The organism is Burkholderia sp. BCC1998 (genome assembly GCF_905339875.1).
Lineage (GTDB): Bacteria > Pseudomonadota > Gammaproteobacteria > Burkholderiales > Burkholderiaceae > Burkholderia.
Genome location: NZ_CAJPHE010000032.1, coordinates 1 through 57671 on the forward strand (window position 1 = coordinate 1; position 57671 = coordinate 57671).

Here is a 57671-nt window from a genome sequence, read left to right on the forward strand (position 1 = left end):
ATTCAGGTTGCTCATTTCGAATTCCCGTGGTGAAAGGATTGACAGGGAGAAAGGACTGCGGACGTGTTACTGAGCCAGGTAATCGTAGACGACTTCGCCGAGGCCGAGTGTCAAATCCGCGACGAGGTGGCGCGCTTCGACGATCTCGAGCACCGGCAGGTCGGCCACCGGCGCGAGCGCGTGCGGTGCCAGTTCGAGCGACGCGGGGCCCGTCCACGCGCCCTTCATCCTGATGTCCTGCATGTAGTAGCGCACCAGTTCGCACACGCGTGCGGTGCCGTCGACGTGCGGAATGATCTTCAGCAGGAAGTTCGGGCCCGCGAGGCGCTTCGTCTGCTCGTCGATGTCGAGCTCCTTGTGCTTGTAGCCCATCGTGCCGGTCGCGACGCGCACCTTGCCGTAGTCGAGCGTGCCCAGGAGGTGGTCGGTGTTCACGTGCAGCGTGGGCGACGCGAGTTTTTTCGGGAAACCCCAAAGCTCGCGGCCGCCGGCGATCGGCGGGTGATCGTCGAGATACATCGCGAGCGTGTAGCCGCCGGCCTGGCCGTTGTACTCGACGGGGATCACCTGGCCGCTTTCCGTGTAGTCGCCGAAGCCCGTCGAATCGGCCATGCGAATGAATTCGTAATGGACGAGCGGCTCTTTGACCTGCAACGGCTCGGGCACGATTTCACGCAGACGGTCCGGATCGGTGCGGTACGTGATGATCAGAAACTCACGATCGACGAAACGGTACGGGCCCATCGGAAAGGCCGGGCTGGTCAACGGCATCGCAAACGCTTTCGATCTGACATCGCTGGGTTTCATGCGGACTCCTTGTTGTTGATCGCTTCGTGGATGAGTGCTCGTAAGCTCGTAATCCTATGCCTGTGCGTTGCCGTTGTGCGATGCCGCATATGGAATTAATTGTTGCTGATTTCGAATGATTTGCGAGGCAAATATTGAGACGAACGGTGCAAACGGCATGGCCCGCGTGAGCGGTCCGATACTCGCACGGGTCGATGACGCCACGATGTGAAAAAGGTGAGCTTTTACGGGATGGTCGGTGAGCTTTTACGGGAGACAGTCGCGCGTGAATGTGACAATTGTGTGAACTTGTGTTGCAGTGCAGGCTCTAAGTGCGTTCGCGCGCGGGCGTCGGTCCTGGTCACCGGTCGCCCGGCGCATTAAGCACTGCTTAAGCGAGTGAGCACTAGCATCGTTCGCATCCGACCGGCACCACCGGTCCCGTCACGACATCCCACGCAACCGGATTCATGCAGAACCTCAATCTCACCCTGTTTTCCGCCCTCAATGCCGGCGCCGCGCCGCACCCCGGCGTTGCCCACCTCGCGATCTTCGCCGCCGACTGGCTCGTCTATGCGCTGCCCGCGATGCTGCTGCTGACCTGGATCTTCGGCGAACGCCCGACGCGCCGCCAGGCGATCGAGGCCGGCGTCGGCACGTGTGTGGCGCTGGCGCTCGCGCAGGTGATCGGGCATTTCTGGTTTTCGCCGCGGCCGTTCATGGCCGGAATCGGCACGCAACTGATTCCGCATGCGCCGGACAGCTCGTTTCCAAGCGATCACATGACGTTTGCCTGGAGTCTCGCGGTCGGCATGATGCTCGCCGGTACCACGCGGCTGACCGGCGTCGTGATGGCCGCGATGGCCGTCGCGATTGCATGGGGGCGTGTGTATGCGGGCGTGCACTGGCCGTTCGACATGGCCGGCGGCGTGCTGGTCGGCACGGCCGGCGCGCTGGCCGCGCACCTGTACGGACAACGCGTGGTCGAGCTGCTCGAACGGATCGGCGACGTCGTGCACGCGGTGCTGATGGGGCGCGAGCGCACGCCCTGAGCGGCAGGACTACGCGGGAGAAGTGCGGGCCGGACGCCGTCAACCGGGCGTCTTGGCTGCTTCCGCCGAAGCGGACGGGCCGCCGCCCGCTTCATGCAGTTCGGGCGTCTCGCCCGGATGCTGCGCGGCGTCACGTTCGAGCGCGCTTTCCTTCAGGATCGCGCACATCGCGACGAACAGCGCGAGCACGACGACCGCCAGGCCGCAATAACCGGCGATCTTCAGATTGCGAAGGAAAGGCGAAGCGTGGCGTTCTCTTGTCATGACCGGGCGCTCCTGGGCGGGTGCGGCGGCTGTCGCCCGACAGCGGCGTCGCAGACATAGATATATACCAGCCGCCCCGCCGATGCCAAGCCCGCCCGTGCGCGGGCACCCGTTCGCGTCAGTCTTCCAGCGTTTCGTGCACGGCTGTCGCGCCGCGCTTCCAGTAGGCCGCCGCGCGGATGCGCGACTTGTCGACGCTGCGCTCGCCGGTCAGGTGCTGACGCACCGCGCGCATCGATTGCGCTTCGCCTGCCGCCCACACGTAACCGTCGCCGGAGGACGGCAGCGGCAGCTCGCGCACCGCGTTCAGTAGCAGGTCGCCGTCCGCGGCGTCGGCTTCGGCGCGAAAGCGCCAGATTTCATGCACGTCGGCACGCGTATCGAACGCGATCTGCGCGGTGCGATCCGCGACTTCCAGCACGACCGCCGTGCGTGCGCCGGCCGGCAATTGCTCGAGACGCCGCGCGATCGCCGGCAGCGCCGTATCGTCGCCGATCAGCAGATGCCAGTCGAAATCGATCGGGACCACGAACGATCCGCGCGGGCCGCCGATGCCGAGCCATTGGCCGATGCGTGCCTGTGCCGCCCACTGCGATGCGGGGCCCGGATGATTCAGCACGAATTCCAGATCGAGTTCGCAGGCGGCGCGGTCGAAACGGCGCGGCGTGAAATCGCGCGCGACCGGCTTCGGTTCGCCTTCGGGAAACTCGGGGCCGTTCGCGCCGAGCGTCGGCATCGCGGGCCGTTCGGCGCCGGGCGGCGGGAAGAACACCTTCACGTGATCGTCGAACGACGACGATTCGAAATCCGCGAGGTCGGGGCCGCCGAGGGTGACGCGCAGCAGGTGCGGCGTCACGGCGTGCACGCGCACGACCTGCAGCAGGCGGAACTTGAGGGTATGGCGCACGCGGGTGACGGCGCGTTCGGAGGGGTTCTGCATCAATCCGTACTCCTTGGGTTTTGACGGGACGGCGCGGGTTACGCGCCGGTGCCACCTTCGATTTCGGCCGTCGCGCGGCGCATGATTGCCGCGATGCGCCGCTGTTCGTCGGCATCGGCCGCGCTCTTGTGGAGCAGCGCCCGCTTCAGTGCAAGGCGGGCCTCGACGAACTCCGGCAGCCAGCCGGGCTGCGTGTCGTCCTGCGCCTCGCTGCCCGCCGCTTCGCCGGCGAACGCGCGACGCATGAACTCCATCTTGCGTGCGAGGTGCGTGAGGCGCGCGAACAAGGTGTCGACGCGTTCGCGCTGTGCATCGAGATGCGCGCGGCCGGCGTCGGTCAGCGCATAGCGCTTGCGGTTGCCTTCCGCCTGCGACGCGACGAAGCCGACTTCGTCGAGATACGTGAGCGCCGGATACACCATGCCGGGGCTCGGGCTGTAGAAGCCGTTCGAGCGCGTATCGAGCGCCTTGATCAGTTCGTAACCGTGGCTCGGTTGCTCGGCGACCAGCGCGAGCAGCAGCAGCTGGAGATCGTCGGAGCTGAACTGGCGGCCGCGCGGCATGCCGTCGTCGCCGAAATCGCCAAAGCCGCCGCGTCCGCCACGGCCACCGAACGGGCCGCCGCCGAACGGATCGTGGCCGCGCCGATGGCGGCCGATCAGTTGCCAGACACTGGTGTACCAGTCAGGGCCCGCATGCGCACCATGACCGTCGCATCGGGCATGGCCGCGGGAGGAGTTGTGTCGCATGATCGCGTCCTATATGTCGTAAAACATATCTAAAGATATATATCGAAAGATAGGGTGTCAAGGAGGATTATTGGGGGGCGGATGTTGATGGGAGGGGATTGTAGGTTTGCAGAAAAGGTGGCCTTTTTTGCAGCATTTGAACAAGACTATTTAATTGTTCTAATTGATAGCAATGAGGCTGCAACGCGAGCTGGACTGCCGCGGATATTCAGACGCGAGTCACCGGCATCGCGGCGGCCGTGCACGTTGAGATCGAGGAACGCAAGGTCGAACTGTCGACCGTCGCGCACCGGCTGTTCGTGCGCGACCTGTCACTGGGCTGGCACGATACGCCGCTCGTCAGCGACGCCGTGCAGGAGGTAAAAGCGGAAATCCTGAGTTTGTTCGACGCGCTCGGGCGGCGGCCGGAATGGGCGGACACAACGGGGCAAGGGGACTGCGCGATAAACGGTTACCGGTGGTATGCGTGAGCGACGCGTTCGCACACGTGAGCGCCGCAGGCCGCGCCGATCGAGCTGCGCAAGGTTCGCGACGGGGAGGAACGGCTGTCGCACGTGAAAGCTTCATGCTACTGGCCGTGTCCTCGCGAATGCCACGCAAGCTTCCCTCCCCGCTATCGTTCTGCCTCGCGCGATCCCCGCATCGACGCCGGATAGAACGGAGCAAAACATTGTCTGCGGTTATTGGTTGTGGTTGGGCGAGTGTGTCATCGCAAGAAGCTCGTCGATGAATTCAGTGCGTTGTTTTGGATCCAGCGGTTTCAACCCGCACACCTCGTCAAACCACAGGCCTTCTACGGCAAAGCGAATGATCCGGGCGGTCCGTTCCGGCAGTTGGTCCCGATTCAGCAATTCCGCCCAGCGAGCCGCATGGCTGGCATAGACGGGCAGCAGGCTCGGTTCCAGAAGCAGGCTCCCGATCACGGCAGACAGACTTTTTCCCTGGAGTGCCTGTTCAGAGCTCGCGATGATGTACGCGCGCGTCCACGCACCTGGCTGTCCGTCCGCCTCCGCGGCAGCGGTGACCGCCTGCTCGAAAGTTGTCGCTTCGAAGTGCAGCAGTCCGGCCAGGAGTTCGGACTTGTTCGAGAAGTGATAAAGCAGCCCCCCCTTGCTGATGCCGGCAACCGACGCAGCCTCGGCTAGGGTTAGTCCCAAGATGCCTTTTTCCTGCAGGATTTGTTGCGAGGCTTGGAATATTTTTCTCTTTGTATTGCCTGTATCGCTATCAATAGTCTCTTTCATCACGATTTGGTGGGATCAAGTATCGAAGTGGGCCATACCGGCTGGACGGTGCATTATACAAATTTCCCTTGGAATTTTTTTTGGCTTTGCTACTGTACCGTCTGGACGGTTTAGTTTGATCAAGACAACCCAAGCATCCCTCTGCTCTCTGGTATTGATAGAAGATGAACGAGTACACGAGCTTTCTTGCGATCGATAATTGTCCCGAACGTAGCGATGAGGTGTTGGCGCTCCCCCAGGGAAAGATCAGAGGCAGCCGCACGCGCGGCTGCGTCCAGTTTCTTGGCATTCCTTATGGAAAACCGACGGGCGGTGACTTGCGATTCAGGCCGCCCGTGCCCTCGCCTGCATGGGATGGCGTTCTCGATTGCCGTGCCTATGGCGATGCGTGTCCTCAAGCCAATGACGACTTGCCGGCCTGGCAGTTCGATGGAGGCCATTCGACAGACTGCCTCAATCTCAATGTTTGGGCGCCCGCGTCGGCGGCGCCTGGCGATTGTCTGCCGGTGATGGTGTGGCTGCATGGCGGCGCCTATCTGTCCGGCTCCGCAAATTTGCCGCTGTACGACGGACGGACACTCGCCGAAGAGCAGCAGGTGATGGTCGTGTCGATCAACCATCGTCTCAACGCTTTCGGGTACCTATACTTGTGCGATCAGGACGCGAGTTATTCGAATGCCGCGAACGTGGGGCAGCAGGATATCGTGCTGGCCCTCGAATGGGTCGCAGCGAACATCGGCGCGTTCGGCGGCGACGCAGCCAACGTCACGCTTTTCGGCGAATCGGGCGGCGGCGGGAAGATCTGCGCGCTCACGATGATGCCGTCGGCCGACGGGCTGTTCCATAAGTCGATCATCCAGAGCGGCGCTTTTCTCACGACGCTGTCGCGGGAGCAGGCGAACGCCAGGGCCGACGCGTTCCTGTCGATGCTCGGCGCTGACATCCGATCGCTCGACGAGATCGAGGACGACCGGTTCCTCGCGGCTACGCGTCGACTGGTCGAGCGATACGGATATACCGCGTTTTGGCCGGTCGATGACGGCGTCGTCATCGATGCATCGAGAATTCGCGACGTATCGCTGCCGATGATGATCGGAACGACGCGGCACGAGGCGGCGTACTTTCTGGAACCGCGGTTACTCACGCACGGCCCGCTGGAGTTGGCCGACTACCGGCATGCGCTGGAGAACGGGCTCAGGCCGTTCAGCCTCGGTCCGGATGATGCGAGGACAGCGGCGGCGGTTGCATCGCGGACCCATTCGATCCAGCCGAGCACAGTCGGCCGGGACCTGACCGACGTGATGTTCTGGATGCCCGCGGTGGCGCTTGCGGAACGCAATAGCCGGCATGCGAATACGTTCATGTATCGGTTCGACTGGGAATTCCGGTGTTGTGGTGGCAGTTACTCAATCCACGGCGCTGAAATCCCTTTCGTATTCGGCACGCTCGATTACCCGCTACCCGCCTGGGATCGCGTCGACCTCCCGAGCGAGCGGTATTCGGACGACGCGACCGACAGCCGGTTCGGACTGGCCCTGCGCGTGCAGCGCGCATGGGCAGATTTTGCGCGATACGGCGATCCGTCCGTGCGTGGCGGCTCGGTATGGCCGCGCTACACGCCGGAGGAGCGTTCGACACGGATATTCAACGAAACATGCCGCATCGAAAAAGATCCGGATTCCGAGCGCCGGCGCGCGCTGTTCACCGGGCACTCGGGCTCGTGACGCATTTCATACCTCATCGACAAGGAATAGACATGGAGACGTCAGCGGCAGCACCTGCAGCCTCACCCTCGCGTCCTTTAAACTGGATCGCGATCGTGTTTTTCGTTCTCGCGACAAACGGACCGCTCACCAGTCTCATCGGATGTGTTCCGTATGGCGTCGCGTACGGTAACGGAATCGGTATCTCCGGTTCTTACTTGTGCGTCGGATTGATCTACCTGTTCTTCGCCGTCGGGTTCACGGCGATGAGCCGCCATGTGCGCAATGCGGGCGCACTGTACGCATACGTCGGGCAAGGCCTCGGCCGGCCGGCGGGCGTCGGCGCAGCGTTCATGGCGGTGGCGTCATATTTTGTGATCACGCTCGCATGCTACGCGCTGCTCGGGTTCTATATCAGCTATTTCATCAACACGCTCACCGGTTTGGCCGTGCCATGGTGGCTCAGTACGCTCGCCGCGGCAGCCGTCGTGCACGTGTTCGCGATCAACAATGTCCAGTTCAACGGCGCTGTGCTGTTCCTGTTGATGATCATCGAGATCGGGCTGATTGTCGTATTCAACGTCAAGGTCGCGGCGACTGGCGGTGGGATCGAGCATTTCAGTCTCGCACCGCTGCATCCCGAGAGCGTCTTCACCGGGAAATTCGGCACGTCGCTCGTCTTCGTCATCGTCGCATACATGGGATTCGAAACGACGGTGATCTACGCGAACGACGTCCGGAATCCGGGCCGGTCGATTCCGATCGCCACGTATGTCAGCGTCGCGGTGATCATGACGATCTACGTGGTGTCGACGGTGCAGATGTCCAATGCGTTCGGTTATGCCGAAGTCGTCGCCCTTGCGGTGAAGTCCCCCGCGGATCTGTGGTTCGCCGTGACAGAGCGGGTGCTCGGCAAGCAGATGGTGGCGGTCACCAACGCACTGCTGATCACCAGCATGCTCGCCGCGATCATCAGCTTTAACAACGCGACCGTACGTTACTGGTATTCGCTCGGCCGAGATGGCATCGCGTTCAAATGGCTTGGTCAGTTGAGCCAGAAAAAAGGATTGCCTATTCGAGCGGCGAATATGCAATCTGTAATCGTGATCGCATTGGTCGTTCTGTTTGCCGTCTATCGCGTCGACCCGGTCATGGTGATCGCGCCGTATCTCAGCATTCCGTCCGCAATCGGCATCGTATGCGTGCAGGCATTGACAGCGCTCGCGGTGATCCGCTTCTTCGGCGCTCGCCGTGAGCGCGAAACACGGTTCGTCCGGTGGGCCGTTTTCCCGGCCATCAGCTTTGCCGGGTTTGGCTACTTCCTGTACGCGATGATCAGCAATGTATCGCTGATGGCCGGTACGTCCTCGACCGTCGTGTCGATTCTTCCGTGGACGACACCGGCGATCGCTGTCGCGGGTGTGATCTTCGCAGCATGGCTGAGGCACGCGCGACCGGCGGTTTATACCCAGTTGGGGCGATTCCTCAGCGACAGTTGATCAGACGAAATTATCCAGCAAGCAGGACGATGCTGGGTGGCCGATTCCCTATGACGAAAGCGCAAGAGCACTTTTTCCTCCATCGGGCGCCTTGCCGTTTGCAGGATCCTTGTTCACGCATCTGCCTGCTTCCCTAATGGCAGATATCAAAACGAAGTGCACCGTCCAGGCGGTCGTGTTGGTGCAAGAACCAAGTTGCAATTTCTTTCGTCGCGTGTACTGTACCGGCTGGACGGTATATATCGATGTGGGAGGTGTTGGACCCGAGTGACCGTTGCGCAGCGATCGTCGGTCTGGCTCAGAGACGGGATCGTGCAGTCGTCACCAATTGAAGATTCAGCTGGTCATTTCAATCACATGATGAGGAAACCTAAATAAATATGACGGAAGTGTTCAACGCGATGCGCATCGGTAACCGGATTCGGACAATGCGCCCGCCAACTTTCTTCCGCTAGTGGTTTCCTCTTCCTGAAGGAGTATTCAAATGAAAATTTGTCGAGCAGTTGTCACCCTTGCTGCATTGGGGCTGATGTCGAATGCAGCGTGGTCGGCATCGTCGCAGGATGCCGGCAGGTTAGGGCAGGACCTGACGCCCGTGGGTGCCGAAAAGTCCGGAAACAAAGACGGGACCATCCCGGCCTTTGGAGGTGAATCGAAACCGAAGGCCGGATGGACATACGGCAAGGTGCGAAACGATTACTGGAAGTATCGAGACGAGAAGCCGCTATTTGTCATCGACGCGTCGAATGTCGACAAGTACGCGGACAAGCTCACCCCCGGTCAGATTCAGATGCTCAAGCAGGTGAAGGGTTACACGATGCCGGTGTACCCGACCCATCGCGAATGCAGTCTGCCGTCGTTCGTTGAGGAAAATACCAAGCAAGGCGCGCTGAAATCGTCGATCGCCAAGGATGGCTGGTCTCTCGAGAATGCAACGCTGCCGGGCGTGCCATTCCCGATCCCTCAAAGCGGAATCGAGGTGATGTGGAACTGGCTTACCCACTACCAGGGCGTGGCTGCCGAATGGCCGGACGCGTACACAGTCGTATCGCCTCGGCCCGGTGCGAGCCAATCCATCGTCACGCGTTGGAGTCAGCTCGTCTACAACCCCTGGGCCGGGAAGGGGCAACACTCGCCCAAGGACGACGACGGGCTGCAGATCGGTGTCTACTATCTCTACAGCGAGCCAGCCGCGCTTGCGGGACAAGGCACGATGCAACGGTATTACTTCGGCAAGGATACCGACACTTACTATTACTTCACGGGCCAGCGCCGCGTGCGCCGTCTGCCGGCCTACTCGTACGACGCTCCGCTGATCGGCTTCGAAAACCAGTATCCGGCGGATATCTCCTTCGTCTTCTATGGCAACCCGGACCGTTTCAACTGGAAGCTCGTCGGCAAGAAGGAGGTCTACGTTCCATACAATGGTTTCGCGATCCAACGCCCCGATGCGAAACTCGAAGCGGCGATGGGTCCGTCCTTCGTCAACCCGAATATGCGCCGGTACGAATTGCATCGCGTGTGGGAAATCGAGGGAACGGTCAAGTCCGGGATGCGTCATTCGACGCCGAAGAAGATGCTCTACGTCGACGAAGACAGCTGGAATGTCGCCGTGGGCGATGACTATGACGCACAAGGCAAGATCTGGAAGGCGAAAGAGAACTACATCACGCCGGAATGGGAAATCGGCGCATGTGCGCCGGCCGCATCCGTCTATAACGACCTCATCAGCGGCCGCTACGTATTCGACGAGACTGTTGTCGGATCGGGCAAGGATATCAAGTTCTATCCGCCGGGAGCGATCGATCCGCGCTTGACGGACCGGTACTTCACGGGCGAAAACCTGGGCGCCATCAGCAGCCGCTGACCGCGCGAGACAAACGCCGGGCGTCGCGCAAGATCGGATGCGCGACGCCTGTCGAAAACAGACTATTCGATATATTGCGGAATCCTGATTTTATGCGGCGGGGTTAAAAATGAAATGCAAGGTGAGTGGAAAATTGTTGCCTGCAATGTGCGGCGTGCTGATTTCCGCACCAGTCTCGGCGTACACGTTCGATACGGGCATTGGCGATATGCAGGCTTCCTGGGTGTCTAACATCACCGGCGGCATTGCGATACGAACGAAAAATCCCAGTTGCTCGCTGACCGGCGATCCGACGATGTACGGGTGCACGGGAGCGAACGTCGCTCAATGGTCGAACGGGGACAACGGCGATCTCAATTACCACAAGGGCCAGCCTTACAGCGGGTATCTCAGCGCGACGAGCGAGTTGATGCTCACGATGCCGTCCGAGGGCTACAAATTTCTGATCCGCGGGACGGCCATGTACGATTTCGCGGCTTCCAGCACGGCTCGCACCGAATTGTCGCCCGGCGCCTACGATCAGGTGGTCAAGAATGCACAGCTGCTCGACCTCTGGGGGGAGAAGGACTTCAACGTCGCCGGACAGGCAGCACATGTGAGAGTCGGCAACCAGGTAATCAACTGGGGTGAAAGCTATTTCGCGTCGGGCGGTATCAACGCAACGAACTCGCTCGACATCCAGAAGCTTCTCATTCCCGGCACGCAGTTGAAGCAGGCATTGCTTCCGGCGCCGATGATCAGTTTTGCCAGTAGCCTGCCGTGGGGATTCTCCACGGAAGCCTATTGGCAGGTGCAATGGAACGGCAACCGCTACCCGCCCGTTGGCTCGTACTGGTCCACCTCGAACGTATTCGGCCGCGGTGCGCTGCCCGGCTCGCTCAACTCGAACAACTTCAACGTCGGCGGAATCGATGCCGGCACCATTGCCCAGATAACCGGGCCAACTAGCAGCAGCAACAACAATGGCCAGATCAACACGATCAGCCAGAATCTCCTGAACGGCGCATATACCGGCCTGCCGACGAATCCGATCGGCTTGCCTTACGACACCGTGCTGCCGGGCAATCACCGGCAATACGGCGTCAAGCTCGGTTACAAGCCGCCGGGCGCCGATATCAGCTTCGGGTTCTACTATCTGAACTACACCGACAAGTCGCCGGTGCTGTCCTATCTGGCGAACGGCGCGGCGCGTTGGTCGTATCTGCAGAATCGGCAATTGTTCGGTGCAAGCACGAACTTTCCGCTCGGCGATTGGGCGATCGGCGCGGAGCTCTCATACAGGCCTCATGACGCCGTCGCGATGTCGTTCTGCTATTTGCCCGGCGGCCCCACGGACGCGCAAACGAATGGAGCCGCAGGCGTCGATTGTCCCGGGTACAGGGACATGAAAAAATTTCAGCTCGACGTCAACGCGCAGCTGAACTTGACGAAGACGACATACCCGATTCTGAAGTACCTCGGCGCGGACATGGCTGTGTTTACCGCGGAAGTGACGGCGATTGATTACCCGGGCCTGAATCCGAATACGAATTACTTCAGAACCGCCAACGGACAAAGCGTCTATCAGGTTGCCGATGCGGGTTACGGCACCTGGCTTCAGAACGGTCAAAACGGCTATCCGATCGCTGCGGGGCAAGGGACGGCCCGTTCGGTCGGCCTGACGCTCGATTTCAACTGGACCTATGACGGCACGTTGATTCCGGGCTGGCAAGTGACGCCGGGCGTGACTTTTTCCGACGCCATTTCGGGTTACACCCCGACGTTTTCCGCCAACTACGAGCAGGGCGCGAAGTCGGTCAATCTCTATTTGCTCTTCAATCAGAACCCGCAGGTCTGGCAGGCTGGCATCAATTACACGATGTATTTCGGTGGTAATGCACTGTCGCAACCGTATGGCGATCGCAACTTCGTCGGCCTGTTCGTAACGCGCAATTTCTAACCATGGACGAGACAGGAGTGAGGACGTGATAGTCAACAGCATCCGATATCTCGAGGAGAGGCTCTTCTCGCAGCGGTTCCTCGTACTGGGTATCTTCGCCGCTTTTACTGCGGTCATGGCTTTCTTCGCGATGCAACTGCGGATGGACGCAGGCTTCGAAAAGCAGATTCCGATCGGCCATGAGTACGTGCAGACCTTCAACAAATATCGTGCAGACCTGTTCGGCGCGAATCGTCTCACCGTCGTCGTAAAGGCGAAGCACGGCACGATCTGGACCAAGGAGGGTCTTTCCAGGCTTGCCGCCGTGACGCAAGCAGTTGCGTATCTTCCCAACGTCGATCGGCTAGGCGTTCAATCGCTTTGGACGCCGAATAGTTTTGTCAACGAGATCACCGAGGACGGATTCCGGTCTCAGCCGATTATCCCGGGCACCGTCACGCCAGATGGATTGACACCCGAGATCATCAACCAGATCCAGCGATCGACGGTGGAGGGAAACTTTATCGGCTCGCTCGTTTCGCGCGACGAGACGGCCGCCATGATTACGGCCGAGATCGGCGAAGTCGGTGCGGACGGCAGGAAGATCGATTACATCGAGTACAACCACTTGCTGGAAACGAAGTTGAGAAAGCCGTATGAAGACGCAAACTACGATGTCGAGATCATCGGTTTCGCCAAGCAGATCGGCGATATCGCCGACGGCGCGAAGGCGGTGCTGCTGTTCTGCGCGATCGCACTGCTGCTGACCGCGCTTGCGGTCTACTGGTATTGCCATTCGATTCGCTTCACGCTGCTGCCGATCGCGTGCTCGCTCACGTCGCTCGTTTGGCAGTTCGGCACCTTGCGCTTGCTCGGCTTCGGTCTCGATCCGCTTGGCGTGCTCGTTCCGTTTCTGGTATTTGCGATCGGCGTATCGCACGGCATCCAGCAGATCAACTTCATTACGCGAGAGCTCGCTCACGGCAAATCGTCGCTGCAAGCGGCGCGCCACAGTTTCACGGGACTTCTCATTCCCGGCACGCTCGCGCTCGTGACCGCGCTCGTGTCGTTCGTGACGCTCCTGACGATTCCGATCCCGATGATCCGCGAACTTGCGATCACCGCATCGCTCGGGGTGGCCTACAAGATCCTGACGAATCTCGTCATGCTGCCGCTTGCCGCGTCATGCTTCCAGTTCACGAAGGAGTATGCCGACAAGGCGATGAAAAAGCGTGAGCAGCGTTCGACATGGCTGCGCAGACTGGCGCGCGTGGCAGAGCCGCGCAATGCCTGGCTTGTGGTCGCTATTGTTGTGGCCGTGTTTTCCACGGCGGTATGGCAGAGCCGCGATCGCGTCGTCGGCACGCTGCAGCCCGGTGCGCCGGAGCTTCGCCCCGATGCGCGGTTCAACCGTGACGCGGTTGCAATCGCGAGCAGCTTCGACGTCGGACTCGATTGGTTGTCGGTCGTCGTCGAGGCGCCCCCCAATTCCTGCGAGAACCCCGCTGTCGGAACGTTCGACGACAAAATGACTTACGCGCTCAAGGACGTGCCGGGAATCGTGTCGATCAGCGCATATCCCGACATGCTGCGAACCTATAACGAGGGCTACAACGAGGGCAACCCGAAGATGAACGTCGTGCCCATCGATTCAGGCAACTACGCGGGGTTGAGCACCGAAATCGGTCGGGTTCGCGGCTATCTGAACAAGGATTGCAGCATGACGGCCATTCACATGTATCTGGCCGATCACACGGCGACGACGATCAACGGTGTGATCGAGGCGGTCAAGCGCTTCCGCGACACTCACCAGACTCCGGGCATTCACGTACGGCTCGCTGCAGGCAACGCCGGCCTGCTGGCGGCGATCAACGACGAAGTCGCGAAGAGCGAGTTGCCGATGATGCTCTATGTCTATGCGGCCATCGTTCTGCTCGTGTTCGTTGTCTATCGCGATTTGCGCGCGGTGCTTGCCTGCTGTCTGCCACTCACCGTCGGCACCTTCATCGGCTACTGGTTCATGAAGGCGTTCGACATCGGACTGACCGTTGCGACGCTGCCTGTCATGGTTCTGGCGGTTGGCATTGGCGTTGATTACGCGTTCTATATCTACAACCGGCTGCAAGGTCATCTCGCCGCCGGCGAGCCCATCGTGAAGGCGCTCGAACATTCGATCCTCGAAGTAGGCATGGCGACGATCTTCACGGCGATCACGCTCGCGATCGGCGTTGCGACATGGAGCTTCTCGGCGCTCAAGTTTCAGGCCGACATGGGCAAGCTGCTGGCATTCATGTTCATCGTGAATCTGGTGATGGCAATGACTGCGCTACCCGCGCTGGCGGTGGTGCTCGAGCGGATCTTCCCGCGTCGCCGTCCTGTTCGCTCCCCCGGCGTGCTGAACCATTGACGAGAGGATTTGATTATGAAGTGGATCGTTCGACGCAAATTGTGCATTTCCGCGCTGATCGCGGCCGCCGCGCTGCCGCTTGCTTGTCAGGCGGGGACGCGGTCGGATATCAAGCCGCAATTGCAACTCCACGCGGCGGAGAAGACGAGCGCGGCGACGCAGGCGCAACTGCTCGGCGCCGCGCACGCGGGAAAGCGGCTCGTCGTGGTGGGTGATCACGGCGTCGTGCTGCTGTCGGATGACGACGGCAAGCGCTATCGACAGGCATCGTCGGTACCGGTCGACTCGACATTGACATCGGTATTTTTCCCGGACGAGCGCAATGGCTGGGCGGTCGGACACTGGGGCGTGATCATTCGTACCAGGGATGGCGGGGAGACATGGACGCTGCAACGCAACGACATCACCGTCGACCAGCCTCTGTTCTCCGTTTATTTTGCGAATGCACGTGAAGGATGGGCGGTCGGCTTGTGGTCACTGATGCTGCATACGATCGATGGTGGCGCTACGTGGAACACGGTGACGCTTCCACCGACACCGGGATCGAAAAAGGCGGATCGGAATCTCTACGCGATCTTTGCGGACGGCAAAGGGGTGCTCCATGTGGCCTGCGAGCAGGGCCGCGTGATGCGTTCGACCGACGGCGGGGAGAACTGGACCTACGCGGAGACGGGTTACGTCGGTTCGTTTTGGACCGGCGTTGCGCTGGAGGACGGTACGTTACTCGTCGGTGGAATTCGCGGTGCGATATATCGAAGTACGGACGGCGGCGTGAATTGGGCCGCATCGAAGACTCCGTTTCGCAGTTCGGTCACGGATATCGTTCAACTGCCCGACAAGCGCGTAGTGGCCGCGTCGCTCGACGGGATCATGCTGGCGAGCGCGGACGGGGGTTTTAGCTTTACAGGCAAGCAGCGCGCGGATCGAGTGGCGCTGACCACGGTCATCGGCTCGCCGAGCGGGACTCCGCTTTATTTTTCGACGAGCGGCGTCGAAAAGCCTTGACCCGATGTCTTCGACCGAGCGGTTGGCCCAGCATCGTTATCGAATCGATATGAGCTCAATGAACATAAACCCGCCGCGCGCGGAGCCTTCGTCGCGTCGCGTCGGCTTACTGGTGACGCCGCAGTTCTCTCATCTCGGGCTTGGCATATTGATCGAACTGATGTCGCTCGCTAACCGGCTGGACGGACGCGCCCTGTATGAGTGGGTCGTGCTTTCCATTGACGGGGGGATAGTGCGGGCTGCGAACGGCATGTCGACGCCGTCTCAGCCGGTCGGTTGCGAAAGAGATGCGTTTTCGACGATTTTCGTCTTCGCGAACCTCGATGCGATGAGCGACGAGGACGATCTCGCCATACGAACCTGGTTGCGGAACGAACGTGCGTCAGGCGTGCAGATAGGCGGAATTGAAGGCGGAGCAGACATACTTGCGTCGGCGGGACTGCTTGACGGCCGTTCGTCGGCCATCCATTGGAACAGAATCGAGCGTTTCCGTAGCGCCTACCCGGAGGTGAGGGCGACGACGCAAATTTTTACGATCGAGCTCGATACGATCACCTGTGCAGGCGAGGGCGCGATCGCCGACATGATGCTTGAATGGATCGGCTTGCATCACGGTTCCGAACTGACCGACGCAATCGGAGGGCATTGGTTGCATGCGCGGCTGCGTGATGGCAGCGAACGCCAGATCATGAACGCACATGCCGTCGCGCGGCCGATGAACGGCCTCGTCTGCGAGGCGATACGTCTGATGCGCGAATCAATGACGACGCCGATGTCGTGCCGCGCGATTGCGCAGGCGCTCAGAATGTCGACGCGGCAACTCGAGCGGCTATTCATGCAGCATGTGGCGACTACGCCAATGAAGTACTACATGACGTTGCGGATCGAGTTCGCACACAAACTGCTGATGGACACCGACCTCAATGTGTCGAAAGTTGCCGTCGCGACGGGCTTCCACACTACCGAACATTTCGGCCGCGTGTACAAGGCGATGTTCGGTTGTCCGCCGAGCCGCGCTCGCCTGGATACCGACGGTGCACCTGCGATACGTCAGTGGGGCGCGTCTTGTTCCCGCTCGCTCGGAGACGCGTCGTCGCGTATCGGCATCACGATCGGTGAGGCAAACACCATGGCTACGTCAAATAAATAGTGGACTGGATGTGCCGGCTGGCGAATGAACTTGGTACCTTGGAGACGAGAATGAAAACACAGTCAGAAGCGAACTTGCCCGGGCGCGCTGCGATCATGCCCCGCGACGGGCTGTCTTATGTGCGGGGCGACACCATGCCTCCTTTGAGCGAGTTGACCGTGTCCGCGTTGCTCGCGGATACGGTCAATCGACATGGTCACCGCCCCGCGGTAGCGTTCCGAGAGCACGGCATCCGCTGGAGTTGGCTGGACCTTGCCGACGCGGTGGACGCCATGGCAGCCGGCCTGCATGCGCTCGGCCTGCGTCGCGGCGACCGCGTCGGCATGTGGTCGCCAAATCGCCCCGAGTGGCTGGTGACCCAGTTCGCAACGGCCCGTTTGGGTCTGATCATGGTCAACGTCAACCCGGCCTATCGGTTAGCCGAACTCGAGTACGCACTGAACAAGGTGCAATGCAAGGCGATCATTGCTCCGGAATCGTTCAAGACGTCACGATACTTGGAGATGCTGCGGACGCTGGCTCCCGAACTGGCGGACTGTGAACCCGGCGCGCTGCTGGCCGCCAGGTTACCCGCGCTGCGCTGCGTGATCCGTCTCGATAACGTATCCGCGCCCGGCATGCTGACCTATAAGGCCTTGCTGTCGCTTGGCACAGACGTGCCGGTCTCCGAACTGGACGCAATCACGGCACAGCTCGACTGCCATGATCCCATCAACATCCAGTTCACCAGCGGCACGACAGGCGCGCCCAAGGGGGCTACGCTGACACACCGCAACATCGTGAACAACGCACGCCACGTAGCGGCAGCGATGCGGTTCACCGAGCAGGATACGCTGTGCATTCCCGTGCCGCTTTACCACTGCTTTGGTATGGTGATGTCTGTACTGGCTTGCGTATCTACCGGCGCCCGCATGGTGTTCCCGGGTGAAGCGTTCGAACCCGTTGCCACGATGTCGGCAGTGAGCGACGAACGTTGCACTGCTCTGCACGGCGTGCCGACAATGTTCATCGCCCAGCTTGATCACCCGGACTTCGCCAGCTACGATTTTTCCAGCCTGAGAACGGGCATCATGGCAGGCGCGCCTTGTCCCATCGAGGTCATGAAACGTGTATCGACCGACATGAATATGACGGAGGTCACTATCGCCTACGGTATGACCGAGACCAGTCCGGTCTCGTTCCAGAGTGAAACAACGACCCCTTTGGAGAAGCGGGTTTCCACCGTAGGCCGGATACAGCCGCATCTGGAATGCAAAGTGGTCGACATCGACGGCCGGATTGTGCCGGTGGGCGCGACCGGCGAGCTTTGGACGCGTGGCTATTCGGTGATGCTTGGATACTGGGACGACGAAATCCGAACGCGAGATTCGATCAGCGATGGCTGGATGAAAACCGGCGACCTGGCAACGATCGACGCAGAGGGCTATTGCAACATCGTCGGGCGTATCAAGGACATGCTTATCCGCGGCGGGGAGAACATCTATCCGCGAGAGATTGAGGAATTTCTCTTTAGCCATCCGAAGGTACAGGCAGTGCAGGTGGTTGGCGTACCCGACCCGAAGTACGACGAAGAGGTCTGTGCGTGGATTGTGCTTAAGCCGGGCCAGAGCGCGACGGAGGATGAGATTCGCGCTTTTTGCCGTGACCGAATCGCTTATTTCAAGGTGCCGCGCTACATTCGATTCGTGACGGAAATGCCGATGACGGTCACGGGTAAGGTACAGAAGTTCGCCATTCGCGAAAGCATGATTCGGGAACTCAATCTGGTGGAGAATAAGACGGCCTGATCGCAGTGATCGTGTCCGTGTCGGCGAACCGGCCGGCGCCCGCCGCAGCCGTGCGGATGCTGGCGGTGACTGAGTCCGATCTGATCGACGACGGCGAGCGCAACACCCGACTCAAGCTTATGAAGCCGAAACTTCTCAAGCCGCGTCACGTATTACGACACATCGCGGCTCAGGACGGCTGGTTCAGTGTTCATCGAGGCACGCCTGACGGACTGGGAATGAAGTATGTGTTACTCGACACCAACTAGGAGTTCGAAAAGCGGTTTGGCTATGTGCGGGATGCGCTGACCAGCATGACTTTGTTTCATCTGCGGGGAATTGCAACTGCCCGAGCACTGCTCATCCTGCCCTACGAAGTGCCGCAAGTCTTTGATTTTATGTGAGTTGTATGGCGCTCTTTCTTCGGAGATCAACTTTTCTGCGGATTTTGTAGGAAAAGGCCACCTTTTCTGCCGCTCGTGGAGCGAAACATTTGCAGAAAAGGTGGTCAAGTCTTTGATTTATAGGGGCCCGAGAGGCCACCTATTTTGCGAACCTACAGAAAAACGGTGGCCCTTTTTTGCAGTACTTGAACAAAACTATTAATTTCCAAATCCAATAGCTACTGCTCGAGGTTGACGGGAAGTTCCGCCTAAATGGCGCCCAGCGTCTCGAGACGGGAGATCGTTGCTGTGGCATTGCGGATTGGCAACGGGCATTGCGATACCAGAAGCGTGCTCTGTACGTCGCCGGAAATATCGGTTGCTGCCCGAATGATCCGAGGCGCGTCTCCAAGGAACTTCTGTACGCTCTCGGAGCCTGCCAAACGGCTCATCATGTTACGGTGTACATGGGCCAGCCCCGCGAGCGTTTGCATATGGATGTGGATGTGCAAAGCGAGAGCGAATCGCTTCGCCGAGATGATCGGAGCGATGCTCGTCGGTCCTCACAATGACGCCATGAATTAGGCGAAATCGCTGGAACTGCCGGTGATATCGGATTCCACGACTGCTTTTTATTGCACGCTATATGCACATTTATAGCATCCGCATTCACTTCGGCCCGTCTAGCCAAGACGAACACAGCGATGGAAGCGTGTACGCGCCTTGGGCGGGGCCCGGGAGACATCCGACGTTCGGAGCACTGCGCGTCGGTCCAGATAGAGCGGCGGAATATAGTGTTCTTCGTCGAATAACATGAAAAATTGTTAGTCGGCATCCCCGATTGTTATTTTCGGGTCACATTTTGGTAAACTCGCGCGCAGCCGCCAGCTATTTAGAACAGCAACATCCGGCGGGTCATAACGAATCAAACTGAGAGACCGTCGTGGATATCCGAGAGTCGTTCCGCAAATTCGTATCGGGAATCGATGCGAATCGCCGGCCGGTCGTGCTGAATTGGGGTAAGGCGCAGCACGCGCTGGCGTCGAAGATCGCGTTGCAGCACGCGAGCATCCGCGAAAGCATGATGACCGGCATCAGCGGCTATCTGACCTGCATTTCGCAGCAGGGCGATTTGCCTCCGAAGCTTTTCATTGGTGCGCCGGTCTCAGTCGGTATCGTCACGGATCGCGGCCAACTGCATGCCATCAACGCAATCGTCAGCGCCGTTCAGATCGGCCGGACCGACGGGGAGCTGACGGTTTACCAGTTCACCGTGACCGACGCGGTGAACCTGCTGCAAAAGCGCACCAATTCCCGCATCTTCCGTAACGTCAGCGTTGTCGATGTACTTGGAGTCGTCCTGAGCGAATGGCGACAGCGTAGTGTTGCCCTCGCGCAGGCGTTCGAGTTCGACCTGTCCCAACTCGACAGATCCCGCTATCCAAGTCGCTCTTTCGTACGCCAGGTCAACGAATCTGATGCCCGTTTCATCTCCCGGATTGCACGTCGCGACGGCATCACGCTGTTCGTGCGCGCCGGACGGGTGAGCGGGGAGGCGAAAGACGGCGATCCTCCCGTGCATACGCTGGTGTTCTGCGATGACCCTCAGAAACTGAGCGAGTCCGCCGCAGGTACAGTGCGCGTCCATCCACGAGACGCTGGAACGGAACAGCGCGACACCATCACCGCTCTGACGATGCGCCAGCAACTGATTTCGGGGGAATCGGGGCGACCTTCGTGGGACTACCGATATGCCCGCGTGGACCAGTCGAGCGCATCGACAAGGATCGATCAAGGCGAATCGGGTAACGATCTCGCGAAATTGCTATCGGACTTCGTGATCGACGTCCCGCATATGGCGGACTCGTGGGCAGACCACGAACGGATGACGGAAGATCGCATTTTGGCTCATGAAGCGCAGGCGGTTCGATACGACGGCGTGAGCGGAATTCGCGACCTCGCAGTCGGCTCATGGATCACGATCGCCGGAGAGGACGAGTGGGGCACGCTCCCGTCCGACAAGCAGCAATTCGTGATTACGTCACTGCACCACGAGATCTGGAACAATCTGCCCAAAGGGTTGAACGAGCGTGCGCAGACGCTGTTCGCCGCCAGCCACACGCTTCAGCAGCCACGCTCGCTGAGCGATGGCGACCCGTCCGGGCAGGATACGCGCTACGAAAATACGTTCTCGTGCGTGCCGCGTGGCACGCCTCTCACGCCGCTTTACGATCCCAAGACCGACCTTCCGCCGACGCCGTTGATTACCGGGCGCGTGGTCGGGGCCGAGGGCGAGGAGGTCAGTTGCGACGAGAATGGCTGCGTGTTCGTGCAGATTCTCGGTCAGGATTCCCGCGATCATGCGCACGCGCAGGGTGCCGGAACGAACAGCAACGAGAGCGACAGCGCACCGATCCGCGTGGCATCCAGTCTGGCCGGGCCGAATTTCGGGGAGACTTTCTTGCCGCGGGTGGGCACCGAAGTTCTGCTCGGGAGCCTCGGCGGGGATCCGGACAGGCTGGTCATCATCGGCGTGCTGGCAAACGGCGCGAACATGCCGGCGAGTTTCACTCATACGGGCAGTCTGCCGGGCAATCGCTTTCTCTCCGGTATCAAGACGAAGGAAATCAAGGGGCAACGCTACAACCAGCTTCGTCTCGACGATACACCGCAGCAAATCAGCGCGCAGCTTGCATCGGAGCATGCGCATAGCCAGTTGAATCTCGGCTACCTGACGCAACCACGCGACAACGGACAGGGTGCAGACCGCGGCCAAGGCGCCGAATTGCGCACGGACGCGGCAGCTGCGTTGCGCGCGGCGCAAGGGATGCTTCTGACGACTTACGCGCGTACGCAGGCGAGCGGCGGACAGCTTGACCGCAATGAACTCGTCGAGTTGCTCGGCGAATGCGCTGAGCTGTTCAAGGCGTTGGGAGATTACGCCGGCCAGCACGGCGGCACGGCGACCGATGCGACGGGGCAGCAAGCTGTCGTGACCGCCTTCAAGGGATGGACGCCGGGCGGCCACGCTTCAGGCGACGATCGTGCGTCGAACGCCGACGCAGACGACTCTCAGGCGCTGATGGCATTCGGCGCAAAGGCGGGCGCGCTCAATATCACCCCGAAGACTTACGTGACCTACGCCGGCGAGAACATCGATCAGATCGCGCGGCAGAACCTGCAATTCGCCGGCGGTCAGCGCGTAATCACGACGGCGGGCCAGGGCATCCACCTGTTCGGGCGCGGAGAAGGCGTCCGTGCGATTGCCGGCGAGGGCCCCGTTGTCTTGCAGGCGCAACAGGACACGCTTGCGGCGACTGCTCAGAAGGGGATACAGATCATGTCGGTCGGCGACGAGGTGTTGATCTCGGGCAAGTCGATCCGGCTCGTCGCGGAAGACGGAAGCTACGTGAAAGTCGGTGGCGGCGTCGAGGTCGGTTCCGACGGTGCGTTCACCGCGCACACGGCGGGACATGATTTCGTCGGCCCGAACACGGACCACGTTGCGCCGCCGGCGTTCAATCGCGGAGGAGCCGATCAGAAGTTCCGCTTGCGGTACCCCGGCACCGACGGTGACGACGGTATGCATCCCGTGCCGAATCGTCCATACAAGATCACGCTGCGCAATGGCCAGGTCATTAACGGGATCTCGGATGCACACGGGTTGACGGAGCTGGCATCGAGCGACGCGATGCACATTGCACACATTCAGGTTTTCGACGTTTAAGGCAGGCGATCATGTCCGATACCACAACCTCGTCGCCCCGGATCGTCGGCGAACATCAGGCGATTCTCAATTGCAACCGGCCGCAGGATGCGTTCGTCAATACCGACGTACAAAATCGCTTCCCGTGCACGACGATCCTGATCCATGGCGTGAATGACCTTGGAACGGATTTCGGCACGGTCGAAGGCGGACTGTGCGATGGATTGAACGACCGCCTCGGTCGCACCGATTTCAAGGGCGCGGAGTACTCGCACGGCCGCATGGCGAACGACCCGAGCCAGGTGAGCGTTGCCGACATGATGAAGAACATGGACGACGCCATCTATCGTCGGCGGGAAAGCGAAGAGACAAGGAGCCCGTTGATTCCGTTTTATTGGGGGTTACGCGTCGGGAAGGAGGATTTGCCCCGGGACCCCAATAAGGAAACCGTCAACGGCCAGTACGTCGACCGGTTCGGCAACCGCCTCGATGAGCACCGCGCGCGCAACGGCGGATTCTTCGCCAACGCGACCAACAACATCCCCGACATGTTCGACTCGAATTTCAAAGGGGGAATGACGACGAAAATTCTCGACCGGATGCAGGGCGACCCGACGCACCCGCTTCGCGAGGCGGAAAATCGGCACTACATGTTGCTGGCAGCTCGGCGGCTCGCGGCATTGGTGCGGCAAATCCGCCTTATCGACCCGGACGGGACGGTCAACATCATTGCGCACAGTCAGGGCACGCTGATATCGCTGCTCGCCCAGGCCTATCTCGTCGAGGGGCTGATTCCCAACCAATGTGGCCCGGCTGACCGTCCTGCCGACACGTTGGTCCTGATCGACTCGCCCTACAGCTTGAGCGAGGAGTTCATGGATCGGCTGCTGCAACGCGGGGACCAGCAGCAGACGGCTTACGCGCGTGCAAAGACCCTGGCAAACCTGGCCGGGTTTGTGGCGAGCGGCAAATATTCGACGCCACCACTCGATCAATTGAAGTACGTGCCAGGTCGGGACAATTTCGGCATCGTCGGCCCGACGTGGGATCCCGTGCAGGCGACGCGCCTGAGCGGGTTGCAAGGCAACGAATGCGTCGTGTTCGCCGAGCGCGACAATCGCGGCAAAGTGTATATGTACTTCAGCCCGGAGGATGCGACCGTCGGTCTGCGCGGCGTCAATGGCATGGGTTGCTCGGGCTTGCCCGACTCAATCCACGTGCGTGCGGCGCAGCGGGGAAGCAAGCCTGAGAAAATCGATCTGCTGTCGGCGGCTTTCCGGCAGCGTGTCTTTACCCGGCGTCTGCGGCAGGGCAAGCCGGTTCAGGTTGGTACGCCGCCCGGAAACTTTACGATGCGGGAAAAGGGTGAAACATCCCATGGCTTGCCCGGCGGCTTCACGACATGGGTGAAATCGACGCAGATAAGCGTCGGTACCGAGCGCAATATCAATGGCGAAGCATTGACGCCACCGTTCGATCCCGAAATGGAAGGCAATGTGCTGCCTGGAACGGAGGTAACGCCGCTTTCGGCAAATAATGCTGGCGAGTATGCGCCCGGCAAACAATCCATTGACCAGCTCGAAGCGGAAATTGCCTTGAGCACGAACAGTGGCGAAGGTGCGTTGCAGCCATTGCCCGCACAAACCATCGAATGGCCAACGAGCGAGGATGGGACGCTGCCGACCACCGCCGAGGTCGAGGCGTCGTTGAATGCGGGCAAGGATCCAGACGATCAGTGCAAGGTAGGCCGGGTCGTGTCGACGGTACCGCCGTCGCCCGGGCACATCGTCGTCTATCGGCAGGAGACGCTCAACGAAGCCAAGGTTCGGCTGATGAATAATCATCAGGGAGAAAGCTCATATCACTCGGCGGTCATGAGCGGTCGTAGAAATCACCGCTGTGCGACCGCGTTCGATGTATCGGTAGGCCAGGCGCGTGCGCTGGACGATCCGGACTGGGCAAAACTCCTGCGGGCAATTGCCGATTGGAGACTTCCGGAGAGCGATATAGTAAAAGCCGAGAGAAAACTCGGCAAAAAGCTCGACCCCGTAACGTCCGAAATAGTAAAAGCCAATTGCAGCTATTACGAAAGCGGAGTTTTCCCGGAAGAAAATATCGTGCCCAAGGATTTTCCTGACGGTGTGGTCAGTGAAACCAGGAAAGATCGAAATAGCGAAGATGCAAAAGAAGCACGATCGGTACATTGACAATTTGATGCGCCATGATTACGACAAACGTCACACGACCACCGGCTTCACGAATATTTCTGCTCGCACTCGCAATCCTGACTCTCTTATGGATTGCAGTCTTTGAGTTTGTTGTTGGAAGGGAGGGATTTTTGGGAGGGAATATTGCAATGTATCGACGCTTGTCGCTGTTGATCTTGCCGCCGCTATTGTTGGCGGCATGCGTCAGTATCGCCTATGGTGCCTCGTTGCGTCGAGACTCGCCGCCTCGAGACACGCCCGCTGCCGCTCGTCCCTCCAGCGTAAATGAAGCTGTCGTTGCCGGGGACGGATCTCGGGACGCACGGTTCACATTGGAGATTCGACGCTTTGGCGTCGCCGTTGACCGGTTTCGCCAGCGTGCGCTATTGATGCGGCTGGACGAGGCAGGGACCAATGGAACGTTGCTCCTGCAAGATCCCAAACAATATCCGTGGTCGAGTAGTGATCGAAGCTTTGCGGGACATAAGCGCGAGAACAACGTTTTCGGCTATACATTGCGCGGATGGGTCGATTATTGGCCGATTCCCGTGATAGTGGCCGGGCCGCCCCGAAACGAGAGTGATCCGGATGCGGGCCGGATGGCAACCCACATCAGTAGTGCGGATAACGGGGCGGGGATTGGCAATACAATTTATACGAGACTCGATGAAATACATACTGCGTATGGGGACGATGTAGTCTCTAGAGCGTTTGATATTTTTGACCGCGAGCCGGACTTGCCGGCAGTAGTGTTGCTGGTTGAGGATGGAATCAACACGCGATCCTATTTGGGTACTCCGGGCGCCGATTACCTGGGTTTGTCCACAAAAGACGGAAACTTCGTACCAAAGAATCCGGACAGTTACGTTGCGTTGCTCGTGACGAGAAAGGATCGCGTTGACCGATTGATTCGTCCATATGTGGTGGACGCACCAGAGGCAATCGACAACACCCAGACCCGATATGACGTGATCAAGCTGTGGAATTATTTCTGGCAGCTTCAGAAAGCCTACTGGAAGAAGGGTGAAAAGGAGATGCCGGCGGATTATTGGCAGGCGAAGCTCCCCGAGTTCTGGAAGACCGCGTCGCTGAAGATACCGGACGGCTTCAAGCCGAACCCGTGGGTGCCGATTCCGTGGACGACGTGGCAACTGAAGGAGTACGACAAATGGCCGGTCCTGGCCAATCTGCATCGGCCGGTGCGAGTCGATCTGAGCAACGGGCACGGGGCGCCGTTGAAGAAGGGCGAGCGAATCGAAAAGATCCGCGCCGGCTGGCAGCAGGCAGTGGGCACGCTTGCGCCCGGCGAGCAGCCGGGACGGATGTTCTACGACACCGGCTCTTCGACCGCCAATCTCGCGTTGCTGGTGCAGTCGCTGCACGACAACCCGCAGCATATCGATATTGACGATCCGAAAGACGCATTCGACATGCAACGCCGTATCGGCGGCGACACCGGAACGAGCTCGATCTGGGTCCAGACCGCGCTGGCGCTGATGATGGGTTATGGCGACGGGAAGACGAGCGCACTGATCAACCTGCGGGATCCGCTGCATGCCACGATCGTCATGCTGACGCCGTCGGACGCCGCGTCGCGGCAAGCGCATCCGCAGACGTTCAGCTGGGATTTCTGACGGACCGGATCGACACGTCATGGGTCAAAAGCGATACATCATCGAAGGCGATGTGCACAGCCACGGCGGACGCGTTGTGTCCGGGGCGCCGAACTCGCGAATCAACGGGCGCGCGATTGCACGCTTGCACGATCCCGCGATTTGCGAGATTCACGGCCTGACCTTCATTGCGACGGTGTCGGGGCACGCCCGGTTCGACGGGCAAGTCGCCGCATGCGACGGCGACTTGCTGGCATGCGGAGCACGCCTGATCGCGAGCCAGGAACAGACGGGAGGCTAACGGAAATACGGGGCACGTGGGCGGTGCGCCGGTCGAGCCGGGCGCCTCGCCCGATCGCGCCGGTGACGCTCAGATCACGAATTCCATCGGCTTCGTGCCGCATTGCGCATCGGGCAACGGCTCGCCACGCTGCGTCGCGGCCAACAACCGACCGATCGCAATGTGGACCACATCGGCGCGCACGCTCGACGGCGTGAAGCCTGCGGCGTTGTCGAGTCCCTCGCGGTGCGCTCGCATGATTCGCACGTCTTGCTGGATCACGGAATGCGTGTAGAGGTGCAGCAGCGGTTTCAGCGCGCGCAGCACCGCAGCCGGCAAGGAAAAGCGATAGGCGATGTATGTATAGACACGCGATCGACGCGTGTCGAGCGGCGTGATCTGGCTGATGATCAGAAAACTCGAACGGCTACCCCAGTGATAGTCGCACCGTGTGACGTTCGGTGCATAAAAATGATCGGTATGCCGAAGCGGTTCCCTGGACGGATTGGTCAGCCAGTCCAGCATGCCGATCTTGTCGCCATCATCGTGATACGTGACCTCGACGCTCTGCTGCTTCAGTTCGACGGTCGCCCGTAGTCGCCGCCCAGTGGATGAGCGAAAGATCCGGTCGTGCACGAACACCGTATGCGGGACGTCCATGAAGTTCTCGACCAGCGCACCGAGATCGCCATCGAACGTATTGACCATGTAGTACGACTGCCACGGCCGTTCGCCGTGGTGTGGCATGTCGAACGGCCGCTTCAGCGCTGGATCACCTCGCCCGCGATAGACCCAGACGAGGCCGTGCCGAGTCAGCACCGGCAACCTGCGCTGACGATATGGGTAGGTCGTACCGGTCGATTCGGCGCTTGCGCCGTCGATGCTGGGAATTCGGGTGACGCTGCCGTGCTGGTCGTAATGCCAGCCGTGATACGGACAGACGAGGCAGCCGTCGATGACTTTCCCGGCCGACAACCGGGTGCCGCGATGCACGCATTGGTCGACGAGCGCGACGATCTCGCCGTCTGCCGCCCGGAATAGCACGATGCCGAGGCCGAGTACGCGCGTGCCGAACGGTTTGTCCCGCTTGACCTCGGCTTCGGTGCCCGCGACGTACCATTGCTCGACGAGCGCGCCGAAGGCTTCGCCATCGGCGTCCGGCTCGGATTCGTCGCACGGGGGGCACGTTGATGCGATCGATATGTTCAACATGAGCACGCGTCCTCGATGAATGCGCGGAGTGCGTCCGCCACGGCGGGCTTGGCCACCAGTGCGCGGGGTTTGACGTCGCCAGCCCGGATGCCAGCACGCTCGTGGGCTCGCTGGACGAGATCCGCCAGCTGGGCGGCACCCCCGGGTATACGAACCACGCGCAACGGGCCAAGCTGGCCGACCGTGCGTGCGTGTCGGTAGTGAAAAGCGCGGGCGAGAGCCTGTTCCAGCGCATCACGCAAGGCGGCGACATCCTGCGTACCGCTTGCAAGCAACAGCAGGTAATGGGGCGGATCCGCGTCTGCGCACGGAATCACGCAACCTTCATCGCCCGGTTGCAGCACCTCGGAAAGCGACGCAGCCAGATAGGCTTCGTCCAGCTTTTCACCGACCAGATCGCTTTGCGTGCCAGCCCGCCCGACGAAGGCCACGCATGGCGTTCGTCCCGCATATCCGGTCACACGGACCCGATCGCCGAGCCGATAGCGGTACAGGCCGCCTCCGGTCGTCACGACGACCTCGACCGTATCGCCCGGCTTCAGTTCTTCCACGCCTATCGCGGTTCCATCGTCGAGCAGGAACTCCAGGAAGTGGCTGCAGACGGCGAGGGGACGGCCGGCCATATCGCCGAACGGCAGGCTGACCACCGCCTCGGTGGAAAACAAGCCTTTCGGAAGCCATGCGGCCTGCGGAAACAAGGTGCGGGCATGTGCGGCGTAGTGCTTGCTTGGACCGTCCATCCAGCAACTCACTGCCGCGAGCTGCGGCCACAGCCGGCTGCAGTGGCCATCGTCGAGTGCGCGCCGCAGCGCTGCCGTACGGTTCGACGGCAGCGAATCGAACAGGAAGGTGAGCGTATCGCGGCGTTGCGGTTCGGCTTCGTCGAACAGCGGACGAAGCAGACTGGTCAGGAAGGTCGGGCTCCATACGCTGATGAAGGCCAGATCATCAGCGGCGATCAGCGCGCGCAACGTTTCGTTGCGCCACGCCCGACCGTCACCCGATAGCGATGGTGCGACGAGCGTCGGCAGCAGATCGACGAGCGGGCTGTCGGCCAGGTATTCGAGATCGCTGTCCGATCCGATCATGATGCCGTTGGGAGCGCGTTCGCGCGCGTGCATTGGAGGTGACATCGACCAGTACGCGCGCCCGGCCGCGACGCCGGGCACGGCGCGATGCAGATCGGAGAGCCAGACGATCAGCGCGAACTGCAATTCTTCGAGAAAGGCCGGCGTATAGGGAATGAGCTTTTGCTGCTCGCTGCCGCCGCTCGTGCGCTCGAAGAAGCGTGGCGCTTGCGCGGTCAGGATCGGAGCGGACTCCTTGAGTGCACGATCGATCCATCGGGACATGCCGGCGTAGGGGGCCACCGGCACGCGCTCGCGAAATTGTGCCGGATCTGCGATATCGGCAAACCCGTTGGCAATGCCGAACGTCGTGTTCCGATTCGCGGCGAGCAAGCGTGACAGATAGGCCGCCTGCGCGTCGCCCGGCGCATCGAGCGCGCTGAGCCACGCGCGACGGAAGGGTTCTGCTGCCGCGCCAAACGTGGCCCACGCATCCTGTGCACGCACGTGCGTCCTCTCGTCAGAAATAGGTCTTTTCGAGCTGTGTCGGATCGCTGGGCAAACGCCGGGGCGCCTCGAACACATGCAGCCAACCGTACCACAGCGGTCGCGTCTCCGCTGCGTCGGAGCATGCATGAAGCTCCTGCCAGCGCAGGCTCGGATGCCGGTGATGCGTCAGGTTGTAGTTGAAGTTGAGGAACGCCCAGCGGATCAGTGTGGGGGCACGCATGTTGTATGTGCCCTCGACAACGTCGAGCGGCGTGTGCATGTGATACACCCATTGGAGCGACGACCACGAAAACGCGAATGCGAGGTAGGCAATCGCGATGTCGAGCACGCGCCAGTCCAGCAATGCACCCAGTGCAATCCACGCGGCCATGGCTGCGAGGGTTTCGTATCGAATTCGTCGAAAGTCGGCCTGGTCGAAGTCCCTGAACGCAGCCGCATACGTGTTGTCGTGTCCGTACTTCGCCCAACCATGCGGGATGCGACTCGGAAGCACGGCCAGGACGAAGCTGCCCGCGAAACTCGCCAACCAAATGCCGCCGACGATCGCCACGTAGTATTCGATTCGCTTGCGCCACAGCGAAACGTCCGGCTCGACGAAGTCCACCCGCTCCGCAGGCGTTCGATTCCGCACGTGGTGACCGAGATGATTCACGTGGATCAGCGTTGCTGCGGCGCCGAACATCGTCGATGCCCACCACATCATCAAGTAGTTGATTTCCCCGCGCCGATGCCCGAAACCGTGGAATGTTTCGTGCATCATCGAAAACACACCTTGCATGATCAGGCAGAACGGTACGAGCGACACCCAGCGCAAGGGGCTCGTACCATGCGACAGCCACGTCAGGATGCCGGCCCATGCAACGCTCTGCAGCGCGAGCACGCAGAGATTCAGCCGATCGAACCGTCGCGAACGATTATCTATGGCGCTTGCATTGGCAACGAACATACAATTCGGACATGGATGGTGGCGGCGACGCAGAGCATACCTTCGATCGCCATCATCGAACAATACGCCCGCCTGCGCTGACCCTGCGCGTTACGCCACGATCGGCCACGACCATGTACGCCAAACGAACCGACGATTCAACGCATGAACGCCGCAACGACGCGGCAGACATCCGTCGGCGCAATCCGCGTTTTTGCTTCGCCGACCACATTCCGCGCTATTGGTATCGTGACAACCGCCGCGTGACGCGCTTTTTCGACGCGTTCTCGATCATGTTTCCGCTTGGCGAGAAGTTCTTTGTCGATAGCGTGAGGCAGTACTGCGACGCGCTGCCGGCCGACGGCACGCTCGCCGCGCAAGTGGATGCTTTCCTGTACCAGGAAGCCGCTCATATCCGCGAGCACCGCGCGTATAACCGGCGCCTGGCTCGCCAGGGCATGCCGGTCGACGCACTCGAGGCGCTCATGCGGAGACGGCAGCAACAATGCCGGCGTGTCGCTTCGCCGCTGCTTCAATTGACCTTCACGGCATGTCTTGAGCACTACACGGCCATTCTGGCCGATCTGCTATTGCGCGATCCGGCCATTCTCGACGGCGTCGACCCGTCGATGGCCGCGATCTGGCGGTGGCATGCGATAGAGGAAACCGAACACAAGGCCGTCGCGTTCGACGTATTTCGCGCTTGCGGCGGCGGCGCGATCAAGCGCTATTTCATGCGGACGGCGGCGATGCTCGGCGTTACGGCATGCTTCGTCGTCGATCTGGGCTATTTCATCGTCCGTCTCGCGCGTGCCGACCGCGACGCCGGCAATTGGCGAAGCTGGGCACAGCTTGGCTGGTGGCTGTTCGGCGCGCCGGGCATCGTTACCCGCGTGCTGCCTGCGTGGCTGGCATGGTTCTCGCCGCGTTTTCACCCTGCCCGAATCGGGAATCCAGCCACGCTGGCTGCTGCCCGCGCGGCGCTCGCTGCCGATGGCGTGACAACGGAGCCGGCATGAGCGCACGGTGTCCGGCATGGTCGCCGTCCGGCTTCGACGAGTGGCGGCAACACTACCCGTTGACGCCGTTCGAACCGGCGCCCGCAGCACTCGACTGGACCGGGCGCTTCATCGAATGTTGGCACGCACATGGCGCTCACGCATTCCCGGACACCGTCATCGTGCTGGTTGCGGGACTCTATTCCGAATGGATACCTGCCTGCTTCGGGCATGCTGCGCGGGCGTTGCGTGCCGCGCGGTACTCAGTCCTTCGTGTGCCGGTCCGCTCGTCGCGCGCCGTTGCCGAGCAGGGCGCGCATATCGTGCGCAACCTGTATGCGCGCTTGCCCGCTGATCGCCGTTTTATCGTCCTTACCCATAGCAAGGGCGGGCTCGATGCATTGGCGGCTCTGCATGCGGATTCAGGGCTTCGTGCTCGCTGCGACGGTATCGCACTCGTTCAGCCGCCCGTCGGCCCGAGTGCGATCGTCGATGGCCTGCTCGAGCAACGGGGGGCGCGCATCGATCCCGCATGGTTGGGTCGAGCCGCCGGGAGATTGCTGCGCACACGCTGGCTGCATGCAGGCTCGCGCGATATCGGCAGCGGGCGCGACGCGGGCATCGCGAATCTGTTGTCTGCGGTGCCCGGTGGCCTGCACTGTGTGCATGTCGTGAGCTGGTCGATAGAACGCACGTCCCGGTTCGACGCACATCACTCACGCCTCGACCGCTACCGTCCCGGTTGTGCGCATGACGGACAGTTCTACCTCGATCACCAGACGATTCGCGGCATGCCCCAAGTGTGCGTGCCGCATCTCGACCATGGCCAGCCTGTACTCGGCGGCGCCGGCTTCGATGCGGGGCGTTTCTGGCTTGCACTCGTTGCGCTCCTGAACGACACGCGAGCGCCTGCGGTCGCGAGCGGTCAGACGAGATAGATTTCGAATCCCGGGATCGCTTCGGTGCCGCCCGGATCAAGTGCGCTCGCGCCGGGCGTGGATAGCGTGTATAGATCCATCGGCAGTGCGGTGTACCGATAGCCGTGCAAGGCGGGCCATAGCGGGTCGTGATCGTACAGGCAAAGCTGCAGCAACGCATAGCGGCTCCGCTCTCGTTGCCAGACCGCATTGAGCAGTGCCTGTGCGATGTCCGGGTTGCGTCCGCTCACATGCAGATGAGTCAGGTAGATGTCCTGAAGCGGCTGGCCGGGTGCTGCGATGGGAGGGCGTCCGAGCAACGGCGCGATGGCGTTGAAGCCGTGACGCAGCGCACCGAGCGAGCGCGGCAGACGTTCCAGCACGATGCGCTTGATACGTCCTGCGTCCCACGGAGCAACGCAGCCCACGATACGCCGCTGCGCGTTATGTGCGACCAGAAAGCGCTCGATTCCAAAGTCGGGCCAGACGTTCAGGCGGCGCGCGAATTCGTCCGCCGTAAAGACGCAACCGAAGGGTTGGGAACGCGACTCCAGGTCCAGAAATGCGCGGAGCGCGTCGGCGTCGGCGGCCGACGCGTTCGTGATCCTGACGGAGCCGGCGCTCCGCGCAGCGATACGCCGCGCATAGATCGACACGTTACTGTAGCCGCGCCAATGTCGAAATCCGAGCCGGGTCCGCTTGCCTGTCTTGAATAGCGATTGCGTTGCGATCCTGTTGTCGCGAATGACGCAGCAGTACGTATGCTGCACATCTTCGTGCCGGGCGAGATCAGCGAGGCGATCGACGACATAGTCGACCCACGTGTGCGCCAGTTCGCGATCGGGTGCGATGCGCAAGTCGCCGAGGTAAGCGATGCGCTGTTTCTCGCCGGCGATGTAGCCGTCGCGAACGACCATGCTGGCTATTCCCTTGACGCGCCCGGCGCTGTCCTCCGCGAGCCAGGTTCGATAGTCGTTCGAATGACACCGATGCAGTGCGGAGTAATCCGGCGAGCGATCGAAGCGAAGCGGCATCCCGCTTAGCATCGCGTAACGTGTTTGAAACGCGAGGAGCCGTTCGTTGTCGACCGCTGTGGCTAGCCGGATCCGCGTCATCGGCTCATTCACCGGTGAAGATTCGTCTTGCCATCGGGCGCAGGTTTTCCGGCGTCAGTTCACACAGGCAGGCGAGCTCGTTGCCGCATGCGTATTCTGGATTGCGCTCCAGAAAATAGGCGACATCCGGCAGCCGTCGATGCACGTCCGGCACTTCGGCGAGGGCTGGGGCGAGGCGGCCTTGCGGTACCGGAAACTTGAGCACGCCGGACGCGGCGTCGTATGCGTGCCCGAAGCGCTCAACTGCCAGATGATCGAGCAGTGCCTGATTCACGGGCTCAGTCGGTCGGTCGAATCGCGGGGTGAAGTCATGCGCGAACGCTCGCAAGTAGCGGTACGTACGATGCCCTTTGCAGATCAGAAACCAGTATAGTGCCACGTCGGGCGAGTTGCGTTTGAGCTCACCTGCGAGTCGAATCCAGCAAAACGCGAGTTGCTGGCTGCCCCAGCAGGCCGGATCCACGATCGTGTCGCCGGAAAACAGGATGCGCAGTGTGGTGTCGCACCACTGCTGTTCATATAGTTTCAATGTGGAGAAGCCGCGCAGCTTGCCGGTGTCATCGCGCATGATGACGCAATGTGTCTTGTCGTCGAGATCGTGTTCGAAACGTGCCTGTTCCGTATCCCGGTAACAGGTCGAGTAGAGCGCGTACATATGTGCAACGTCGACGTCGCGCAGCTGCGCACGTGTCATGGAACTGGCTCGAAGCGGCATAGCGTCGTTATTCATGCGAGCTGAAACGATTTATCATGATACGCGATTGAGCCGCTCCTTTTTTCACATGCGCGCCATACCTCCTGTTTCCGCCTCCTATATACCGTCAGCGTTCGACGCGTGGCGCTGGCTCGCAATCTATGTCGTCGTGTCGGGTGCGCTGTACTTCTGGGTCACACACGCGCCGATGGCACCCGTGGCGCTGTTGCGTCCGGGGCCGTACGATGCGGTCATTCCGCGCGTGTCCGCCAGCGTGCCGCTTTATTTGAGTTACGCGCTCGTGATGCCGTCGATCGTCTGGTTCGGCCGATGCCGAAATTGGCTGCTGCCCGCGTTTTTCGCAGGTGCGCTTGCCGCAGGCCTGTGCATCGTCAGTCATCTGCTATGGCCGACTGCCGTGAGCCGGTCGCCGGCTGCGTCAGGATGGATCGCGTGGCTGTATCGGATCGACGCGCCACTCGCCGCGAGTCCATGCGGGCATGTTGCGCTGCCTGTGGCTGTAACCGTGGTATTGGCTGCGCTACGTGTCCGTGCAGCGCGCTATTACGCTGCGTGGAGCGCAATGCTGGCGCTCACGGTTTTGACGACCGGGCAGCATCTGATCGCGGACATGCTCGCGGGACTCGCACTCGGTATTGGCGTTGGCGGTGCGACGACCGTGCTCATTCGTCTCGACGTTGACCTGCGTACGGCCGCCGCATTGTTGCTTGAATGGCTATGTATCGTAGTTACGCTGCGAGTTGCGTTATCGGTGGGGCATTGGGGAGGCTACCTCGTCGCTGCCGTTGTTGTCGCGACCCGGCAACACGCGTTATTCATTCTGTATCACGACGCGACACACTATCATTTGACCCGCCGCCGTTTCGCGAACGACTTTCTGATCAACCTGGCAATCGGCGTACCGGGACTCGTGCCCATCGAGTTTTATCGCCCGCTGCATCTCGCACACCATCGTCACGTCGGGACTTCGGAAGATCCAGAGCGGAATTATCTGTACCACGCGCAGCCATGGAAATTCGAGCCACTCGACACACTCCCGCTCGTCCGGCAACTGCTCGGTGATTTGTTCCTGGTCAACATGGTGAAAAACATGCGCGCATACCGGCGTGCGAACGGGCGTGGTGCGTCCATGTCACTGCCGCTGCTTACGGCGATAGCGACTTGGGGCATCCTGCTCGTGCCGCTCCTGCATGCAGGCACAGTACGCGAACTGTTGACGCTTGCGGCGCTTTGGTTCGTTCCTCTTGTGACAATTGGGGCGCTGGTGCAGAAGATCCGTAGTATTGCAGAGCACAGCGGCGGGCCGGGTGTCACGGCTGGCTGGAATGACTGGACTTATTCGTGGCGCATCGGGTTACTGGGCCGCTTCTTTATCTGGCCGTACAACATCAACTATCACCAACAGCATCATCGCGAACCCGGCGTGGCGTGGCATCGCTTGCCCGGATTGCGTGCGTCTGACGAGCCGGTTCTGTCTTCGCGGCAATTGCTTGCATTGCTCTGGTCGGGTGCTTCGCGCCGTGGTAGTCAAAGATAGAAAAAATCCCTTCCACGACGCGATGAAGTTTCCTATCGGTCCTGGAGCGAAAGAACGGCTCGACCCGTCGCGATCCGTCTGACGCGTGCCGCGCAACCATTGCACACGGATTGCGTCATGAGGTTCCACCGCTGCCCGGCAGATAGTCGAAAGTGATCGACGTGTTGCACACATTCAATGCGGCGATCCGAGCGTCGTCAGCGACGCGCTGAAGCGCATTCCGAACCCGCCCGTACACGCGGCCGTGTCGGTCAGCTCGCTCGCCGGCATCACCGGTTCGGCGTCGACCGCCTGGCAAAACGCGCGGGACGCAGGCCGCGCATCGCGATCGCCAAGCTCGGCCAGGACGGACACGACCGCGGTGCGGCCGTCGTCGCAGCCGCGCTCGAGGACGCCGGATTCGACGTACTGCGCCTGCCGCTGTTTCAGCAGCCGGCATCCGTGGTGGCAGCCGCGCAGGCGCATGGCGCCGATATTGTGGGTATTTCGTCGTTGTCCGGCGCCCACCTCGAGCTCGTCGAAGGGCTGCTCGACGAACTGGCATTGCATCGCGCCCGGATTCCGGTGGTGTTGGGCGGCATCTTTCCGGCCACGGATATTCGCCATCTGAAGGCGAAGGGCGTCGCGGCGACGTTCGGGCCCGGCACACCGCTCGATGCGATCGCGCAAGCGCTGTGCGCATGTCTCGACGCATGAGTCGTTCCTCGAGAAGTTCAGGGTGCGGTCAGAACGAGGTCTAGAGGAACGGGTGATCGTCGCCGATGCGCCGATTTGCGTGACGCTCCGCACCGCGGCCAGCTGCGTGGATGGGTCGACGGACGGACGCTTCGACGAAGCGCCTGGCGGCAACCGCCAGGCGCTTCAGTGTCGAGCCGTCGCGCCGCCCGACTGACGTGTACGCGCGTCGACGAGCCTGACGAGGCAGGCCAGGCTGTTCGTATACGGCACCTCCACCCCGGCCTTGCGAGCGGCCTCGACCACCGCGCCATTGATCGCTTCGATCTCGGTACGCCGGCCGGCCAGCACGTCCTGCAGCATCGATGGCCGATGCGTACGATGATGGGCGAGCGCATCGCGCACATTCGACGCCACGTGCGCTTCACTTGCCGAAATGCCGAGTGCACGCGCGACGGCCATCACCTCCGAGACGATCTTCAGCGCCAGCTCTTCGCCGTCTGGAGTATTCGTCAATTCGCCGACCGTGCATTGCGTCACGGCACACAGACTGTTGAGGGCGGCGTTGAATGCAACCTTCTCCCAAATCGCGGCCCAGACGTCGGGATCGACATGGCACGAGAGGCCGGCGTCATTCAACGCATGCACGGTCTGTTCGAGCGCGCTCGTATGCGTGCCGTTCGCGTTCATCAGCCGGATCGTGCCCTGGCCATGCGAGCTGACGGCGCCAGGCTCCGACTTGTCGGCGGGCCACGTGGTCACGCCGACCATGACCCGGTCGGGCGAGACGGACCGGGCGAGCCGTTCGGCGTTCCCCAGGCCGTTCTGCAACGACAGGATGACGGTGTCAGGGCCGAGTACGGCGCTTGCGGCAGCGAGTGCGGCGGTCGTATGCATCGTCTTCGTGAAGACGATGACGACGTCGACGGGCTTGCCGGCCTCCTCCGGCCTCAGCACGACGAGATTGCGCACGATTTGCTCGCCGGAATCGGTCGAAAGCCGCAGGCCGTGGCTGCGAATCGATGCGAGATGAGCGTCGTCGATATCGAGCAGGCTGACCGAATGCCCCGCAAGCGCGAGGCGGCCGCCAAAGAACGAACCCATCGCGCCGGCACCCAGAATGGCGATCTGCATGGCGTGCTCCTCAGAACGGATCGTGGTGGAGAGTGCTCTGCAGGGTAATCCCCCGCAAGTCGGTGAATTCCGCGACACCCGCGCGGCCGCCGAAGCACCGGAAGCCGCTGCCCCGCTTGAGCGGGCCGAATCCCGACCAGATCGGGAATGCGCGGGCCGCGGCGTCCACCGCTGCGTCGGCATCCTCGACGCCGTCGTCGGCGGGCGCGCGCGACGCTACCTCACCGTCGATGAGCATCGACACTGTCTTCATCGTTTGTCTCCTGGATTTCTTCGACGCCGATGTCCTCGGCGAGACGGGCTTCACTCGGCGCGTGCAGCGCGAAGGCGACCGACATGCGCTCTTGCGACCGACATGCGCTCTCACCCGGACCGGGCGCAAGCGCGCGCGGCGGAAACTGCCGGGGCGCATAGCGGCGGGAGGCTGAGCTCCATTGAAGTCTCCTGTCGTTCAGTTCGGTTCTGGTGAACGCATTATCGAAACATCAGGAAGAATCCGAAATTGCCGATTTCACAAAAAGGCATTACCTTCAGGCATGACTTTCAATCTCCAGCAGCTTCACGCATTCGTCACGATCGCCTCGGCCGGTAGTCTCGGGCGCGCGGCCGAGACCTTGCACGTCACCCAACCGGCCTTGAGCCGCGCGATCCGCCGGCTCGAAGACGAGGTGGGCGCCCCTTTATTCGAGCGTCATACGCGCGGCATGCACCTGACGGCGGTGGGGGAGGCGCTGCTGCCGCACGCGATTCTGTTGCAGCGCGAGGCGGAGCAGGCGCGTGAAGAGATCGACGCGATGCGCGGGCTCGCACGCGGGACGATTCGCTGCGGTGCGGTGGGCAGCATCGCGAGCCTCGTGCTGCCGCTCGCCGTGAGCGGCGTGTTGCAGAAGTGGCCCAATTTGCGCGTTCACGTCATCGAGGGCGTCTGGGATCGTCTTGCCGAGGCGCTGGTGCAGCGCGAAATCGATCTCGCACTCAGCATGGTGATGCCCGACACCGAGGAGATCGTCGCGATCGAGGACTGTCGCTGGGAGGACAACAGCTACGTGGTCGCGGCGCTCGATCACCCGTTGCGGGCAAAGCCGGGGATCACGCTGGCCGATACGCTGGATCAGCAGTGGGCGATCCCGCCGCGCGGCACCGCGCCGTTCGAGCACATGCAGCAGGTGTTCGTCGCAAACGGGCTCGGCTTGCCGAACGTCGTGGTCGAAACCCGATCGATCACCGTGCTGAAGAGTCTCGTCGCCCGATCCGGTTTTCTGAGCTGGATGGCCGAACCGATGTACGTGACGGAGAGCAAGGCGGGGGTGTTCGATACGCTCGAATTGCCGGGGGTGGTCGGGCGGCGCACGTTGACCGCATTTCGGCGTCGGCACGGTTTGTTGCCGAGTCCCGCCGTCAAGCTGCTCGAACAGTTGCGGCAATTGACGGCTGAACCGCGCGAGTGAATGCGGTGCTTCTTCGATGCGCTTCGAGAGAAAACGGTCGGCGCCGACCGTGAACTGCTCATTTAGCAAACCTGATTTTCCATCTGCTCCGCTTCTCGCGAGGCAAGGTTTCGTGGTGGCCGTGCATCAGGTGGCAATATTTGTCGGCGAGACACCCGGCAACGTCAGGATGAACGTGCAGCCTTCGCCCGGGCGGGTATGCAAATCGATGTTGCCGCCATAGCGCTTGGCGATCGTCTTCACGAAAGCCAGCCCGAGACCGGCGCCCGAAGGGTAACGAGGCGGTTCGACTTGCAGGCGTTGAAATGGCTCGAACAGACGTTGTTGGGCTTCGGCCGATATGCCGGGCCCGTGGTCGGCAACGGAAATGGCGTAGCCATGTTCGACGCCGGTCAGGCGCACGGTTACCGTCGCATTGCCAGGACTGAACTTGATGGCATTGCTCACGAGATTGACGACCGCGCGCATCAGCAGGAAGGGTTCCACGCGTGCGATGCAGATCTCGTCCCCGACGTTTACGTCGAGCCGGATGCCGCGCGCTTGAGCGAGTGCCCACAGTTCGTCGATCGCATCGAGTACCACGCTGCCGATATCCGTTTCCACCAGTGACCAGGTCGGTGCTTCGGCGCGCGCCAGCAGAACGAAGTCGTCGGCCAGTGCCAGCGTACGGCGCGCGTACGCGGCAATTCGATCGAGCAGGTCCTTGGCGGGCGGGGCCGGTTCAGCGGCTCGCTGAAGATCGATCAACGCGAGAATCGATGCCTGAGGCGAGCGCATGTCGTGGGAAATGAAGTGCAGCCATGCCTCCCGGCGCCGCTCCGCCAGGCGAATCTTCGTCACGTCGAGCACGAACCCGATCGTTCGCTGGGTCACGCCGTCTTCATGCTGCGGATAGGCGGTGGACTGAACCCATCGAATCTCGCCGTTGGGCTGAATGACGCGATACTCGACGCGATAATCCCTGCCGAACGAATTGAATTCCTCCGCGGTCCGAGTGACCTTCATGGCCTTGTCGACGTCGTCCGGATGAATCAACGCGCGAAACTGGTCGATCGAGGTAATCGCCCTCCCGGGAGCGTGGCCCATGATTCGATGCCAGTTCTCGTCGCAGTGCAGTGTGTCCGATGCGATGTCGTAGTCCCAGATTCCCAGTCCGCCGACGCGGGCCGCGATGGCCAGTCTTTCTTCGCTTCGCCGAAGCAGATCGAGCGCCACGCGCTCGCGCGTCACGTCTCTCGAAACACACAGAATGGCGGTCGTTTTTCCATCGGCGTCCAAGATCGGCGTCAGCATGTTGTCCCAGTATTGAACGTCGCGCCCCGGACGCTCGCTGCGCCCGGGAAACCTGCCGAACACACCGTTCCTGGCGGATTCGAGCGCGACATTACCGTCGGGCCACACGTCTTCGGGCAGGAGCGGCAGCCACGGCATACCGAATCCCGAGTCTTCGTCGACGCCCAGCGCCTGGCATCCGGCGCGGTTCATGTGCAGCACGTTGCCTGTCGGCGAAATCAGTTTGATGCAGTCGATGCTGATATTCAGCATGTCTGTCTGTATCGACGTGTGACTCTTCAGTTCGATTTCCTTGGCCTTCAGGTCATGGATATTCGTGCAGGTGCAGAGCCATCCGTCGTCGACACGGTGAAGGTCGACGGTGAACCACTGGTCGATTCCGTGGGAACCCGCCAGCCGGCACTCCAGCGTTTCGTGTACCGAGCCGGGTTGCGCCGCGTGAAGTATCGACTCGGCGGTGCATCGGTGCTCCGGATGGATCAACTCCGTCCATTGGAGTCGATACGTGGCCTCGGCGGAGCGATCCGCGTAGGCAAGCCATGCATCGTTGATGCTCACGACCCGCCCGTTCTCGTCGAAATGGCATGCCGGTGTCCGAAGGACATCGATCAGGCGGGCAATCCTGAGACAGTCTGGGTGTGCGGAGGGTGTTTCGTCGGGCGAAACAACAGGAGATTCCGTCTTCGAACGTGTGGGGGGCGCAAGGTCCGGGCCGTCTACGTTGCATGCGCAAGAAATTTCATTTTCAAGACGAAATCCATTCATGTTTGTTACATTCCATGCATCGCTGACACGCTTCCAGAATGTCAGACATCAAATGATGCATCAATGGGTAGTCAGCACTATGGATTGGCACCGTAGTAGTGCATATTATTTTCGAGTGATGGAATCAGGTGAAGATGCGGAGCTCGTCGGGTGGAAGTTGGGCCTGATTGTGGCGCGTGTTGCACATAGTGTCGGCTTCAAGTGTCGCATTGAATGCTGATCATGTTGAATGACATGTGCGGAGGCCGGACGGGGCGATACGCATGGTGTCGCCGATTTTTTGCAGTAACGGACCGTCGAGCCGACACGCTGGAATCGCAAGTGGACGATCGCATGTGCGTTGGCCGACGTCGTCGAACGGTGCCGGGATGATACGAATGCACTGTGGTCAACGCCGCCCGGCGATGCCAGGCCGTTGATAACGCATATTTCCCCGGAGCACGCGAGCGTCGACCCCGAGATCGTTCATCGAAATCGCTGCAGTTCGCGGTGATCCCGCTTCACGCCTCCGAAATACCGCGACACGCGACGCGATACGCGCCCGGGCTGCATCCGAACCGTGCCTTGAACGCGCGCCCGAAATGCGTGATGTCCGAGAAGCCGCACGCGATCGCCAGCTCTTGCAGGTTGCGGTTGGGATCCGCCGGATCCTCCAGCGCGCGCCTGCTCGCCTGCAGCCGGTATTCCTGGATCAGGCTCTGCGGCGTGCGCCCGGTCGCGGCCAGCGCGCTGTACAACGTGCGCCGCGACACGTTCAGCGCACTCGCGAGCTTGTCCGGCGATAGGTCGGGATCGCTGTAGTGATGCGACAGATGGATTTCCGCATTCATCCGCAGCGTCGCGCTGCGCGCATCGGCGCCGCTCAGCGAATCGCTCGCCTCGCGGCGGATCACCGAATCGAGCAGCATCAGCGTCGACTGCTCGAAGCCGAACAGGCTTTCCGGATCGTTCGGCACCTGCCCGTCCATCAGGTAATGGATCGATTGAAGTGCCAATTGCGCATTGCCGACGGTTCGACGGACCTGCACGCCCGCGCGCTCCACGAACCAGCGCCACATCGTGCCGCTTCTCGGCGGCGTCAATGCCGCGACGAAGCGCGACGCGTTCGCCGATTCGATCATGTACGGCTGCGTCGCATCGTAGATCACCCACTCGCCGGGATTGACCGTCGACGCCGCGTTGCGCTGCGTGACGCGGCTTTGTCCGGCGATCTGGAACAGGATCTTGTAGCAGTCGCTGTCGGCGCGCGACGCGAGCGAGCGGTCGCGATCGACGCGGATCGCGGTGGTGTCGACCTCGGCCATCCGCAGGCCGCCGACCGTGGCAACCCGCACCGACATCCGGAACTGCGGGCCGGTGTCGTGAAAGACCAGCGGCAGGAAGCTGTCCGCGATCAGGTCGCGCAGATTCACATCGCTGTTGCTGGCGTCGACGACGAGTTCGTGTGCCATTGCCGGAAGAGGGAGAGGGCCGGGGAATGCGTCGAGCTTAATGCATTCGGCGTGGACGCGGGGGCGAAACGCAATCATCGTCGGCAGCGGCGACTTTCAGCGTCAACGGTGGTTTCCACAGGGAAACCGTTGCGTCGCACCGATCTGCACGCTGAAGCCAAAAGTGTGCACGCAACGCCGATCCGCGTGCGCGACGCGTCCCTAGAATCGAAGAGCGGCCGGCAAGTCGGGCCTTTCACTCGATTCGAATTCCGGAGGGATACAGATGGCACTCGTACGGATGCTGGACGAAGTCAGCGCGTTTCTCGCGCGCGAACACGGTCACTACATCGACGGCCGGGCGGTAGCCGGCCGCGGCGAGCGGATCGACGTGCGCGATCCGTCGACGCGCACGGTGATCGGCTCCGTCGCGCAGGCGACCGACGACGACGTCGAGGCCGCGGTCGCGTCGTCGCATCGCGCGTTCCGCGGCGAGTGGGCCAGCCTGACGCCGGCCGATCGCGAGCGCATCCTGCTGCGTTTCGCCGACCTGATCGACGCACACGGCGAAGAGATCGCGCAGATCGAAACCGCGCAGTCGGGCAAGCTGATCGGGCTGTCGCGCGTGATCGAAGTCGGCTGGTCGGCTCGCTGGCTGCGCTATTACGCGGGCTGGGCGACGAAGATCGCGGGCGAAACGCTCGCCCCGTCGTTCCCGAGCATGAACGGCGAGCGCTACACGTCGTTCACGCTGCGCGAACCGCTGGGCGTCGTGTTCGGGATCATTCCGTGGAATTTCCCGGTGATGATCCCGGTATGGAAATTCGGCGCGGCGCTCGCGACCGGCAACACGGTGCTCATCAAGTCGTCGGAGTTCACGCCGCTCACGATGCTGCGCATCGCCGAACTGGCGACCGAAGCCGGCCTGCCGCCCGGCACGCTCAACGTGATCAACGGCACGGGCCAGGTCGGCGCGAAGGTGATCCGCGATCCGCGCGTGGCGAAGGTGTCGTTCACGGGGTCGGTGCCGACCGGCCGCATCATCGGCGCGGAGGCCATCAACGCGAACTTCACGCGCTTCACGCTCGAACTGGGCGGCAAGAACGCGGCGGCGTTCCTGCCGGATACGCCGGTTGACAAGATCCTCGACGGCATCGTCGAAGCCGGGTTCCTGCATAGCGGGCAGGTGTGCGCGTCGGCGGAACGCTTCTTCGTGCATCGCGCGAAGTTCGACGAAGTGGTCGAGAAGATGAAGGCGCGCCTGGACAGCTTCCAGCCGGCCGACCCGATGGACGACGCCGGGATGATCGGCCCCGTCTGCAACGAGCCGCAGTTCCGCAAGTGTCTTGACGCGTTCGAACTCGCGCGCACGGAGGGCGATACGATCGTCACCGGCGGCGGCGCGTATGCGCGTGACGGCTTCTACGTGAAGCCGACGATCGTGCTGCCGCGCTCGCTGGAATCGGCTTCGTATCGCAAGGAGATCTTCGGGCCGGTCGGCGCGTTCGTGCCGTTCGACGACGAGGAAGAACTGATCGCGATGATGAACGACACGCCGTTCGGGCTGACCGCGAGCCTGTGGACGAACGACCTGTCGAAGGCGCTGCGCTACGTGCCGCGGATCGAAGCCGGCACCGTGTGGGTGAACATGCACACGCTGGTCGACCCGGCCGTGCCGTTCGGCGGCGCGAAGGGCTCCGGTATCGGACGCGAGTATGGCTCGTCGTTCATCGACGCTTATACCGAGCCGAAATCGGTGACCATTCGCTTCTGACGACATGACCCGCCAACGGAAACCCGCCCGGCATCGACCGGGCGGGCGTTTTCCGTTCAACGCCGACGTCGATCAGAACCGCGTACTGAACCCGATCCGCGCGACCGACTGCAGCGCGCCGCTCGACGCGCCGTTCGCATCCATCACGCCGTTGATCTGCGCGTTGCTGCCGTGGCTTGCACGCTGATGCACGCCCGCGACATACACCATCGTGCGTTTCGACAGCCAGTACTGGACGGCGGCCAGGAGCTGGTGCGCATGCGCGTTGTCGAGCGTGTCGTTGCCCTTCATGTACGTGTAGCTCGCCCCGATCACCCAGACCGGCGACGGATGCCATGCGGCGCCGGCTTCCGCCGACCACGCGCCCGCGCCGTTCCACGCGTTGTGCACGGTCGTGAAGAGCGCCTTCGCCGTGACCGTGCCGAGCGTGTAGTGGGCGCCCGCGCCCCAGTTGCGCACGGTGGTGGCCGGCAGCCCGCCCGCCGCGCCGTACTTCTGGTTCGTATAGGCCGCGCCCGCGCCGAACGGGCCGTTGTCGTAGCTCGCGCCGACGCTGACCGTATTGTTCGCGCCGACCGATCCCGCGACGTTGCCGAAGCCGTACAGCGCGCCGAAGGTCAGGCCCGAGATCGACGCGCTCGTGTACTTCACGGAATTCGCGACGCGGTTGCTGCCCGCGACGCGATCCCAGTCGAATGCGCCGGTCGGGTTGTTCGGCAGCGCGAGCTTGTCGAACGGGCCGTTGCGAAAGCCGTACAGCCCGACGAGATCCTGCGCGATCTCGTTGCCGCTCGCGGCCAGCGCGTCGACCATGAACTCGTACTGGTTGCCGAGCGTCAGCGTGCCGTAGCGGTCGTTCTGCAGCCCGACATAGGCCGTGCGCGCGAACAGGCCGCCGCCGATCATCGATCCGTTCGCGAGCGAGAACTGATTGACGAGCCGGAAGATCGCGCGCGTGCCGGCGCCGAGGTCCTCCTTGCCCTCGAAGCCAAGCAGGTTCGGGAAGAAGATGTTGTCGTCGAATTTCGCGTTGCCGTGGCCGCCTTCGTTGCTCACGTAGCTGAGGCCGGCGTCCAGCAGCCCGAACATCGTCACGCTGCTCTGCGCGAACGATGCGGCCGGAATCGTGCAGGCCGCGAGGGCGAGCAAGGTCTTTTTCGTCATCTCCAAGGTGCTCCTCACATGTCCGGTCTCGCCGGAATATTTTTGATGGGACTACTGATTGATATGAAGATAGTGAAGCGTGCAACGGTCGATCGGGTCGCGCCCGGAAACAGGAGCCGGAAGCAGGAGCCGAAAACGTAAGCCGGAGACAGCGCGCAGGCATTCCGACACGCGGACACCGGCGCACGCCTCCTGCGCCGATGCCCGCGCGCGCCCGGCGCTAGACCGTCGAATACCCGCCGTCCACCGGCACGATCGCACCGGTGACGAACGATGCGCCGGGCGAGCACAGGAACAGGATGACGTCCGCGACCTCGTCGGCCGTGCCCCAGCGCGCGAGCGGCGTGCGATCGAGAATCCGCCGCGACGCCTGCGCGTCGGCCATCAGCCCGCTGCTGAGCGGCGTGTCGATCCAGCCGGGCGCCACGGCGTTCACGCGGATGCCGCGCTCGGCCCACGCCTGCGCGAGCGAACGCGTCAGTTGCGCGATGCCGCCCTTGCTCGCGCTGTATGCGGGGCGATCCTTGCTGCCGAAGTACGTGTACATCGACGCGACGTTGACGATGCTGCCGCCGTTCGCCGAGAGTGCCGGCAGCGCGGCGTCGGACGCCCGCATCACCGACGTCAGGTTCACGTTCAGCACGAGTTCGAACTGGTCCATCCGGTATTCGTCCGCGTGCCGGCTGATGCCGACGCCGTTGACGAGCACGTCGACACGCGACAGCGAGCGGATCAGCCGTGTCAATGCTGCGTCGTCGGTCACGTCGAGCGCCACGCAGCGGATGCCGGGATGCACCGGCGCATGCGGGCCGGCGGCATCGAGCCCGAGCGCGACGACCGACGCGCCCGCTTCCGCGAAACGCCACGCGGTGCGCGCGCCGATGCCCGACGTGCCGCCCGTGACAACGACGGTCTTGCCGTCAAACGACCAGGGGCGGCTCATGTTCGATGCTCCCGACGGTGTGAACAGGGCGCGCATGCCGGCGCGATGGTGCAACCAGGATCTTGATCTGTGCGCGATCGGCGAGCAGCGCGTCGAAGCCGTCGGCGACGGCGTCCTCGAGCGAGACGGTGCGCGTGACGATCGACGTGAGATCGAGCGCGCCCGACCCGATCAGCCGCAGCAGATCTTCGTACACGTGCCGGTAGCCGACGCTCGCCGTGAAGCTCAGCTCGTCATTGACCGCGCGGAACGCATCGAAGCTCGCGTGCGGCATCAGGCCGACCATCACGAGGCGGCCGCCCTTGCGCAGCCCCTGCATCGCCGCCTCGAACGTGGCCGGCAGGCCGGCCGCCTCGAAGCTCACGTCGACGCCGAGCCCGCCCGCCGCTTCGCGGATCGCGTCGCGCAGCACCGGGGCGTCGAGCGAGCGCGCGTCGAACGCGTGCGTCGCGCCGAAGCGCGCAGCCGCCGCGAGCCGCTCGGGCGACACGTCGACCGCGACGATGGTCGTCGCGCCCTGCAGTTTCGCGAGCATGATCAGCAGCAGGCCGATCGGCCCGAGCCCGAACACCGCGCAGGTGTCGCCGAGCCGCAGCTCGCCGCGCCGCAGCGCGTGCAGCGCGACGGCCGCCGGTTCCATCACCGCGGCCTGTTCGAGACTGACGTCGTCGGGCAGGCGGTGCAGCATGTAGGCCGGCACGACCGCGAAATCGGCCATTCCGCCGTCGCCCATCAGGCCGGCGAAGCCCATCGATACGCACAGGTTGTACGACCCCGCGCGGCAATACGCGCACTGGTGGCAGTGATACTCGGGCTCGACCGCCACGCGGTCGCCGGGGACCAGCGTCGTGACGCCCGCGCCGACTTCGACGACGGTGCCGCAGAACTCATGACCGAGCGTCAGCGGCGCGGTGCGGCCGGACAGCGGATGCGGCGCGTCGACGGGAATCGCGTGCGGGCCGTCCGCGTATTCGTGCAGGTCGCTGCCGCAGATGCCGCAATACGCGACCGCGATGCGAACCTCGCCGGGCCCGGCGCGCGGCGTGTCGAGATCGACCAGGCGGATGTCGCGCGGGCCGTGCCATTGAAGTGCGCGCATGTCAGCGTCCTCCGAGGTTTTGCGTATCGAGGTGGGGAGCGGCATCGGCGGGCGCGCGCTTGCGCAGCACCGCGGGTGCGGTTTCGACGAGGCCGAACGACAGCACGCACGCGAGGATCGCGCCGGCGGCCGACGTCCACATCGCGAACTGCAGGCCGTACTTGTCGGCCGCGAAGCCCGCGACGGTCGGCGCGACGAAGCCGCCGATCAGCTCGCCCGCGCCCATGATCAGGCCGAGCGCGCTGGCGATCGCGCGGGGCGGCACCGTTTCGGCCGGGATCGTCGCCATGAACAGCGTGAAGCAGCCGAGGCCGGTGTACGTGACGAACACGAACGCGCCGAGCGCCCAGAGCGAATCGACGTGGATCATCACGACCGGGCACGCGGCGGCGATCAGCGCGAACGCGATCATCGTCGGCTTGCGGCCGATCCGGTCGGAGATCGCCGGCACCGCGAAGCCCCAGAACACCCACGCGGCGCCGAGGCACGTCATCACGACGCCCATGTCGGCCGGGGACAGGTGACGGCTCTCGACGAGGAACACCGGCGCGAACGAGATGATCACGATGAACCACGTGAGGAAGAAGCAGCTGATCAGCACGCAGAGCAGGATGTTGCGCTCCTTCAGCAGCGCCCAGCGGTCGATCGCGGCGCCGCCGGCCGTCTGCGTACCGTGCGTGGCCGCGCCTTCGGCCTGTGCATGCCGTACGCCGCCGGGCGGCACCTCGCGCACCCAGCGCCAGATGCAGAACGCGATCAGGAAGCCGGGCACGCACGACACGTAGAACGCCTCGCGCCAGCCGTAGGCGGTCGCGATGCCGATCACGACGGGCGGGCCGATCATCGCGCCGAGCAGGCCGGCGGCCGAGCCCTGCAGCAGGCCCATGTTCAGCCCGCGGCGGCTCGGCGTCGAGCTCTCGACCATCAGCGATTGCGACAGCGGCAGCACGGGGCCTTCGGCGATGCCCATCAGCGCGCGGAACGCGATCAGGCTCGCGAAGCCGCCGACGAGCCCCGACAGCGCCGAGCATACGGAAAAGCCGAGCACGGCCGCGATCAACAGCGGCTTGCGCGTGCCGCGCGCATCGGACCACGCGCCGGTCGCGGCGCCCGACAGCGCCCACGTGAGCGCGAGCGCGGACGACACCATGCCGAGCTGCGTATTCGACAGGTGCAGCTCGGCCGACATGAACGGGAACAGGAACGACAGCGCGAGGCGGTCGAAGAACACGAAGCCGAACGTCATGAACAGGATCAGCAGCAGCCTGTTCTCGTACGTCCATGCGAGTTTGGGGGAAGGGCGGGATGTCATGGGCGGCCTCGTCGCGCGTCAGCGGAACAGCTTCTCGATCGCGTGCGCGCCGAGGCCGACCTTCTCGTAATGCGCCTTGCACATCGCGATGTACGAATGCACGTCGAAGTAGCCGTCGGGGTTGCCTTCGTCGTCGAGCCAGATCAGCGGGCCCTTGACGATGAAGAACGCGCGCATCGGTTCCGGATGATCGAACGCGACGAGCGTGTGGCCCTCGCCGGGCGTTTCATACACGAAATCGCCGCGCGTCGCGGTCCATTCGTGCTCCAGATAGCCCCACTTGCCGGACAGCGTGTAAGCGAACACCTCGTGCGGGTGGTAGTGCCGGTTCACGAGCCCGGCTTCCTTCGCCATCAGGATGTCGCACCATTTGTTCTGCGACGGCGAGATCCACAGCGGCCGCGACGAAACCGTTTCGGTGAACGGAACGTAATAGCGCGCGTCCTCGGTGGCCGCGTTCGGGATGTACGCTTCCGGCAACGCATCGGGCTTGAACGGATTGGCAATCGGCGCGATGTTTTGCCAGAATTCGGATACGGCTTGGTCGACCACGGTTCGTCTCCTTGTGGTTAGGTGTCGTGGGGTCGACTTTAGCCAGCCGGTGCGCGCCGCTCTTGACTGGGCTGGACGAATTGCTTGATCGGGCCGGACATCGCGGGCCGGACATCGCGCCGCACCTGTAATCACAAGAACCATCCCCCAATCCGTGCCGCTCCGCACGACAGGCGCCCGCAGGAGGCGACGTGACGAATTCGACCGTTCTTTCATGCACGCGCGGCTCGACGGCCGACGTGCCGGTGCGCGACCGCATGGACTACTGGGATGCGTTCAACGCCGCGACGCTGGTCGGCCTGCGCTGCTCGTCGCTGTCGCCGGCCGGGCTCGAGGTCGAGAAGACCGATCTCGCGCTGCCGGGGCTCGGCGTGGCCGACATCAGCGGCCGCGACCACGTGATCGAGCGCAGCCCCGCGCTGGTGCGCCAGTTGCCGAAGGAGTCGCTGTTTGCGTGCCAGATCCTGAGCGGTCGCGCGTATTTCATCCAGCGCGAGCGCTGCCTGCTCGCGGAAGCCGGCGACGTCGTCGTGTACGACACGCGCGTGCCCTATCTGTTCGGATTCCTGACGCCGATGCGGCAATTGCTGATCGATATCCCGATTGCCACGTTCGACGATCGATTCGACGCGGAGCTGGCGGCGCTGCCGTTGCGGATCGCGCCGAAACCGGGCGCGGGCGCGATGCTCGGCGCGACACTGCGCGCGAGCGTCGAGCGCTTCATGAAGGCGCCGGTCGAAGACGACGCCGCGCGCTTCGTCGAACACACGCGCATGCTGGTCGCGGAACTCATCGACGCGGAAGTGAACGGCGCAGGCGCATCGCGCGCGTCGCTGTCGTACCTGCTGACCGCGAAGCAGTACATCGCGACCCGTCTCGGCGATCCGGAGCTCGGGCCGCAGGCGGTCGCCGATGCGGTCGGGCTGTCGTTGCGTCACCTGAGCCGGCTCTTCGCGGCCGAAGGCGAGTCGATCACGCAGCACATCTGGTCCGAGCGGCTGACGCATGCGCATCGCGAGCTGACCGACGCGCGCCTGCGCAAGACGAGCATCGGCGAGATCGCGTTTCGGTGGGGCTTCTCGAGCCAGGCGCACTTCAGCCGTGCGATTCGCGAGCGCTACGGTGCGTCGCCGATGGCGCTGCGCAGCGCTTGACGCTGCGGCAGCCAAACCGATGCCGGTGCGGCGCGTGGCTCACGCGCCGCTTTCGTTTTCATTGCATGCCGGTCGCGGCGTGAGTCGCCGCGTCACTCCGCGAGCATGAACTCGGCACAGCGTTCCGCGATCATGATCGTCGGCGCGTTCGTGTTGCCCGATACGATGCGCGGCATCACCGACGCGTCGCAGATCCGCAATCCGTCGATCCCTTGCACCGCGAGACGAGGCGTCACGACCGCGGTTTCGTCGCTCCCCATCCGGCAGGTTCCGGCCGGGTGATAGACGGTTTTCGCGCGGCGCCGCACGTAGTCGGCCAGCGCGTCGTCGGTCAGCGCTTCGGCTTCGCGGACGATGCGGGCGAGCGACGGCGCGCGGATGATCTTCCGCGCGAGCGCGACGCCGCGCACGAGGCCGTCGACGTCCGCCGGATCCGACAGTGCGCCGCTGTCGAACCGGATCGGCGCGGCCGGATCGTTGCCGCGCAGTTGCACCGAGCCGCGCGAACGCGGCCGCAGCAGGCACGGATTGATCGACAGGCCGTGGCCCGGCAGCGGTTCGCGATCGACGTCGCCGACGAGCGTCGGCAGCACGTGGAACTGGATGTCGGGGCGGCCGCTGCCGGTCGTATCGACGAACGCGCCGGATTCGACGACGTTCGACGTCAGCAGGCCCGTGCGGGTCAGCATCCATTGCAGCCCGTGCCGCAGCGCCTTCAGCCCGCGATCCTCGCCGAACAGGCTGATCGGCGCGTGGCTATGGCCGTAGATCGAGACTTCGAGATGGTCCTGGTAATTCGCGCCGACTTCCGGGCTGTCGTGCAGCACGTCGATGCCGTTTGCGCGCAGGTGCGCGCCGGGCCCGATGCCCGACAGCATCAGCAGCTTCGGCGTACTGAGCGCGCCGGCGGCCAGCACGACGTCGGCGCGGGCGGTTGCCGAGCCGGTCGCGCCGTTCTCCATCCGCCATTCGACGCCGGTCGCGCGCCGGCCGTCGAAGCGCACGCGGGTCACGCGGCAGCCGGTCAGCACGCGCAGGTTCGGGTGGCCGAGCGCGTCGGCGAGATAGGTTGCCGCGGTGCTGCCGCGCTGCCCGTCGAAAATCGTCGTGTGGTAGAAGCCGGCGCCGTGCTGCGCGGCGCCGTTGAAATCGTCGTTGTACGCGATGCCGGTTTCCTGAGCGGCCTTCACGAACGCGAGGCTCAGCGGATGCCGGAAGCGCGTGTCGCCGACCTTCAGCGGCCCGTCGGTGCCATGGAACGGCTCGGACAGCCGCAGGTGCGACTCGGCGCGCTTGAACACCGGCAGCACGTCGCTCCAGCGCCAGCCCGTGCAGCCGAGCGCGGCCCATTCGTCGTAGTCGGCGCGCGTGCCGCGCACGTACAGCATCGCGTTGACCGAACTGCCGCCGCCGAGCGTGCGGCCCTGCGGCACGTAGGTCCTGCGTCCCGCCGCGCCGGCCTGCGGCTCGCTTTCGAACGTGACCGTGCGCTGTGTGCCGAGCACGCGGATGAACGTCGCCGGAATCCGGATGAACAGGTTGTCGTCCTTCGGGCCGTCCTCGAGCAGCAGCACGCGCCTGCCGGCCTTTACCAGTCGATGTGCCACCGTGCAGCCGGCCGAACCGCCGCCGACGACGATATGGTCGTACGTCTCCATCCCGCTTTGTCTCCTCGCTGTCAGGCGGCGGAACGAGCACCGCCGCGCAGGAAGCCAGCTTAGCGACGGGCGCGTGTCCCCGTTTGACCGGGGCGGACGCCGGGCTTGCTTCGCGCGGACACGGCGGGGCGCCGCGGCGGCTCATGCAGCGATCTCGTTGCGCTGACGGTTGGCCGTGGATTGCGCAGCGGGAGAATCTGGCGACGAGCGGCTAACGCGGGTTGCGCGGCACGCGCGTGTCGCTAGGCGTTTCGCCGAAGCGCGCGCGATAGCTGCGGCTGAAGTGCGCGCTGTTGTTGAAGCCCCAGCGGAACGCGATTTCGCTGACCGTCAGGTGCTTCAGCGACGGGTCGCGCAGATCGGCGCGGCAGCGTTCGAGACGCCGCGCGAGGATGTAGCGCGTGAGCGGCATCCCTTCGATTTCGAAGATGCGCGCGAGCTGGCGCGGCGACAGGTTGATCGCGCGGCCGACCGACCGGGTGTCGAGATCGTCGTCGGCGAGATGACTGTCGATGAATGCCTTCGCGCGCGACAGCGTGTGGACGGTCGACTTGGTCGGCGACGCGTCGCCGTCGCGCAGCCGCAGCATCGACTGCATCAGGTCGAGCATCGCGGCGGCGCGCCGTTCGCGCGCGTCGGGCATCGATTGATGCGGTTCGGCGAGCAGCGCGTAGAGCTGCCGCGCGGCCCACGACGTGACGCCGTCGTCGCGGTCGATCTTGACGACGCTGCGATGGCGCCACGGGCCGACGTGCGCTTCGAACACGTCGCGCGGCACGTCGAGCACGGTCATCGCCATGTTCGCGGGAAAGCCGTGACCGTACGGCATCGACGTGTCGTACAGCACGATGTCGCCGGGCGCATGCTGGATGCACTCGACGTCCTGGAACGTATAGCCCTGCCCTTCGTGCATCAGGCACACGAACACGGCGTCGCGCGGGTCCGCGTGGATGTTGTGCGGCGTGCGCACGACCGCATGCCGGTTCGCGACGATGTCGCACACGCCCAGCAACCCGAGGTCGCGCTTGCGCAGCGACGCGTCGATGCCTTCGGACGATTTACCGCTGCATTCGATGCGCACGAGCGAGCGGGCGACATGGTCGACCCAGAAGTCGACGCGTTCGTCGCCGCGTACGGCGCGCGTCGAGATCGACACGATTCCCGTGCTGATATCCGGCATGACGTTCTCCCAATGACCGCCCGAGCGGCGCAGTCTCGGATACGCCGGCGGGCGCGGTCAATCGGTGAAAGACCCGGGGCGGGCCCGGGATGCGCTCGCGGCGGCGCGTTGCGGCCGGATGTCCGTGTGAGTCAACGAATATGGCCGGGAAAGGCAAAACGTGCGGGCGTGTTCGGGGTATGTTGTTCGGTTCGGTTCGAACGGTGAGACGCGCAGCTGCTTCGTTATACGGAATAAAAGTCGCGTGCCGCCGGATCGTCTCGTTGAAGCTGCGCGGTGGTCGCGTGATTCATCGAGCTCGCATCTCGCGCGCTGGCGAAGCGATGGCGGTATGCATGTTTGCGTGCCGCCGAAGACCTGGGGCAGCGGTGTGTCGTGGATTTTTTTTGTTGTGTTGGAGCAGAAGCGCGTGTTGTCGGATCGTCTTGCCGAAACCGCGCGCCGGTCGAGTGATTCGCGGCGCTCTTCCCGCGCGCGCGGCGTGAGCGATGCCGACGTCCCTGTTCGCGTCACCCGCGCCTCGCACCGGCGGCTTGAAGCGCGAAACGCCGCGATTCAAGCCGTCATCTGCTTGTACGCGACGTCAGACCGCGCTGGCCGCGTCGATCTTCCGAATGTCCTCATCGTCGAGCCGCACGCGAATCGCTTCGCCGAGCAGCGCGAGTTGTTCGAGCGACGTCGCGCTCGCGATCGGCGCGGTGATCGTCGGCCGCGCGATCTGCCATGCGAGCGCGATCGCGGCCGGCTGCGTGCCGTGCTTCGCCGACACATCGTCGAGCGCCGCGAGAATGCGCAGGCCGCGCGCATCGAGATAGCGGGCGACGCGATCGCCGCGCACGCTCTTCTTCAGGTCGGCCTCGCTGCGGTACTTGCCCGACAGGAATCCGCTCGCGAGCGCGTAGTAGTTGACGACGCCGAGCTGCAGGTCGCGCACGACCGGTTCGAGATCGCGCTCGTAGTCGGCGCGGTTGATCAGGTTGTATTCCGGCTGGATCACCTGGTACGCGGGCAGGCCGTCGCGCTTGCTGATGTCGGCGGCTTCGCGCAGGCGCGCGCCGCTGTAGTTCGACGCGCCGATGATGCGCACCTTGCCCGCGTCGATCAGCGCCTGGTATGCGGCAAGCGTTTCTTCGAGCGGGGCCGTATCGGCCAGATCGCGGTGCGAAAAATACAGGTCGATGTAGTCGGTCTGCAGGCGGCGCAGCGAATCGTCGGCGGCCTTCAGGATGTTGTCTTTCGTGAGGCCCGCACGCGCGTCGAGCAGGCCGACCTTGGTCGCGATCACGACCTGGTCGCGCTTGCCGGAACGCTTCAGCCACTTGCCGATGATCGTCTCCGATTCGCCGCCGCGGTTGCCGGGCACCCAGGCCGAATAGACGTCGGCCGTGTCGATGAAGTTGATGCCGGTGTCGGCGAGCGCGTCGAGCAACGCAAACGATGCGTTTTCGTCGACGGTCCAGCCGAAGACGTTGCCGCCGAAGGCGAGCGGGGAAACCTGGATGTCCGAGGTGCCGAGGGTGCGTAGTGCCATGTTGCTCTCCGGAATCTGAAGGGTGACGGGTTGGAACGACGGGATTGGCCGGGATGCATGCGACGGGACGGCGGTCGGGTGAAGCACGTTCGCCGTTGTCGCGGGACGCTGGAACATTCTCGCCGATCGACCGGATTCGTGCAGCGTGCGCGCGGCCGTGAAGACGGAGGAATTGCAGCGGACGGCGGACGCATCGTCTGCTGCGTGGGTCATTCGTGCCGCCGCGTTCGATCGGGAACCGAATTTTGTTGCGGCCGGGCGTGGCAGCGGGAGAGACGGGAGGAGCCGGCCGCTTCGCCGTGGCGGAACGAAAAACGGGCGGCAAGTTGCCGCCCGCGATCGATCATTCACCGAGGCCGTTATCGCAACTGCACGGCCGCCAGGAACAGCACCATGCTGCCGATCGCGCCGTCCAGCACGCGCCACGCGACGGCCTTGCGGAACCACGGCGCGAGCAGTCGCGCACCGTATCCGAGCCCGAGGAACCACACGACGCTGACCGACATCGCGCCGATCGCGAACGCCAGCCGCGTGCCTTCCGGCTCTCGCGCACCGGCCGTGCCGATCAGCAGGAACGTATCGAGATACACGTGCGGGTTGAGCCACGTGAACGCGAGCGTCATCAGCACGATCGCGACCGCGCTCTGCGGCGGCGGCGCGACGGCGTCGCCGCGCACGTCGAGCGTTGCGTGTCCCGGCTTGAACGCGCGACGCAGCGCGTTGAAGCCGAACCATGCGAGATACGCGAGGCCGACGTACAGCACCGCGTGGACGAAGGTCGGATAGCGTTCGACGAGGACCGACGCGCCGCCGACGCCCGCGCCGATCAGGATCATGTCGGACAGCGCGCACAGCAGCACGATCTTGCCGACATGCGAGCGCATGATGCCTTGCCGGAGCACGAATGCGTTCTGCGCGCCGATGGTGACGATGAGCGACCCGCACAGGGCGGCGCCGTGGGAAAAAGCGATCCAGTTCATGATGGGGAGCGGTGACGCAGTAGACGGGTGAATCGGTTGGCGCTAGTCTGCGATGAGCTGGAACATAAGAGAAGCTAATTCACCTAATGCGGATTAAGGAAATCTAATGCTCGACTACGCATTGCTCGATGCCCTCGCGGCGGTGATCCGGCACGGTTCGTTCGAGCGGGCGGCCAAGGAGCTGAACGTCACGCCGTCGGCGGTATCGCAGCGCGTGAAACTGCTGGAGGAGCGCGTCGGCAGCGTGCTCGTCAAGCGCGGGCAGCCGTGCGTCGCGACGACGTCGGGTGCGCTGCTGTGCCGGCATACGGAGCGCGTGCAGTTGCTCGAGGCCGAACTGGGCGGCAGGATGCCCGCCTTGCCGGGCCAGATCGCGAGCGCATGGCCGACGTTGCGCGTGGCCGTCAACGACGACAGCGTCGCGACCTGGTTCATCGATGCGGTTGGGCCGTTCTGCACCGAGCGCGAGACCTTGCTCGACCTCGTGATCGACGACCAGGACCATACGGCCGCGCGGATTCGCGACGGCAGCGTGCAGGGCGCGGTGACCGCGCAGGCCGAGCCGATCCAGGGATGCCGGTCGACGCGGCTCGGGCGAATCCGCTATCGCGCGGTGTGTTCGCCGGCGTTTTACGCGCGCTATTTTGGTGCGGGCATCACGCGCGATGCGCTGCGCCGCGCGCCGTGCGTGATGTTCAATTCGAAGGACGGCTTGCAGGCGCGCTTCATCCGGCGCGTGACGCGCGCGGATCTCGATCCGCCGCAACACTGGATCCCGCACGTCGCGGGCTACCTGCGCGCTTGCGAAACGGGGCTGGGATGGGGGATGTGCCCGGACCGGATGGTCGATCGCCAGTTGGCGGCGGGCGAACTGGTCGACATGTCGCGCGGGCGGACCGTCGATATCGATCTGTACTGGCAGAGCTGGCGCCTGTCGATCGGCTGGCTCGACGACTTCAGCACGGCACTGAAGGCGCGCGCCGCGCTGTTTCTCGACTGATCGAGGCGGGCGCGGCGGATCGTGGCGGGTCGCGGCGGGCGGCGGCGCGCAGGTCACGCGCCGCGCGGGGTCAGACGTGGTGCAGGCCGTCGAAGTCGACGATCTGCACGAGGCGGCCGTGCATTTCGATCAGGCCGCGCTTCTGGAACTTCGACAGCGTGCGGCTGACCGTTTCGAGCGTCATGCCGAGGTAGCTGCCGATGTCTTCGCGCGTCATCCGCAGGTTGAATTCCGACGGCGAGTAACCGCGCTTCAGGTAGCGCGCCGACACGTCGAGCAGGAATGCGGCGACGCGCTCTTCGGCGTTCAGCGAACCGAGCAGCATGGTCTGCGACGTTTCGCGCACGATCTGCTCGCTCATCAGCTTGTGCATGCGCAGCTGCATCGTGCCGGCTTCCGAGCACAGCGACTTGAGCGCGCTGTACGGAATCACGCAGACCGAGCTGTCCTCCAGTGCGACCGCGGTGCGCGGGTGCGTGTCGTCGCAGATGCCGTCGAGGCCGAGCGCCTCGCCCGCGAGGTGCAGGCCGGTGACCTGCTCGCGGCCGTCGTGGCGCGTGGCGACGGTTTTCAGCGAACCCGAGCGCACGGCGTACAGGTTGTCGAAGGTGTCGCCTTCGCGGAACAGCGCTTCGCCGCGCTTGACCGGGCGCGCCGCGCAGATGACCGATTCGAGGCGGCTGAGCGCGTCGGGTGCGAGGCCTTGCGGCATGCACAGGTGCCGCATTGCGCACGACGAGCAGTGCGGGGCCTGGCGGGGCGCCCAGGTGCCTGCATGGGACGGAACGGCGGGGCGTGTGGCGACGGGCGTCAACATGATCGTTTACTCCGGCATTGAATCGACGGAATCATTGTCCCACCGCAAGTTGCCGCTGTCGGGCGACAAAACGTCGCGACCGCGCGCACATGCCGCGGGCATCGCAGCAGCCTGCGTGCAGGCGTGCCGCTGCGCATGCGCGGCGCGCCGCGCACGCCGATGCCGATGCCGATGCCGATCAGCCTTCCTGATCGTCCGTATGCGCGGCGGCCGGGATCAGCAGCACG

46 protein-coding genes and 3 pseudogenes (1 of these 49 running past the window's edge) are annotated in these 57671 nt (G+C 63.0%); 23 read left to right on the forward strand and 26 right to left on the reverse strand.

Features of this window, described 5'->3' with window-relative positions; translation table 11 throughout:
- Nucleotides 1-66: 66 nt before the first annotated feature.
- Nucleotides 67-807, reverse strand: coding sequence for an acetoacetate decarboxylase (locus tag U5A56_RS33895; RefSeq protein WP_044846508.1), 741 nt, complete (start codon nucleotides 805-807; stop codon nucleotides 67-69).
- Between the two features lie 449 nt (nucleotides 808-1256).
- Here U5A56_RS33895 and U5A56_RS33900 point away from each other — a divergent pair, with 449 nt between their 5' ends.
- Nucleotides 1257-1838: an undecaprenyl-diphosphatase gene (locus tag U5A56_RS33900; RefSeq protein ID WP_321926898.1), complete on the forward strand. Its 582-nt coding sequence runs from the start codon at nucleotides 1257-1259 to the stop codon at nucleotides 1836-1838.
- Nucleotides 1839-1877: 39 nt separating this feature from the next.
- Here U5A56_RS33900 and U5A56_RS33905 read toward each other — a convergent pair whose 3' ends face one another.
- The 3 genes from U5A56_RS33905 to U5A56_RS33915 form a co-directional block, all read right to left on the reverse strand.
- Nucleotides 1878-2102, reverse strand: a complete 225-nt coding sequence (locus U5A56_RS33905) for a hypothetical protein (protein WP_124530144.1) — start codon at nucleotides 2100-2102, stop codon at nucleotides 1878-1880.
- A gap of 118 nt (nucleotides 2103-2220) precedes the next feature.
- On the reverse strand, nucleotides 2221-3042 hold the full coding sequence (locus U5A56_RS33910; protein WP_321926900.1) for a siderophore-interacting protein: 822 nt from the start codon (nucleotides 3040-3042) through the stop codon (nucleotides 2221-2223).
- 38 nt (nucleotides 3043-3080) lie between these two features.
- Nucleotides 3081-3791 carry a PadR family transcriptional regulator gene (locus U5A56_RS33915; RefSeq protein WP_044846504.1) on the reverse strand — a complete coding sequence of 237 codons (711 nt, stop codon included), beginning with the start codon at nucleotides 3789-3791 and terminating at the stop codon, nucleotides 3081-3083.
- 236 nt (nucleotides 3792-4027) lie between these two features.
- Here U5A56_RS33915 and U5A56_RS33920 point away from each other — a divergent pair.
- Nucleotides 4028-4261: pseudogene (locus U5A56_RS33920) on the forward strand (hypothetical protein); the annotation flags it as partial.
- A gap of 210 nt (nucleotides 4262-4471) precedes the next feature.
- Here U5A56_RS33920 and U5A56_RS33925 read toward each other — a convergent pair.
- Nucleotides 4472-5035, reverse strand: coding sequence for a TetR/AcrR family transcriptional regulator (locus U5A56_RS33925; RefSeq protein WP_044846502.1), 564 nt, complete (start codon nucleotides 5033-5035; stop codon nucleotides 4472-4474).
- A gap of 164 nt (nucleotides 5036-5199) precedes the next feature.
- Here U5A56_RS33925 and U5A56_RS33930 point away from each other — a divergent pair, with 164 nt between their 5' ends.
- The 9 genes from U5A56_RS33930 (at nucleotide 5200) to U5A56_RS33970 (ending at nucleotide 18619) form a co-directional block, all read left to right on the forward strand.
- The gene (locus U5A56_RS33930) at nucleotides 5200-6759 is read left to right on the forward strand and encodes a carboxylesterase/lipase family protein (protein WP_321926902.1); all 1560 of its coding nucleotides are present in this window, start codon (nucleotides 5200-5202) and stop codon (nucleotides 6757-6759) included.
- A gap of 32 nt (nucleotides 6760-6791) precedes the next feature.
- Entirely contained in the window at nucleotides 6792-8237 is a 1446-nt protein-coding gene (locus tag U5A56_RS33935; protein ID WP_321926904.1) for an APC family permease, read from the forward strand.
- A gap of 484 nt (nucleotides 8238-8721) precedes the next feature.
- Nucleotides 8722-10104, forward strand: a complete 1383-nt coding sequence (locus tag U5A56_RS33940; protein WP_052664726.1) for a DUF1329 domain-containing protein — start codon at nucleotides 8722-8724, stop codon at nucleotides 10102-10104.
- 109 nt (nucleotides 10105-10213) lie between these two features.
- Nucleotides 10214-12043 (forward strand): DUF1302 domain-containing protein, encoded by a 1830-nt coding sequence (locus U5A56_RS33945; protein WP_044846498.1) that lies wholly within the window; start codon nucleotides 10214-10216, stop codon nucleotides 12041-12043.
- A 25-nt stretch (nucleotides 12044-12068) separates the two neighbouring features.
- Nucleotides 12069-14429 (forward strand): efflux RND transporter permease subunit, encoded by a 2361-nt coding sequence (locus tag U5A56_RS33950; protein ID WP_321926907.1) that lies wholly within the window; start codon nucleotides 12069-12071, stop codon nucleotides 14427-14429.
- A gap of 15 nt (nucleotides 14430-14444) precedes the next feature.
- Nucleotides 14445-15434, forward strand: coding sequence for a WD40/YVTN/BNR-like repeat-containing protein (locus U5A56_RS33955; protein ID WP_321926909.1), 990 nt, complete (start codon nucleotides 14445-14447; stop codon nucleotides 15432-15434).
- 4 nt (nucleotides 15435-15438) lie between these two features.
- Nucleotides 15439-16584 carry a GlxA family transcriptional regulator gene (locus U5A56_RS33960; protein ID WP_235879177.1) on the forward strand — a complete coding sequence of 382 codons (1146 nt, stop codon included), beginning with the start codon at nucleotides 15439-15441 and terminating at the stop codon, nucleotides 16582-16584.
- Between the two features lie 50 nt (nucleotides 16585-16634).
- Nucleotides 16635-18371: an AMP-binding protein gene (locus U5A56_RS33965; RefSeq protein ID WP_044846512.1), complete on the forward strand. Its 1737-nt coding sequence runs from the start codon at nucleotides 16635-16637 to the stop codon at nucleotides 18369-18371.
- Between the two features lie 5 nt (nucleotides 18372-18376).
- On the forward strand, nucleotides 18377-18619 hold the full coding sequence (locus U5A56_RS33970; RefSeq protein WP_044846495.1) for a hypothetical protein: 243 nt from the start codon (nucleotides 18377-18379) through the stop codon (nucleotides 18617-18619).
- Nucleotides 18620-19067: 448 nt separating this feature from the next.
- Here the strand turns inward: U5A56_RS33970 and U5A56_RS37235 are convergent.
- Nucleotides 19068-19287, reverse strand: a pseudogene (locus U5A56_RS37235) (DUF2384 domain-containing protein); the annotation flags it as partial.
- A gap of 389 nt (nucleotides 19288-19676) precedes the next feature.
- Here U5A56_RS37235 and U5A56_RS33975 point away from each other — a divergent pair.
- From U5A56_RS33975 to U5A56_RS33990, 4 genes are all read left to right on the forward strand, one after another.
- Nucleotides 19677-22460 (forward strand): type VI secretion system Vgr family protein, encoded by a 2784-nt coding sequence (locus tag U5A56_RS33975; protein WP_124488985.1) that lies wholly within the window; start codon nucleotides 19677-19679, stop codon nucleotides 22458-22460.
- Nucleotides 22461-22471: 11 nt separating this feature from the next.
- Nucleotides 22472-24646, forward strand: coding sequence for an effector protein Tle3 domain-containing protein (locus tag U5A56_RS33980; protein ID WP_321926912.1), 2175 nt, complete (start codon nucleotides 22472-22474; stop codon nucleotides 24644-24646).
- 149 nt (nucleotides 24647-24795) lie between these two features.
- Nucleotides 24796-26280 (forward strand): type VI lipase adapter Tla3 domain-containing protein, encoded by a 1485-nt coding sequence (locus U5A56_RS33985; protein WP_260434459.1) that lies wholly within the window; start codon nucleotides 24796-24798, stop codon nucleotides 26278-26280.
- Nucleotides 26281-26299: 19 nt separating this feature from the next.
- Complete coding sequence (locus tag U5A56_RS33990) at nucleotides 26300-26560, forward strand: PAAR domain-containing protein (protein WP_321926915.1); 261 nt, start codon at nucleotides 26300-26302, stop codon at nucleotides 26558-26560.
- Nucleotides 26561-26629: 69 nt separating this feature from the next.
- On the opposite strand, the gene U5A56_RS33995 is transcribed toward U5A56_RS33990, so the two are convergent.
- Genes U5A56_RS33995 through U5A56_RS34005 form a run of 3 tightly spaced genes read right to left on the reverse strand, consistent with a single transcriptional unit; the run spans nucleotide 26630 to nucleotide 30274 of the window.
- Complete coding sequence (locus U5A56_RS33995) at nucleotides 26630-27751, reverse strand: aromatic ring-hydroxylating oxygenase subunit alpha (RefSeq protein ID WP_044846491.1); 1122 nt, start codon at nucleotides 27749-27751, stop codon at nucleotides 26630-26632.
- Nucleotides 27745-29325: a GH3 family domain-containing protein gene (locus U5A56_RS34000; RefSeq protein ID WP_321926917.1), complete on the reverse strand. Its 1581-nt coding sequence runs from the start codon at nucleotides 29323-29325 to the stop codon at nucleotides 27745-27747. Before U5A56_RS34000 ends, U5A56_RS33995 begins: the two co-directional genes overlap by 7 nt.
- Nucleotides 29326-29338: 13 nt before the next feature.
- Nucleotides 29339-30274 carry a fatty acid desaturase gene (locus tag U5A56_RS34005; RefSeq protein ID WP_321926918.1) on the reverse strand — a complete coding sequence of 312 codons (936 nt, stop codon included), beginning with the start codon at nucleotides 30272-30274 and terminating at the stop codon, nucleotides 29339-29341.
- 113 nt (nucleotides 30275-30387) lie between these two features.
- Between U5A56_RS34005 and U5A56_RS34010 the strand changes: the two genes are divergently transcribed.
- Nucleotides 30388-31272, forward strand: a complete 885-nt coding sequence (locus U5A56_RS34010) for a metal-dependent hydrolase (RefSeq protein WP_063927848.1) — start codon at nucleotides 30388-30390, stop codon at nucleotides 31270-31272.
- A complete protein-coding gene (locus U5A56_RS34015; RefSeq protein WP_321926919.1) occupies nucleotides 31269-32189 on the forward strand; it encodes a hypothetical protein in 921 nt (306 codons plus the stop codon). Before U5A56_RS34010 ends, U5A56_RS34015 begins: the two co-directional genes overlap by 4 nt.
- Here the strand turns inward: U5A56_RS34015 and U5A56_RS34020 are convergent.
- A complete protein-coding gene (locus U5A56_RS34020) occupies nucleotides 32177-33295 on the reverse strand; it encodes a hypothetical protein (protein WP_321926920.1) in 1119 nt (372 codons plus the stop codon). The two genes, U5A56_RS34015 and U5A56_RS34020, sit on opposite strands and share 13 nt — an antisense overlap.
- Nucleotides 33288-33977: a hypothetical protein gene (locus U5A56_RS34025; protein WP_235879180.1), complete on the reverse strand. Its 690-nt coding sequence runs from the start codon at nucleotides 33975-33977 to the stop codon at nucleotides 33288-33290. The genes U5A56_RS34020 and U5A56_RS34025 overlap by 8 nt, the downstream gene beginning before the upstream one ends.
- Here U5A56_RS34025 and U5A56_RS34030 point away from each other — a divergent pair.
- Nucleotides 33976-35535 (forward strand): fatty acid desaturase family protein, encoded by a 1560-nt coding sequence (locus tag U5A56_RS34030; protein WP_321926922.1) that lies wholly within the window; start codon nucleotides 33976-33978, stop codon nucleotides 35533-35535. The two genes, U5A56_RS34025 and U5A56_RS34030, sit on opposite strands and share 2 nt — an antisense overlap.
- A 327-nt stretch (nucleotides 35536-35862) precedes the next feature.
- A complete protein-coding gene (locus tag U5A56_RS34035; protein ID WP_321926955.1) occupies nucleotides 35863-36231 on the forward strand; it encodes a cobalamin-dependent protein in 369 nt (122 codons plus the stop codon).
- A gap of 165 nt (nucleotides 36232-36396) precedes the next feature.
- Here the strand turns inward: U5A56_RS34035 and U5A56_RS34040 are convergent, their stop codons facing one another.
- Nucleotides 36397-37344, reverse strand: a complete 948-nt coding sequence (locus U5A56_RS34040) for a 2-dehydropantoate 2-reductase (RefSeq protein ID WP_321926924.1) — start codon at nucleotides 37342-37344, stop codon at nucleotides 36397-36399.
- Between the two features lie 10 nt (nucleotides 37345-37354).
- A pseudogene (locus tag U5A56_RS37240) lies at nucleotides 37355-37474 on the reverse strand (salicylaldehyde dehydrogenase); the annotation flags it as partial.
- A 406-nt stretch (nucleotides 37475-37880) separates the two neighbouring features.
- Between U5A56_RS37240 and U5A56_RS34050 the strand changes: the two are divergent.
- A complete protein-coding gene (locus U5A56_RS34050; RefSeq protein ID WP_321822403.1) occupies nucleotides 37881-38792 on the forward strand; it encodes a LysR family transcriptional regulator in 912 nt (303 codons plus the stop codon).
- Between the two features lie 126 nt (nucleotides 38793-38918).
- On the opposite strand, the gene U5A56_RS34055 is transcribed toward U5A56_RS34050, so the two are convergent.
- On the reverse strand, nucleotides 38919-40643 hold the full coding sequence (locus U5A56_RS34055; protein ID WP_321926928.1) for an ATP-binding protein: 1725 nt from the start codon (nucleotides 40641-40643) through the stop codon (nucleotides 38919-38921).
- Nucleotides 40644-41350: 707 nt separating this feature from the next.
- Nucleotides 41351-42301, reverse strand: coding sequence for a helix-turn-helix domain-containing protein (locus tag U5A56_RS34060; protein ID WP_321926930.1), 951 nt, complete (start codon nucleotides 42299-42301; stop codon nucleotides 41351-41353).
- A 265-nt stretch (nucleotides 42302-42566) separates the two neighbouring features.
- On the opposite strand from U5A56_RS34060, the gene U5A56_RS34065 reads away from it, so the two are divergent.
- The gene (locus U5A56_RS34065; protein ID WP_321926932.1) at nucleotides 42567-44054 is read left to right on the forward strand and encodes an NAD-dependent phenylacetaldehyde dehydrogenase; all 1488 of its coding nucleotides are present in this window, start codon (nucleotides 42567-42569) and stop codon (nucleotides 44052-44054) included.
- A 72-nt stretch (nucleotides 44055-44126) separates the two neighbouring features.
- On the opposite strand, the gene U5A56_RS34070 is transcribed toward U5A56_RS34065, so the two are convergent.
- From U5A56_RS34070 to U5A56_RS34090, 5 genes are all read right to left on the reverse strand, one after another.
- A complete protein-coding gene (locus U5A56_RS34070; protein ID WP_321926934.1) occupies nucleotides 44127-45218 on the reverse strand; it encodes a porin in 1092 nt (363 codons plus the stop codon).
- Nucleotides 45219-45438: 220 nt separating this feature from the next.
- Nucleotides 45439-46161: an SDR family NAD(P)-dependent oxidoreductase gene (locus U5A56_RS34075; RefSeq protein ID WP_321926935.1), complete on the reverse strand. Its 723-nt coding sequence runs from the start codon at nucleotides 46159-46161 to the stop codon at nucleotides 45439-45441.
- Nucleotides 46139-47260, reverse strand: coding sequence for a 2,3-butanediol dehydrogenase (locus U5A56_RS34080; RefSeq protein WP_321926937.1), 1122 nt, complete (start codon nucleotides 47258-47260; stop codon nucleotides 46139-46141). Before U5A56_RS34080 ends, U5A56_RS34075 begins: the two co-directional genes overlap by 23 nt.
- A gap of 1 nt (nucleotide 47261) precedes the next feature.
- Nucleotides 47262-48572 (reverse strand): MFS transporter, encoded by a 1311-nt coding sequence (locus tag U5A56_RS34085; RefSeq protein ID WP_321926939.1) that lies wholly within the window; start codon nucleotides 48570-48572, stop codon nucleotides 47262-47264.
- Between the two features lie 18 nt (nucleotides 48573-48590).
- A complete protein-coding gene (locus U5A56_RS34090; RefSeq protein ID WP_044846474.1) occupies nucleotides 48591-49124 on the reverse strand; it encodes a 2,4'-dihydroxyacetophenone dioxygenase family protein in 534 nt (177 codons plus the stop codon).
- A 191-nt stretch (nucleotides 49125-49315) separates the two neighbouring features.
- On the opposite strand from U5A56_RS34090, the gene U5A56_RS34095 reads away from it, so the two are divergent.
- Nucleotides 49316-50278 (forward strand): helix-turn-helix domain-containing protein, encoded by a 963-nt coding sequence (locus tag U5A56_RS34095; RefSeq protein WP_321926941.1) that lies wholly within the window; start codon nucleotides 49316-49318, stop codon nucleotides 50276-50278.
- A 92-nt stretch (nucleotides 50279-50370) separates the two neighbouring features.
- On the opposite strand, the gene U5A56_RS34100 is transcribed toward U5A56_RS34095, so the two are convergent.
- From U5A56_RS34100 to U5A56_RS34115, 4 genes are all read right to left on the reverse strand, one after another.
- A complete protein-coding gene (locus U5A56_RS34100; protein ID WP_415749254.1) occupies nucleotides 50371-51960 on the reverse strand; it encodes a GMC family oxidoreductase in 1590 nt (529 codons plus the stop codon).
- A 187-nt stretch (nucleotides 51961-52147) separates the two neighbouring features.
- A complete protein-coding gene (locus U5A56_RS34105) occupies nucleotides 52148-53116 on the reverse strand; it encodes a helix-turn-helix domain-containing protein (RefSeq protein ID WP_321926945.1) in 969 nt (322 codons plus the stop codon).
- A gap of 583 nt (nucleotides 53117-53699) precedes the next feature.
- Nucleotides 53700-54647 carry an aldo/keto reductase gene (locus U5A56_RS34110; protein ID WP_321822394.1) on the reverse strand — a complete coding sequence of 316 codons (948 nt, stop codon included), beginning with the start codon at nucleotides 54645-54647 and terminating at the stop codon, nucleotides 53700-53702.
- Nucleotides 54648-55006: 359 nt separating this feature from the next.
- Nucleotides 55007-55627, reverse strand: coding sequence for a LysE/ArgO family amino acid transporter (locus tag U5A56_RS34115; protein ID WP_044846469.1), 621 nt, complete (start codon nucleotides 55625-55627; stop codon nucleotides 55007-55009).
- Between the two features lie 106 nt (nucleotides 55628-55733).
- On the opposite strand from U5A56_RS34115, the gene U5A56_RS34120 reads away from it, so the two are divergent.
- Nucleotides 55734-56627 (forward strand): LysR family transcriptional regulator ArgP, encoded by an 894-nt coding sequence (locus tag U5A56_RS34120; RefSeq protein WP_044846468.1) that lies wholly within the window; start codon nucleotides 55734-55736, stop codon nucleotides 56625-56627.
- Nucleotides 56628-56697: 70 nt separating this feature from the next.
- Here the strand turns inward: U5A56_RS34120 and fnr are convergent, their stop codons facing one another.
- Both fnr and U5A56_RS34130 read right to left on the reverse strand, forming a co-directional pair.
- Nucleotides 56698-57444, reverse strand: coding sequence for a fumarate/nitrate reduction transcriptional regulator Fnr (gene fnr / locus U5A56_RS34125; RefSeq protein ID WP_044846467.1), 747 nt, complete (start codon nucleotides 57442-57444; stop codon nucleotides 56698-56700).
- A gap of 178 nt (nucleotides 57445-57622) precedes the next feature.
- Nucleotides 57623-57671, reverse strand: the final stretch of a protein-coding gene (locus U5A56_RS34130) for a universal stress protein (protein ID WP_257775497.1). The gene runs 419 nt beyond the window's last position; the window shows 49 of its 468 coding nt (coding positions 420-468); its start codon lies off the right edge, out of view; it ends in the stop codon at nucleotides 57623-57625.

What these genes read in the sequence shown, in the direction of transcription:
- U5A56_RS33940 (WP_052664726.1), top strand. Translation starts at nt 8,722, where the DNA reads ATGAAAATTTGTCGAGCAGTTGTCACCCTTGCTGCATTGGGGCTGATG.
- U5A56_RS34105 (WP_321926945.1), bottom strand. Translation starts at nt 53,116, where the DNA reads ATGCCGGATATCAGCACGGGAATCGTGTCGATCTCGACGCGCGCCGTA.
- U5A56_RS34070 (WP_321926934.1), bottom strand. Translation starts at nt 45,218, where the DNA reads ATGACGAAAAAGACCTTGCTCGCCCTCGCGGCCTGCACGATTCCGGCC.
- U5A56_RS34005 (WP_321926918.1), bottom strand. Translation starts at nt 30,274, where the DNA reads ATGTTCGTTGCCAATGCAAGCGCCATAGATAATCGTTCGCGACGGTTC.
- U5A56_RS33995 (WP_044846491.1), bottom strand. Translation starts at nt 27,751, where the DNA reads ATGTTGAACATATCGATCGCATCAACGTGCCCCCCGTGCGACGAATCC.
- U5A56_RS33955 (WP_321926909.1), top strand. Translation starts at nt 14,445, where the DNA reads ATGAAGTGGATCGTTCGACGCAAATTGTGCATTTCCGCGCTGATCGCG.
- U5A56_RS34075 (WP_321926935.1), bottom strand. Translation starts at nt 46,161, where the DNA reads ATGAGCCGCCCCTGGTCGTTTGACGGCAAGACCGTCGTTGTCACGGGC.
- U5A56_RS34065 (WP_321926932.1), top strand. Translation starts at nt 42,567, where the DNA reads ATGGCACTCGTACGGATGCTGGACGAAGTCAGCGCGTTTCTCGCGCGC.
- U5A56_RS33980 (WP_321926912.1), top strand. Translation starts at nt 22,472, where the DNA reads ATGTCCGATACCACAACCTCGTCGCCCCGGATCGTCGGCGAACATCAG.
- U5A56_RS33960 (WP_235879177.1), top strand. Translation starts at nt 15,439, where the DNA reads ATGTCTTCGACCGAGCGGTTGGCCCAGCATCGTTATCGAATCGATATG.
- U5A56_RS34115 (WP_044846469.1), bottom strand. Translation starts at nt 55,627, where the DNA reads ATGAACTGGATCGCTTTTTCCCACGGCGCCGCCCTGTGCGGGTCGCTC.
- U5A56_RS34080 (WP_321926937.1), bottom strand. Translation starts at nt 47,260, where the DNA reads ATGCGCGCACTTCAATGGCACGGCCCGCGCGACATCCGCCTGGTCGAT.
- U5A56_RS33915 (WP_044846504.1), bottom strand. Translation starts at nt 3,791, where the DNA reads ATGCGACACAACTCCTCCCGCGGCCATGCCCGATGCGACGGTCATGGT.
- U5A56_RS34010 (WP_063927848.1), top strand. Translation starts at nt 30,388, where the DNA reads ATGTACGCCAAACGAACCGACGATTCAACGCATGAACGCCGCAACGAC.
- U5A56_RS34015 (WP_321926919.1), top strand. Translation starts at nt 31,269, where the DNA reads ATGAGCGCACGGTGTCCGGCATGGTCGCCGTCCGGCTTCGACGAGTGG.
- U5A56_RS33945 (WP_044846498.1), top strand. Translation starts at nt 10,214, where the DNA reads ATGAAATGCAAGGTGAGTGGAAAATTGTTGCCTGCAATGTGCGGCGTG.
- U5A56_RS33910 (WP_321926900.1), bottom strand. Translation starts at nt 3,042, where the DNA reads ATGCAGAACCCCTCCGAACGCGCCGTCACCCGCGTGCGCCATACCCTC.
- U5A56_RS33895 (WP_044846508.1), bottom strand. Translation starts at nt 807, where the DNA reads ATGAAACCCAGCGATGTCAGATCGAAAGCGTTTGCGATGCCGTTGACC.
- U5A56_RS33905 (WP_124530144.1), bottom strand. Translation starts at nt 2,102, where the DNA reads ATGACAAGAGAACGCCACGCTTCGCCTTTCCTTCGCAATCTGAAGATC.
- U5A56_RS34050 (WP_321822403.1), top strand. Translation starts at nt 37,881, where the DNA reads ATGACTTTCAATCTCCAGCAGCTTCACGCATTCGTCACGATCGCCTCG.
- fnr (WP_044846467.1), bottom strand. Translation starts at nt 57,444, where the DNA reads ATGTTGACGCCCGTCGCCACACGCCCCGCCGTTCCGTCCCATGCAGGC.
- U5A56_RS34030 (WP_321926922.1), top strand. Translation starts at nt 33,976, where the DNA reads ATGGAACTGGCTCGAAGCGGCATAGCGTCGTTATTCATGCGAGCTGAA.
- U5A56_RS34040 (WP_321926924.1), bottom strand. Translation starts at nt 37,344, where the DNA reads ATGCAGATCGCCATTCTGGGTGCCGGCGCGATGGGTTCGTTCTTTGGC.
- U5A56_RS34120 (WP_044846468.1), top strand. Translation starts at nt 55,734, where the DNA reads ATGCTCGACTACGCATTGCTCGATGCCCTCGCGGCGGTGATCCGGCAC.
- U5A56_RS33965 (WP_044846512.1), top strand. Translation starts at nt 16,635, where the DNA reads ATGAAAACACAGTCAGAAGCGAACTTGCCCGGGCGCGCTGCGATCATG.
- U5A56_RS33930 (WP_321926902.1), top strand. Translation starts at nt 5,200, where the DNA reads ATGAACGAGTACACGAGCTTTCTTGCGATCGATAATTGTCCCGAACGT.
- U5A56_RS33985 (WP_260434459.1), top strand. Translation starts at nt 24,796, where the DNA reads ATGTATCGACGCTTGTCGCTGTTGATCTTGCCGCCGCTATTGTTGGCG.
- U5A56_RS33935 (WP_321926904.1), top strand. Translation starts at nt 6,792, where the DNA reads ATGGAGACGTCAGCGGCAGCACCTGCAGCCTCACCCTCGCGTCCTTTA.
- U5A56_RS34025 (WP_235879180.1), bottom strand. Translation starts at nt 33,977, where the DNA reads ATGACACGTGCGCAGCTGCGCGACGTCGACGTTGCACATATGTACGCG.
- U5A56_RS34060 (WP_321926930.1), bottom strand. Translation starts at nt 42,301, where the DNA reads ATGGCACACGAACTCGTCGTCGACGCCAGCAACAGCGATGTGAATCTG.
- U5A56_RS33990 (WP_321926915.1), top strand. Translation starts at nt 26,300, where the DNA reads ATGGGTCAAAAGCGATACATCATCGAAGGCGATGTGCACAGCCACGGC.
- U5A56_RS34110 (WP_321822394.1), bottom strand. Translation starts at nt 54,647, where the DNA reads ATGGCACTACGCACCCTCGGCACCTCGGACATCCAGGTTTCCCCGCTC.
- U5A56_RS33900 (WP_321926898.1), top strand. Translation starts at nt 1,257, where the DNA reads ATGCAGAACCTCAATCTCACCCTGTTTTCCGCCCTCAATGCCGGCGCC.
- U5A56_RS34085 (WP_321926939.1), bottom strand. Translation starts at nt 48,572, where the DNA reads ATGACATCCCGCCCTTCCCCCAAACTCGCATGGACGTACGAGAACAGG.
- U5A56_RS33925 (WP_044846502.1), bottom strand. Translation starts at nt 5,035, where the DNA reads ATGAAAGAGACTATTGATAGCGATACAGGCAATACAAAGAGAAAAATA.